Annotated in this window: 38 protein-coding genes, 2 tRNA genes and 1 pseudogene (1 of these 41 cut by a window edge); 17 read left to right on the top strand and 24 right to left on the bottom strand. The window is 53.8% G+C overall.

All coding sequences use genetic code 11. From position 1 onward, the window contains the following. Window positions 1–266 precede the first annotated feature (266 nt). The 3 genes from RIC05_RS06420 to RIC05_RS06410 all read right to left on the bottom strand — a co-directional run bounded on the left by RIC05_RS06420 (window position 267) and on the right by RIC05_RS06410 (window position 3938). Window positions 267–1385, bottom strand: a complete 1119-nt coding sequence (locus tag RIC05_RS06420; RefSeq protein WP_350042941.1) for an FIST signal transduction protein — start codon at window positions 1383–1385, stop codon at window positions 267–269. A gap of 171 nt (window positions 1386–1556) precedes the next feature. Next, window positions 1557–2261 carry a J domain-containing protein gene (locus RIC05_RS06415; RefSeq protein WP_350042942.1) on the bottom strand — a complete coding sequence of 235 codons (705 nt, stop codon included), beginning with the start codon at window positions 2259–2261 and terminating at the stop codon, window positions 1557–1559. A gap of 969 nt (window positions 2262–3230) precedes the next feature. Further along, window positions 3231–3938 (bottom strand): arylesterase, encoded by a 708-nt coding sequence (locus RIC05_RS06410; RefSeq protein ID WP_350044868.1) that lies wholly within the window; start codon window positions 3936–3938, stop codon window positions 3231–3233. Window positions 3939–4106: 168 nt separating this feature from the next. Between RIC05_RS06410 and RIC05_RS06405 the strand changes: the two genes are divergently transcribed. Beyond that, entirely contained in the window at window positions 4107–4853 is a 747-nt protein-coding gene (locus RIC05_RS06405) for an ABC transporter ATP-binding protein (protein WP_350044869.1), read from the top strand. Beyond that, on the top strand, window positions 4850–7408 hold the full coding sequence (locus RIC05_RS06400; RefSeq protein WP_350044870.1) for an ABC transporter permease: 2559 nt from the start codon (window positions 4850–4852) through the stop codon (window positions 7406–7408). Before RIC05_RS06405 ends, RIC05_RS06400 begins: the two co-directional genes overlap by 4 nt. 24 nt (window positions 7409–7432) lie before the next feature. On the opposite strand, the gene RIC05_RS06395 is transcribed toward RIC05_RS06400, so the two are convergent. After that, the gene (locus RIC05_RS06395; protein ID WP_350044871.1) at window positions 7433–9049 is read right to left on the bottom strand and encodes an acyl-CoA synthetase; all 1617 of its coding nucleotides are present in this window, start codon (window positions 9047–9049) and stop codon (window positions 7433–7435) included. A 138-nt stretch (window positions 9050–9187) separates the two neighbouring features. Beyond that, window positions 9188–10741, bottom strand: coding sequence for a hypothetical protein (locus tag RIC05_RS06390; protein WP_350044872.1), 1554 nt, complete (start codon window positions 10739–10741; stop codon window positions 9188–9190). Window positions 10742–11002: 261 nt separating this feature from the next. Here RIC05_RS06390 and RIC05_RS06385 point away from each other — a divergent pair, with 261 nt between their 5' ends. Further along, window positions 11003–11722, top strand: coding sequence for a Bax inhibitor-1/YccA family protein (locus RIC05_RS06385; protein ID WP_350044873.1), 720 nt, complete (start codon window positions 11003–11005; stop codon window positions 11720–11722). A 98-nt stretch (window positions 11723–11820) separates the two neighbouring features. Here RIC05_RS06385 and RIC05_RS06380 read toward each other — a convergent pair whose 3' ends face one another. Together RIC05_RS06380 and htpX are read right to left on the bottom strand one after the other, a co-directional pair. Next, the gene (locus tag RIC05_RS06380; RefSeq protein ID WP_350044874.1) at window positions 11821–13425 is read right to left on the bottom strand and encodes a hypothetical protein; all 1605 of its coding nucleotides are present in this window, start codon (window positions 13423–13425) and stop codon (window positions 11821–11823) included. 208 nt (window positions 13426–13633) lie between these two features. Then, window positions 13634–14587, bottom strand: a complete 954-nt coding sequence (gene htpX, locus RIC05_RS06375; protein ID WP_350044875.1) for a zinc metalloprotease HtpX — start codon at window positions 14585–14587, stop codon at window positions 13634–13636. Window positions 14588–14881: 294 nt separating this feature from the next. On the opposite strand from htpX, the gene RIC05_RS06370 reads away from it, so the two are divergent. Continuing rightward, entirely contained in the window at window positions 14882–15520 is a 639-nt protein-coding gene (locus RIC05_RS06370; RefSeq protein WP_350044876.1) for a hypothetical protein, read from the top strand. Window positions 15521–15597: 77 nt separating this feature from the next. Here the strand turns inward: RIC05_RS06370 and RIC05_RS06365 are convergent, their stop codons facing one another. The 4 genes from RIC05_RS06365 to RIC05_RS06350 form a co-directional block, all read right to left on the bottom strand. Then, a complete protein-coding gene (locus RIC05_RS06365; RefSeq protein WP_350044877.1) occupies window positions 15598–18777 on the bottom strand; it encodes an efflux RND transporter permease subunit in 3180 nt (1059 codons plus the stop codon). A 38-nt stretch (window positions 18778–18815) separates the two neighbouring features. Next, a complete protein-coding gene (locus RIC05_RS06360) occupies window positions 18816–19979 on the bottom strand; it encodes an efflux RND transporter periplasmic adaptor subunit (protein ID WP_350044878.1) in 1164 nt (387 codons plus the stop codon). Between the two features lie 139 nt (window positions 19980–20118). Then, window positions 20119–20757, bottom strand: coding sequence for a TetR/AcrR family transcriptional regulator (locus RIC05_RS06355; protein WP_350044879.1), 639 nt, complete (start codon window positions 20755–20757; stop codon window positions 20119–20121). A 311-nt stretch (window positions 20758–21068) separates the two neighbouring features. Further along, window positions 21069–25904: an NAD-glutamate dehydrogenase gene (locus RIC05_RS06350; RefSeq protein ID WP_350044880.1), complete on the bottom strand. Its 4836-nt coding sequence runs from the start codon at window positions 25902–25904 to the stop codon at window positions 21069–21071. 371 nt (window positions 25905–26275) lie between these two features. Here RIC05_RS06350 and fabI point away from each other — a divergent pair, with 371 nt between their 5' ends. Further along, window positions 26276–27034, top strand: coding sequence for an enoyl-ACP reductase FabI (gene fabI / locus RIC05_RS06345; RefSeq protein WP_350044881.1), 759 nt, complete (start codon window positions 26276–26278; stop codon window positions 27032–27034). Window positions 27035–27051: 17 nt separating this feature from the next. Here the strand turns inward: fabI and RIC05_RS06340 are convergent, their stop codons facing one another. From RIC05_RS06340 to RIC05_RS06330, 3 genes are all read right to left on the bottom strand, one after another. Beyond that, window positions 27052–27693 (bottom strand): DUF488 domain-containing protein, encoded by a 642-nt coding sequence (locus RIC05_RS06340; protein WP_350044882.1) that lies wholly within the window; start codon window positions 27691–27693, stop codon window positions 27052–27054. A gap of 114 nt (window positions 27694–27807) precedes the next feature. Next, a tRNA-Gly gene (locus RIC05_RS06335) sits at window positions 27808–27882 on the bottom strand. A gap of 38 nt (window positions 27883–27920) precedes the next feature. Then, window positions 27921–27995: transfer RNA gene (locus RIC05_RS06330), tRNA-Gly, on the bottom strand. 217 nt (window positions 27996–28212) lie between these two features. Between RIC05_RS06330 and RIC05_RS06325 the strand changes: the two genes are divergently transcribed. The 5 genes from RIC05_RS06325 to RIC05_RS06305 all read left to right on the top strand — a co-directional run bounded on the left by RIC05_RS06325 (window position 28213) and on the right by RIC05_RS06305 (window position 31124). Next, window positions 28213–28731 carry a prolyl-tRNA synthetase associated domain-containing protein gene (locus RIC05_RS06325; protein ID WP_350044883.1) on the top strand — a complete coding sequence of 173 codons (519 nt, stop codon included), beginning with the start codon at window positions 28213–28215 and terminating at the stop codon, window positions 28729–28731. 135 nt (window positions 28732–28866) lie between these two features. Continuing rightward, the gene (gene trxA / locus RIC05_RS06320) at window positions 28867–29790 is read left to right on the top strand and encodes a thioredoxin (RefSeq protein WP_350043670.1); all 924 of its coding nucleotides are present in this window, start codon (window positions 28867–28869) and stop codon (window positions 29788–29790) included. After that, entirely contained in the window at window positions 29787–30476 is a 690-nt protein-coding gene (locus RIC05_RS06315; RefSeq protein WP_350043669.1) for an LON peptidase substrate-binding domain-containing protein, read from the top strand. Before trxA (RIC05_RS06320) ends, RIC05_RS06315 begins: the two co-directional genes overlap by 4 nt. Before the next feature lie 63 nt (window positions 30477–30539). Continuing rightward, window positions 30540–30728: a Trm112 family protein gene (locus tag RIC05_RS06310; protein WP_350043668.1), complete on the top strand. Its 189-nt coding sequence runs from the start codon at window positions 30540–30542 to the stop codon at window positions 30726–30728. Window positions 30729–30743: 15 nt separating this feature from the next. After that, entirely contained in the window at window positions 30744–31124 is a 381-nt protein-coding gene (locus RIC05_RS06305) for a gamma-butyrobetaine hydroxylase family protein (protein ID WP_350044884.1), read from the top strand. A 109-nt stretch (window positions 31125–31233) separates the two neighbouring features. Here the strand turns inward: RIC05_RS06305 and RIC05_RS06300 are convergent. Both RIC05_RS06300 and ubiH read right to left on the bottom strand, forming a co-directional pair. Continuing rightward, window positions 31234–31824, bottom strand: a pseudogene (locus tag RIC05_RS06300) (OmpW/AlkL family protein). 285 nt (window positions 31825–32109) lie between these two features. Next, the gene (gene ubiH / locus RIC05_RS06295) at window positions 32110–33333 is read right to left on the bottom strand and encodes a 2-octaprenyl-6-methoxyphenyl hydroxylase (RefSeq protein ID WP_350044885.1); all 1224 of its coding nucleotides are present in this window, start codon (window positions 33331–33333) and stop codon (window positions 32110–32112) included. Between the two features lie 604 nt (window positions 33334–33937). On the opposite strand from ubiH, the gene RIC05_RS06290 reads away from it, so the two are divergent. From RIC05_RS06290 to RIC05_RS06270, 5 genes are all read left to right on the top strand, one after another. Beyond that, on the top strand, window positions 33938–34276 hold the full coding sequence (locus RIC05_RS06290) for a P-II family nitrogen regulator (RefSeq protein ID WP_007088725.1): 339 nt from the start codon (window positions 33938–33940) through the stop codon (window positions 34274–34276). A gap of 23 nt (window positions 34277–34299) precedes the next feature. Further along, window positions 34300–35628, top strand: coding sequence for an ammonium transporter AmtB (locus RIC05_RS06285; RefSeq protein WP_350044886.1), 1329 nt, complete (start codon window positions 34300–34302; stop codon window positions 35626–35628). A gap of 347 nt (window positions 35629–35975) precedes the next feature. Continuing rightward, entirely contained in the window at window positions 35976–37214 is a 1239-nt protein-coding gene (locus RIC05_RS06280; RefSeq protein WP_350044887.1) for an ammonium transporter, read from the top strand. 210 nt (window positions 37215–37424) lie between these two features. Continuing rightward, on the top strand, window positions 37425–38615 hold the full coding sequence (locus RIC05_RS06275; RefSeq protein WP_350044888.1) for an aminotransferase class I/II-fold pyridoxal phosphate-dependent enzyme: 1191 nt from the start codon (window positions 37425–37427) through the stop codon (window positions 38613–38615). A gap of 59 nt (window positions 38616–38674) precedes the next feature. Then, window positions 38675–41137: a DNA translocase FtsK gene (locus tag RIC05_RS06270; protein WP_350044889.1), complete on the top strand. Its 2463-nt coding sequence runs from the start codon at window positions 38675–38677 to the stop codon at window positions 41135–41137. 87 nt (window positions 41138–41224) lie between these two features. Here RIC05_RS06270 and RIC05_RS06265 read toward each other — a convergent pair whose 3' ends face one another. From RIC05_RS06265 to RIC05_RS06255, 3 genes are all read right to left on the bottom strand, one after another. Further along, window positions 41225–41431: a hypothetical protein gene (locus tag RIC05_RS06265; protein WP_350044890.1), complete on the bottom strand. Its 207-nt coding sequence runs from the start codon at window positions 41429–41431 to the stop codon at window positions 41225–41227. A gap of 341 nt (window positions 41432–41772) precedes the next feature. Then, entirely contained in the window at window positions 41773–42036 is a 264-nt protein-coding gene (locus RIC05_RS06260; protein WP_350043660.1) for a hypothetical protein, read from the bottom strand. A 394-nt stretch (window positions 42037–42430) separates the two neighbouring features. Next, window positions 42431–42646: a hypothetical protein gene (locus tag RIC05_RS06255; protein WP_350043659.1), complete on the bottom strand. Its 216-nt coding sequence runs from the start codon at window positions 42644–42646 to the stop codon at window positions 42431–42433. A 201-nt stretch (window positions 42647–42847) separates the two neighbouring features. On the opposite strand from RIC05_RS06255, the gene RIC05_RS06250 reads away from it, so the two are divergent. Continuing rightward, the gene (locus RIC05_RS06250; protein WP_350044891.1) at window positions 42848–43789 is read left to right on the top strand and encodes a GNAT family N-acetyltransferase; all 942 of its coding nucleotides are present in this window, start codon (window positions 42848–42850) and stop codon (window positions 43787–43789) included. A gap of 83 nt (window positions 43790–43872) precedes the next feature. Here RIC05_RS06250 and RIC05_RS06245 read toward each other — a convergent pair whose 3' ends face one another. Beyond that, entirely contained in the window at window positions 43873–44046 is a 174-nt protein-coding gene (locus RIC05_RS06245; protein WP_350044892.1) for a hypothetical protein, read from the bottom strand. 615 nt (window positions 44047–44661) lie between these two features. After that, window positions 44662–47826, bottom strand: a complete 3165-nt coding sequence (gene lanM / locus RIC05_RS06240) for a type 2 lanthipeptide synthetase LanM (RefSeq protein ID WP_350044893.1) — start codon at window positions 47824–47826, stop codon at window positions 44662–44664. A 63-nt stretch (window positions 47827–47889) separates the two neighbouring features. Here lanM and RIC05_RS06235 point away from each other — a divergent pair, with 63 nt between their 5' ends. Continuing rightward, the gene (locus tag RIC05_RS06235) at window positions 47890–48840 is read left to right on the top strand and encodes a hypothetical protein (protein WP_350044894.1); all 951 of its coding nucleotides are present in this window, start codon (window positions 47890–47892) and stop codon (window positions 48838–48840) included. A 75-nt stretch (window positions 48841–48915) separates the two neighbouring features. On the opposite strand, the gene trxA (RIC05_RS06230) is transcribed toward RIC05_RS06235, so the two are convergent. The 3 genes from trxA (RIC05_RS06230) to addB form a co-directional block, all read right to left on the bottom strand. Continuing rightward, window positions 48916–49236: a thioredoxin TrxA gene (gene trxA, locus RIC05_RS06230; protein WP_008888557.1), complete on the bottom strand. Its 321-nt coding sequence runs from the start codon at window positions 49234–49236 to the stop codon at window positions 48916–48918. A 161-nt stretch (window positions 49237–49397) separates the two neighbouring features. Continuing rightward, window positions 49398–52862: a double-strand break repair helicase AddA gene (addA, locus tag RIC05_RS06225; protein WP_350044895.1), complete on the bottom strand. Its 3465-nt coding sequence runs from the start codon at window positions 52860–52862 to the stop codon at window positions 49398–49400. After that, window positions 52859–53148, bottom strand: partial view of a double-strand break repair protein AddB gene (gene addB, locus RIC05_RS06220; protein WP_350044896.1) — the end only. 2881 nt of this gene lie beyond the right edge of the window; only the last 290 of its 3171 coding nucleotides appear in the window; its start codon lies off the right edge, out of view; its stop codon occupies window positions 52859–52861. Before addB ends, addA begins: the two co-directional genes overlap by 4 nt.

Here is a 53148-nt window from a genome sequence, read left to right as displayed (position 1 = left end):
TAGGGTCAGGACCTATTAATTTGGTTTGAATGGTCACCCGGATTTGTGCGGATACGCGAAGCAAGACCGCAGGAAGATATGCATCTTTCAAGGTTTTGCGACAAAGTAGCCCGTACAAATCCGGGTGATCCGTAGGACAGGTGTTATATTTGCAAACTCCTGCGTTAAACCCTTTGCCCGGGGGATTACCCCGCGCTGCAGGCTTTATCCTTGTATTTCACAAATATAACGCCTGCCATTCCAATCAAATTAATTAGGTCCTGACCCTAGATAAACAGGGTCAGAACCCCGGTATAGCCATAGAAACGATCATTGCAAATTTCGCCATTGCCATAAAATCCGGTCAGGGGCAGATCGCCCAATTCATCGCGAATAATCATCATTTCGCGGCTTTCGGTGCCAAACAGATGCGGGCCACGGGCGACACAGCTGCAATACAGCGCACCGCGCGGTTTGCCCGGCAGGCGTTTTTGAAGTTCGGTCAGCATCCGACGCAGATCCTGTTCGGCCGCCGCCCCATCGCGGCGGACAAACCGCACGGCATCACCAGCCTGAACATCGCCACTGATCGCAATCATGTGGTTATGGGGATCAATCCCCATCAGATTACGGACAACAAAATCGCCGGTATCGGACCCCGGCACCATCAGGGCGGCGTGATAGCGGCCCGATGCCATGGAATGTTCGCTGCCATCGGCTTCGAGTTCCTGTTTTAAGACTTCAAGAGCCGGACGATCATCAAGGGTCGAGATAACGCCTTCGCGGCCATCGGTCACACGGTGGACCGGCCCGATGGGTGTGCAGGCCTGACTGATGCCGACCTGAACCGATGTGTTCGCCTCAAACAAAACACCCGAAAGCCCGCCATCAACCACCCGATCGGCCAGTTGCGGAGCACCCCGTTCCCCGGTTGCAATCCCGCCAACCAGATAGGTCGATCCCATCCGGGCCAGTTCAGAAAGGGTTCCCAGACTATCGGGGGCACCCGGATCGCCATGGACCAGGCCAAAGATCGGTTGCAGACGGTCTATTGCCTTTTGCAGGTCGGGTTCATCCAGATCGCGATCGGTTTTGATCGGCTCGAAAATATGGAATGTGTCGCTGGCAAAGGGGGCGATCAGAACAGATGCGGCGGGAACGCCGAAATAGGCACGGCCCGATCCGCAGACACCAATGCCAACCGTGCCGGTCCAATGTTCGATGGAAAGCCTGGATCTCAGGAAGGTCAGGATGCTGCTGATATCGTCGGACAGGGCTTCGGTGACATACAAAAAAGCCAAGGCCTGTTGTGGCAATGGCTCTTTTTCCAAAAGGTCCGCCAGTTCGGAGGCAACAGAAGCCCAGTTTTCTCCGCTGGCATGTGCCGCCCGAAATTCCGCCGTCATGCTTTCTCCCGATCCTGATTGGTCACGTGATCCGGGTCTTGCGCCCGATACATCCCGCTTAACTTAGTACCTTACTTAGTGCCTTAATATCTAAGCATTGCCCCCGTGCTTCCACAAGGGCCAAGCCGCAAGAGTTCTTTCTCACCCCAAGGCCTTCGCCAAAAGGCACCATCAGGAAACGTGTTTGCGCAACAGATCCATCGCCGCATTCAGCTGTGTCATGCGTTGATGCGATCCGTAATTGCTGTCGGGGTGGTGGATGGCGGCAAGGACGCGATATTTGGACCGTACTGCGCGCATATCCGGCCTTGCGTTGGGGGCAAACCCCATCACATGCAGGGCTTCGTTAAATGTCGTGACCCCGCGATCAAGCGGATCAAAGGCAAGGTTATTCACAATTTGCCGCAGACGGTCGAGTTCTTCGCGCGATTGCAAAAGTTCGACTGGCGGTTCTGCCTGACGTTTTTTAAGGGCGCGGGCTTCTTCAAGAACGACTTTCTCCGCCGCCAACACATCGGATTTTTCAACCCGCATATTGACATCCCCGGCATCAAAATCGATGGCCATTTTAAGGGCCTTGCGCACGGTTACGACCGAGAACCCCGGCGGCAGGCGCAATTGCAGGCGCGGTTTCCTGCGCCACGGGCGGCCTTCGGCGGGGCCGGATTTTAAAACGATGGTTTCGCGGTCCCCCTTGGGCGGATCGCCCGGATCGACATAATCGTCAATCGCCTTTTCAGGCACGATCAACATCACCGAACGCGCCAGATCCGCCGCATTCACCCCGCGGCGTTCGGCAAGTGACAAAACAGCGTCGCGAAAGACCGATGCACAGGGAATGGTGTAAGACTGCTTGACCGTTGCAGATGTCGACACGGTGCGCACCCCGATAACTTATTGATTTAATTTCGAAATGCCCATCGTATCAGGCACGGTCCCGGCTTTGATCTTGGTCTGATCTGGAAAGTTTATCGATGGAATGGGCCGCCTGCAACTGCATTTGCAGTCAAAAATTGAATCGCTTCCGATTCATCCACAGGGTAAATGGCGACTCGCAGTGAACGCTTGGAGTCCGCCAAATCGACCAAAACCCCTGATATCAAGCCATTATCGCAGAATCCCGTTGGAATCCATGGGGCGACTCGGTGAATAAGTCTTCAACAAACTTACCCACAGGCACATGGCGCGAAATTTCAGCCATTGATGGCTACATCGTTGAATCATATAGGGGATTCATATGAATCAGTGGTTTCAAAAACACCCGCCAAAAAGAACCGCACCGATCTTTCGCAGCCTTTGCGGCAGGTTGTCGCGATCCGGCAAACCAAAAAAATAACATATGCAGTTATCGGTTTGAGAATTCGAAACATAACCGAAAGTAAATGAGGTGTTAATTTTACAGCAACAGCAGTGTTTTCAAGGTCAAAACCGGGATTTTGACCCTGTTTCGACGTCCTTCACGCTTTGCTGAACTATATGTAACATATTGATATAAATCGATTTAACACGAAACTACCAGCCAACGGGGTTGGATATCGCGACTGCGAACAGTTTCGTTTCGGGTTGTTGACGTTTTCTATCTACATATGCAGTTTTTATCGCAGCAAGAACCGGAAAATTTGCAAAAATTCCCTGTAAACCGAATTCCGGCCCGCCCGCCAACACCGCGCAACCCCTTGAGAACGCGTTTGTTTTTGCGGTAGTGCGCCATAGGGCTGCGACGGCGGCCAAAAATCGATCCGCCCATCGCATAGGGTCCTCGGCCAAAGATCAAATCATCGGGCCCGCCCGGCCAGAAAGCTTAATTCTGGTCCGAGCGGCTTTGACTGATGTGACCAAATGGTATCAGGATGGGTTTTGCAGAAGTTCTATGACATTTGGCAGGATACGTTCGACGATGACGCCGACACCTTCGGCATTCGGGTGCATGCCATCCTCTTGATTAAGTTCCGGTGCCGCAGCAACGCCATCCAGGAAAAATGGATACAATTCAATCTGATAGCGCCCGGACAGATCGGCATAGATGCTGTTGAATTCATCGCCATATGTTGTGCCCATATTGGGCGGTGCGACCATGCCCGCAAGCAAAACGTCAACATCCATCGACCGCAGTTTTTCAATGATCTGGGCCAGATTATCGCGGGTTTGCGATGGCTCCACCCCACGCAGGGCATCATTTGCGCCGAGTTCAAGCAACACCGCATCGGGTTTCTCGACAAGCGCCCAGTCAAGCCGGGCCAGTCCGGCCGCCGTGGTATCCCCCGAAACCGAACTGTTCACCACCCGAACGTTATGCCCGGCATCCTTTAAGGCGGCTTCAAGCCGTGGCGCGAAGCCTTCTTCATGGGACAGGCCATAGCCCGCCATCAGACTATCGCCAAATAAAACAAGGGTTTGCGGATCCTCTTCGGCGGCATTGGCCGACACGCCAAGCGAGACGATGCTTCCGACAAACAGGGCCAAAAGCCCCAATCGGACCAGCCGGTTAAGATAAACCAAGCCCTTTGAAGTGAACTTGATTACAGTACGACCTTGCCCGGACGCCAATTTCATTACAAATCTCACCCTATAAGCTGCCATCTTGTTGAAGTGGTTACCTTGCGGTTACCCTGATGCAGCGCATTCAAACCAAAGAAGTTTGAACCAAAAACGTTCAGATCCGTAAGCTTATGTAACCTGCTTTGTTGATCTTGCAACACACCAAGCCCGATAGGACCCCAGATGAGTGTGACTGAAACCGCCGCAATCCCGGAACAAATTGATGGTTCTTCGGGCGAAAAACCCCAGAAAACCATCGATGTCCAAGATCTGAAACTGCGGCTGCAAGGTCCGGCGGGGATTGTTGAAATCCTTAAAGGTGTCGATCTCAGCGTCAAGGCGGGCGAACGGGTCAGTCTGGTCGGGCCGTCCGGGTCGGGCAAAACATCGCTTTTGATGGTTATTGCCGGACTGGAACAGGCCCAGGAAGGTATCGTCAATGTCTGTGGCAAGGACCTGCGCAGCCTTGATGAAGATGGCCTTGCCCTGTATCGCCGCCACCATGTCGGCATCGTGTTTCAGGATTTCCATCTGATCCCGACCATGAGTGCGTTGGAGAACGTTGCGCTTCCGATGGAGTTTGCCGGACGCAAAGATGCGTTTGAAAAGGCACAGGAAGAACTTGAGCTTGTCGGTCTGGGCCACCGCATTGGCCATTATCCCGGTCAGCTATCAGGTGGCGAGCAGCAGCGCGTCGCGTTGGCGCGTGCCCTGGCGACCGACCCGGAGCTTCTTTTGGCCGATGAGCCGACCGGCAACCTTGACGGTGCGACCGGTGAAACGATTATTGAATTGCTGTTTGATCTGACCAAACGTCGGGGTTCCACACTGCTTTTGATTACCCATGATGCGGGTCTTGCAAAACGGTGTGACCGGACCGTGATGCTGCGTGACGGCGAGATCGTTACGCATCAGGAATCGCAGCCATGAGCACGGCCTTATCCCAATCCAAAGATGCCGACCGCCTGTGGTCGATTGCATGGCGGGTTTGTCGGCGCGAGTTGCGCGGCGGTCTGTCGGGCTTTCGCATTTTCCTTGCCTGCCTTGCCCTTGGGGTTGGATCAATCGCCGCGGTCGGAAACGTTTCGGAATCCGTTCTTTCTGCGCTGGAGCGCGATGGCCGCAAGCTTTTGGGTGGTGATGTTGAACTGCGCCTGACCCATCAGGATGCCACGCCCGATCAGCTTGAATGGCTTGGTGAAAATACCGAACGGATTGGCGAACTTGCCACCATGCGCACCACGGTCTATGGCCCGGAGCAGCGCCGACTGGTCGAGCTAAAGGCGGTTGATGATGCCTATCCGCTGTTTGGCGAGATGGAACTTTCCGACGGCATTCCGTTCGAAGGCAGCCTTGATCAGAAGGATGGCGTTTGGGGGGCTGTGACCGAGGCGGGCTTACTGGAACGCCTGAACATTTCGATTGGCGATACGGTCAAGCTTGGTGATCTGGATGTTGAAATCCGTGGGGTGATTTCCAAGGAACCAGACAAGGCGGTTGGCTTTTTCAATTTTGGCCCGCGCCTGATGGTGTCGAAATCGGCCCTGATGGAAACCGGGTTGGTTCAGCCCGGCAGCCTGATCCGGTATTATTACGCTTTGGATTTGAATGATTCTGAAACGCCGACCGCCTTTCGCGAACGGTTGGAAAACCGGTTCGAAGATGCCGGTTGGCGCATTCGCGATACCGCCAATGCCAATCCCGGATTGCGCCGTTTCATTGAACGCCTGACCTTGTTCCTGACCCTTGTGGGCTTGTCCGCCCTTCTGGTCGGGGGGATCGGGGTTGCCAATGCGGTGCGTGGCCATATCGAAAGCAAAACATCCGTCATCGCCACATTGAAATCAATTGGTGCATCGCATGGATTGGTGTTGCGGATTTACTTCCTGCAAATACTGGTTCTGGCCCTGATCGGGATTGCGATTGGTCTTCTGATCGGTGCGGTCACCCCGGCACTTATCGCCCCGGTTCTGGCCGGACGTCTGCCGATTGATGTGACGCTTGGCCCGGCATTACCGTCGCTTCTCATTGCGACCAGCTTTGGGGTTTTGACCACCTTGGTCTTTGCCCTGCCATCACTTTTACGCGCACGTGAGATTCCGGCAGCCCGATTGTTCCGGGCCAGTGCGGGCCTGTTTACCGGAAGCCCGGTGCGCAAACGGGATCTGCCTTATATCGGTGTGCCGCTTGTGATGTTGCTTGCCCTGACTGTGTTCAGTGCGACAGACAAGGCCATTGCCCTTGGCTTTATTGGCGGGTCGATGGCGGCTGTGGTGATTTTCACCTATGCCGGCCAAGGAATTGTATCTTTATCGAAACGGTTCATTGCCGGACGCGATGCGTTTTCCAGACTGGCGCTTGCCAATCTGCATCGCCCCGGTGCGAACACCATTCCGGTGGCCTTGTCGCTTGGACTGGGCTTGACCCTTTTGGTGACGATTTCCGGAATCGAGGGCAACCTTGATAACGAGATCAACGAGAACCTTCCGGAATCTGCCCCGGCTTTCTTCTTCCTTGATATTCGCCCTGATCAGATGGACCCGTTCAAAGAACAACTTCTGGCACAGGATAATGTTTCGGATATCGAACAAACTCCGATGTTGCGCGGACGTGTAACCGCGATTGACGGGGTTGATTCAGAAGACGTTGGACCGGGCGATGATCGCTGGTTCCTGCGCGGCGATCGCGGACTGACCTTTGCTGCCACCCCGCCACCGGAAACCAAGCTGGTGCGCGGTGACTGGTGGCCAGCAGACTATAACGATGCGTCCAAGCCACTGGTGTCGATCAGTGCCGATATCGGGAATGCCTTTAGTCTTGAGCCCGGCGATACGTTGACCGTCAATATCCTTGGCCGGGATATCACGGCCGAGATTGCCAATTGGCGCGAAATTGAATGGCAAAGCCTGCGCATGAATTTCGCCATGGTGTTTTCACCGGGCCTGATCGACAAGGCCCCCTATAGCCTGATTGCCACCGCCCATATGCCGCGCGAAATGGAAGAACCGGTTGATCGCATGATTGGTCTGGATTTCCCTAATGTGTCGGCCATCCGGGTACGTGAGGCGCTTGAAGCCGCCAATGCCATTCTGGCCGGGATTGGAACCGCGCTGAATGCCACCAGCATGATCGCAATTGTCGCGGGTGTTCTGGTTCTTGCCGGTGCGGTTGCTGCGGGTCGGCGCAAACGCATTTATGATGCCGTGGTGCTTAAGACCCTTGGCGCTACGCGGGCCAACATCCTTTATGCCTATGCGCTGGAATACGGCATCCTTGGCCTTGCGACCGGGGTTATCGCCGCCTTTGTCGGGTCGCTTGCGGCTTGGTCGGTGCTGGTCCTGATCATGGAAGCCAACTGGGTTCTCTTGCCGATGACCATTTTTGGTCCGATTGGCATTGGCCTGTTTGCGACATTGTCCGCGGGGTTTGTTGGCACGTGGCAGGCCCTTCGCAGTCCTGCGGCCCCGCTTCTGCGTAACGAGTAAGTGCAATCGATGCGGTAAGCAAGCTTAAGCCAGATCGCGCAATTCACGCCGGACAACCTTGCCTGTGGTTGTCATCGGCAATTGATCCAGAAAGGCAATCTCGCGCGGATATTCGTGGGCGGCCAACCGGGTTTTGACGAATTCCTTGATCTCGCTTTCAAGTTCGGCACTTTCGGCAAAGCCATCGCTGAGCACGATGAAGGCTTTAACGATCTGGCCGCGCTGATCATCGGGTTTGCCAATAACACCGGCCATACGCACCGCCGGATGGGCAATCAGGCAATCTTCGATCTCGCCCGGTCCAATGCGATAACCCGCCGAGCTGATGACATCATCATCACGCCCGATAAAGCGGATATAGCCATCGGCATCGACACTGCCCATATCGCCCGTCAAAAGCCATTCGCCGACGAATTTGTCGCGGGTGGCTTCGGGGTTGCGCCAATATTCCAAAAACATCACCGGATCAGGCGCGCGCACGGCAATCCGGCCCATTTCGCCGGGTTCAAGCACTTTGCCACTCAGATCAATCACCGCCACATCATGCCCGGGGGCCGGGCGGCCCATCACACCGGGTTTTGGCGTCATGATTGATTGGCAGGAACTGACCACCATGTTGCATTCGGTTTGGCCATAAAATTCATTGATCGTGACGTCAAACACCCGACGGCCCCAATCAAGAAGTTCCGCCCCAAGGGTTTCGCCGCCACTGGCGATTGAGCGCAAATTACAGTTAAATTTCTGCGCCACATCATCCCCGGCGGCCCGCATCATTTTTAACGCGGTTGGCGGCAGGAAGGTATTGCGCACACCATATTGGGCAATCAGATCAAAGGCGGCTTCGGGGGTGAATTTTTCAAACCTGTGGGCAACCACCGGCATGCCATGATGCCAGGCAGGCAGCAAAACATCCAAAAGCCCGCCAATCCACGCCCAGTCCGCAGGGGTCCACATGACATCACCGTCTTGCGGGAAAAAGTCATGCGACATTTCCACACCGGGCAAATGGCCCAGCAACACCCGATGGGCATGCAGCGCACCTTTGGGCTGTCCGGTCGTACCGGATGTATAAATGATCAGGGCCGGTTCATCGGCACGGGTTTTAACCGGTTCAAACGCATCGCTTTCTTCAGCCGACAGGGCTTTGAAGTCAAAGCAGTTATCTGGCGCACCATCAATGACATAGACATATTCAAGGGCCGGAAGAAGATCGCGAATTTCAGCAATCTTTGCCGCCCCTTCCTTGTCCGTCACAAGGGCCTTGGCGGCACAGTTGCCCAACCGGTATTCCAGCGCATCCATGCCAAACAGGGCAAAAAGCGGCACGGCAATCGCGCCCATTTTATAGGTCGCGACATGGGAAATGGCGGTTTCCGGGCTTTGCGGCAGCAAAATCCCGACCCGATCGCCACGGCGAATACCATGACGCCGCATGACATTGGCAAAGCGGTTTGAAAGGCGTTTGATCTGGGCAAAGGTATAATCGCGGCGCGACCCATCACGTCTGCGATGCATCAAGGCCAATCGATCCGGGTCATCAGCCCATTTATCGCAGACATCAACGCCGATATTGTAATATGTCGGTACGTCCCAGACAAAGTCTGAACACACCGTCGCGTAATTTTCACGACAGACCAGCATCTTTCCTCCCTGAATTTACCGCTGTTATTTGTTTTTGGCTGCGGCAAATGTTGCAGGCATGCTAGTGCCAAATTTCCAGAAATGGAAGGTCTGTGTGCACCCTATACATTCAGATAATCGGCTTTGATCCCGAAGATTTCACGACGCCGGATCGAGCAAAAATGTCAAATTTGCCGGCTGCCCGGCATCGGTTGACGCCCGCGAATGACAGCCAAGGCAGGTGGCATCCGATTGATGTTGCATGAAGCTTTCAAGCGCACTGTTGGTCAAATACCTTGGAACTTCCCCCACCCCGAACGGGGCGCCACCGGGATTGCCGATCCATTGCGTGCCCAAAAGCATGTAATTTTGCCAAACCGTCCCGGCCAGCTTGTTTTGCCAGACGAAATTGGTTTCTGCCGTTCCTGAAAACAATCGCCAGCACCGGACAATATCGGGCGGAACAAGCGCGCCACCGGAAACCGGGCGGGCAAAGGGCCGGGTATCTGCCCATCGGATGTCACCGGCGATTGATTGATTGGCAGCCCCTCCCTTGGCCGTGCCCCCGTCATAAAATGCGTAAGCTTGATCGGTTTCATCGGGCGCAAGGCACCCGTCGGCAAAAGGATTATCGGTAATGATGCTGTTTGGGCGGCGGGCATTGGCTGCCAAGGGCACATTATCAACATGCTCGAAACTTGACCAAATCCAGCGATCCCCATTGCCGCTGGCCACGCGTTGCACGATATGCAGGCCAACCAGCCCAACCGTGACATCAAGGCATTTTGGCTGCCCATCCAGCGTCTGATCGATGCCAAGGGAAATGCGGGCCGGACGGGTGTAATAGGTGCGACCTGTCCCGACATCTTGCGCGCCATCATCCGGCAGAATTCGCCAGGCAAATTTCAACAATTGCGCGCCCATCACACCGGGTGCGGATGGCGGGATGGCGGGTGCCGCCGGTTCGGTCCCGGCATCATCATCGCCGTTTGCCACCAAGACAGGTTGTGCAAGGTCGGCAACCCGATCCATATGCCCGATGGGGAAATCAATCGCTGCGCCTGATTTGGCAAATGCCGCACGACCGTCTTTGGTCTCCAGACCATTTGAAAGGATATAATCGCGCGCAGCCGGGTTGATCCGGGTTTCAAACAGAACAAAGTTCCCCGCCTGATCGACCAGCACATCCCCGCTTGATTGCACATAGCTTGCCAGCAAAAGATGCCCGTTGGGCAATCCGTCACGGCATGCGGCATTGGGATAGGTCACAGCGGACAGCACATCACGCCGGGTTGGGAATGTTTCCCAAAGTGCGGTCTGATCAGAGGCATTAGGCGATGCCATCAAGGCGGTAAATGCCTGCCATGAAAAACGGTCAAAGGGACGTTGCGCGTGATAGGCCAGAAATCGATAGACAAAACTGGCGTCAAATTCCGGCACATCAACCGGCAGGACAGCGCACGGCTGATCACCGATACCATTCGCGCAGAACTCAGCCCCATCATATTCATCGGTAAAGACCGCGATATCGCCCGCATCAGGAGTCGCGTTTAGATTGGCGTTTTGCGCGGCAGCACCCAGCGGGATGGACATGGCGAGCAGTCCGGACATTAAAGCCAAACCCCAGCCCGTGCGGCGTTTCCATAAACGCACACGCAATCGATCAATCGTTTGAGAGATATGGTTTGGTGTGATCAAGACGATCTCTGACATGCCATATCGGGCCCTTATTATGTTCTGCCACAACATCACGATCCCCCACCACGCAACATGATAGCCCTGATTATGCGACCTGTCGCGCATCGTCACATTGTTTTGTTATAGGGCAGGCAACGTGAACAGGATCACATTTGACCGGCACCCGACATTGTCGTTTCGGTCAAACCGTTGCTTTTCACGGAAAACCTGCCATATTTTGAGCATCGTAGAATTGTATATTGATTCTGCACACAAATGGATCAAAGAGGGATTTCAATGGCTTTTGAAACGCGTCAACGTGGCTATGACGTCTCGGTTGGCCGGTCGGCGGCCGAGGTCGATGCAGGCCTTCGCTCCTATATGCTGAGTGTCTACAACTACATGGCATCCGCACTTGCCTTGACCGGTATCGTGGCCATGGTTGTTTCGACCAGCCCTACCCTGATGCAGGCTATTTTCGGCACCGGACTCCAGTGGGTTGTGATGCTTGCCCCGATCGGGCTTGTTTTCTACCTGAGCGCACGCATCCACAAGATGAGCTTTGGTGCCGCACAGGCGACATTCTGGATTTATGCCGGACTGATGGGCCTGTCCCTGTCGTCAATCTTCCTGGTTTATACCGGTGAGTCGATTGCACGCACATTCTTCATCACCGCGAGTACTTTTGGTGCGATGAGCCTGTTTGGCTATACCACCAAGAAAGACCTGTCGGGTTGGGGCAGCTTCCTGTTTATGGGCCTGATCGGCATTATCATTGCCAGCGTGGTCAATATCTTCCTTGGAAGCGGCATGCTGCAGTTCATCATCTCGGCAGCAGGTGTTCTGATCTTCACCGGCCTGACCGCGTATGACACCCAGCGCATCAAGGAAGAATATCACGAGCATGACGACACAACCACTTCAGGCAAAAAAGCCCTGTTCGGTGCGCTGCGTCTTTATCTCGACTTCGTGAACCTGTTCATCATGCTGCTGCACTTCTTTGGCAACCGCGAATAGAACTATTCCGGCAGTCGCAGTCAAAACCCCCGCAGCCATCGGCTGCGGGGGTTTCTTTTGTCCGCTACATCGCTTGACAGAAGATCGCCAGATCAGGATTAGGAAGCAGGTGCCTTTACCGCATCATCCCCACCCGTGGCATCCATGATCGCCTTGCGATGGCCAAGTTGGGATAATGCGTTTTCCGAACGGGTATACCCACCAGAGGCCGCACGCGCTGCCCCCTTTGCCCCTGCATCGACAAAGGCCTCGTAAGCTTGTGAAAAGCCCCGTCGGGCACTTGTCAGCAACTCCATATCTTTATGCAAGCCACCGTTGGTCAGTTGTACGGTCGCAAGTGCAAACATGATCCGGCCCCAGATGTAGGGATGATCCCGCCGGGCACAGACCTTTAACGCGGCCTGAAACACCGGAACAACTTGCGTATCGGGAATGCTGACATCCTTGATGGCGGCCGATGATACAATCGACTCTGCCAAACCATAGGCCGTGAGCGAATAAAGCGGTGCATGGGTCCGATTATTGATCATGCCAAGGGCCCGACGATATTGTGCGCCGGCTTCATCAACCATCCTGGCATCTTCGGCGTCCTTGCCGCTGGCAACCATTGCTTCGCCCAGCTTGCAAATCGCAAGCGCACAGGCAACCGGCGATCCGACAGATTGTTCAAACCGCCGTTCAAGCAATTGCCAGATCCCTGTCGCAACCGCACCGGACCGGGCTTTGAGATTGCCAATCAAAGACCAGTTCACAAGCCCGCCATACATGGCAAGAACGGCCGTGGAGGGCGCATTGATCTTTGAAAAGTCACTGATCCGGGCGATTAAATCTTCTGCCCGCACTTCTGCTTCTTTGGCGACCTCTTCCTTATGCTGCTTGGCTTCGCCCAGAAGTCCTGCTGATGCCTTGCGTTGTATTGCCACTTCTTTTGTTGGCGCGTCGCCTGCATCGGTCAAGATAGCCCGGATCTGGGGTTCAAGAACCTTAAGCGCGCTTGCGCAATAGGACCGATCCCCTGTTTCGGTCAGAATAAACACACCAAAAGCATATGCGATGGCCACACCGCTTCCAACCGCGGTCAGTTTGTCGCCCTGATTGATCCGGTCCTGAAAGTTTTCAAGACACGAAGACAAGCGTGAAATATGCAATAGACGCTGTTCGCCACCACGCGATTGCAGCAATAAAGCGGCTGCCAGTAAAATCCGAAGGGCTTCTGCGACATCGGGATGATCTGGCTGTTTGAAAACATAGGTCATCGGCAGCATCAGATCATACAGGGATGATACCAGTGGTTCACTGACCAGATGCACATCCAGATCGCCAGTCGCCGGGTCCTGTTGGCCCCAGAATATCGCATCGGCATCAACCCGCTTACCCACGTTAAGCACGCCAAGCTGGGCTTCGCGCATGGCTTGAAACGGATCGATGGCATCGGGATTTGGACTGAAATACTGATCAATCCGGATTGCCCGGCTTTCAGGGATTTTCGTCAGACTGGCGGCGATTGTTTCGGCAAATCGATCCGATGGCCGTGCCCCACCTGTAACAGCAGTTTCAGCAGCGCTAAATCTGGCAATGGCGTAAACACATGATGTGTCTTCTGCCGCACGATCCTCGGCAGTGTCTTCGTCGTTCTCAACTGTCTCGTTGCCTGTGATCAAAGACTTGATCACCAAACCAACCATCGACCAGAACCCAGCCATTTTTGCCCTTATGCGTACCTTTGAATCGTCAATACAACTCAAAGGAATATCCAAACTCAGCGAACACCATTGTCATCCGCACAACATCGATGGTCAATGGCATGACCGGTGGTTTCAGTTAATACCGGAGTATAGTGTATACAATCCTCAAATGGGGAGTATTACCAGCAAACTACGCATATTTTGGGCACAAAGCCGCCAATTATTTCTAGTGCCACGGACGGCGGCGACGGCGCGGTGCAGAAGTCGCATTGGGTTTTGCCGCCCAAGGTCCCGAATGCGTCATAGATGCAGCTTCTGATTGCGGTGATGACGGCACCATGGATTTAAGCCGGGCAATGCGATTTGCCATGTCTGGATGGGTCGAAAACAGGCTATCCACCCCCTTACCCGATAGCGGGTTGGCAATATACATATGGGCGGTTGCCGGGTTGCGTTCGGCCTCCATATTCGGGATGGCGTGAACGCCCTTATCAAGCTTATTCAGCGCACTGGCCAGCCACAACGGATGGCCACAGATTTCCGCCCCGATGCGGTCTGCGTCATATTCGCGCGACCGTGAAATGGCCATTTGCACGATCATGGCCCCCATCGGGGCTAAAATCGCAATCAGGATCATGCCAATCCCGCCCAAGGGATTGTTGTTTTCGCTGCGATTGCCGCCAAACATACCGGCAAACATCGCAAAGTTTGCCAATGCGGAAATGGCCCCGGCAATGGTGGCGGTAATCGTCATGGTCAGGGTATCGCGGTTTTTCACATGGGCCAGTTCGTGGGCCATGACACCGGCAATCTCATTGCGATCCAGAAGCTTCAAAAGGCCTGTGGTTGCCGCGACCGCAGCATTTTCCGGGTTACGCCCGGTGGCAAATGCGTTGGGTTGGGGGTTTTCAATCACATAGACCTTGGGCATCGGAAGACCGGCATTGCGCGCAAGATCGCGCACCATGGAGACAAGTTCCGGGGCGGTTTTATCATCCACCTGTCGCGCACTGCGCATGCGCAGCAACATCGCATCGGAATTCCAATAGGCAAACACGTTCATTGCGCCCGCAAACAGCAAGGCAATGATCATGCCCTGCTGACCGCCAATCATCATGCCAACGGCACCAAACAGCGCGGTCAACCCGGCGAGTAACAAACCTGTACGGATGTAATTCATGCTCGAATACCCTTTTGGCGAACAATCTGAGCGAAAGATAAGGCGTGGTTTCGCGTTGGCAAGCACCCGGCAATTATGAACTGATGATTCCGCAATAGTATAGGCCATTGCCCCCGTTGGTGTGGGCAATTTGTTCTCACTAACCATCTGACCTAGAGGGACAATTCCGAATTTTTTGCCCACGTGACCGATGTCACAGAAAAAATACCGCAGATGTCAAAGGAGTCCCCGCCACACGCATGAGTGGCAGTGATGTTGCTTGTTTTCCGACATATCACAGCAGGAGACACCGCAATGGTCAATATTCAGGGACAATTTTCATTGGTTGGGGCGCAGATGCTGCTCTTCAATCGGCCGATTGATATACAAACCGGCGAGTACACCACCAAATATAGTGCCGAGGAATGGAAAGAACACATGCTTTCCCGTCAGGCAGAGTTCAAGGAAGTCCGAAAGACTGCGGAAAACAACCTTTCAAACTGGCTTGATGACAACAGCGATGCACAGGTCACCCGTGCCTATTATCTGGATGAGGAACTCACCGCCGTTTTTGGCACCAACAACGCCAATGTTTCGAACGGCATGAATTACGGTTTTGAGTACGGCGTTGCCAAAAGTGACGGAGAACAACGCGGACTAAGCGGCGATGACCTGACCGAGTATGTAGAAAACCGAATCGAGTTCGAGCTCAAACGCAAATATGGCAACCGTCTGGAAGTCAGGGAAGGTCCTGCTGGGACCATGGGCACAGTTGGCGACTACCGTGAAGAGCTGTTTGGCGGAGAACGCTGGCCATCCGTCGAAAACATTCCACAACATCCCGAAATTGACTGGAATGCGCCGTCGCCGAAAGAGGCCGGCACATGGAAAGGCCCGATAGAGCTTAATACGACGGCGTTTCTGACCATGCGCGAGCAAGCCAGAAACGCCTGACAGGAAAAGAAAGAAACAGCCGGACCTGCGGGGTCGGGGGAGGGGTTAAGGCCCGGCTGTTTCTGCAACGATGGCGTTTACTCCGCAGGCTGATGTGTCTCAGCCTCATCAAGTGAACGCACTTCGTTGCGCCGGCCAATCATGCGCACAAGCACATAAAAGACCGGGGTCAGGATCAGGCCAAATATCGTCACGCCCAGCATGCCGGAGAACACAGCAATACCGATCGCGTGGCGCATCTCGGCCCCTGCACCACTGGACAGAACCAGCGGCACAACGCCCATGATGAAGGCCAGTGAAGTCATCAGGATCGGGCGCAACCGAAGTCGGCTTGCCTCGATCGCGGCCTGGACTGTTGTCCGGCCCTGATGTTCCAGTTCGCGGGCGAACTCGACAATCAGGATCGCGTTTTTGGATGCCAGTCCGGCCAAAACAAACAGACTGATCTGGGTGAAGATGTTGTTGTCTCCGCCAAACAGATAGACACCAAAAACAGACGACAGGATGCTCATCGGTACGATCAGGATCACAGCCAGCGGCATGGTCAGGCTTTCGTATTGGGCGGCCAGAACCAGGAACACCAGAAGGATACAGATCGGGAAGACAAAGATCGCCGTATTGCCCGCCAGAATCTGCTGATAGGTCAGCTCCGTCCATTCATAGGACATGCCCGGCGGCAGCGTTTCTTCGAGTATCTTCGTGATTGCGGCTTGTGCCTCGCCGCTCGAATAGCCCGGTGCGGCATTGCCGTTCAGATCGCCCGACCGGAAGCCGTTATAGCGCATCGCCGTATCCGGCCCGAAGGTTTCGGAAACCGACAGGACACTGCCAAGTGGCACCATATCGCCATCGGCATTGCGTGTTTGCAGACGCAGGATGTCTTCCGGGCTGGATCGATATGGCTTATCGGCCTGTGCGATCACCTGATAGGTCCGGCCAAAAGCGTTGAAGTCATTGACATACATCGACCCAAGATAGACCTGCATGGTCCGGAAGATTTCATCCACCGGAATGCCAAGTTGCTGGACCTTGGTCCGGTCAAGCGATGCCTGAAGTTGCGGAACGTTGATGTTGTAGCTGGAAAACACACCGGTTAGTTCCGGGGCTGCCCATGCCTTGGCCAGAACCTGTTTCATGGCATCATCAAGCGCGCGATAGCCTTGATCCGAGCGGTCCTGAATTTGCAGCTTGAACCCGCCAACAGTGCCAAGCCCCTGCACCGGCGGTGCCGGGAAGATGGCAACAAAGGCCTCGTCAATGGCGCCAAACTTCTGTTGAAGTTTACCGGCAATCGCCAAGCCCGAAAGATCATCGCTTTTGCGTTCGGCAAAGTCGGTCAGGGTGACAAACACGATGCCCGCACTTGAACTGTTCACAAAGCCGTTGATCGACAAGCCCGGAAAGGCCACTGCACTTTCAACACCGGGTTCTTGCAAGGCAATGTCCGACATTTCACGAATGACGTCTTCGGTCCGGTCCAGCGTTGCGCCCTGTGGCAGTTGGGCAAAACTGACCAGATATTGTTTGTCCTGAATCGGGACGAACCCGCTCGGCAATATCTGGAAGCCCTGATAGGTCAGGACCAGCAAACCGGCATAGAGCACCATCATGATCGATTTAACACCCAGCAGGCGTTTGACACCCCCGGCATAAAGATCGGTACTGCGGTTAAAGAATCGGTTGAACCCACGGAAGAACCAGCCAAAGACAAAGTCCATCCCGCGTGTCAGCCAGTCTTTTGGTGCATCATGGCTGCGCAACAGCAAGGCCGACAAGGCCGGGCTAAGTGTCAGGGAATTGATCGTTGAAATGATCGTTGCAATCGCAATGGTCAGGGCAAATTGCTGATAAAACTGACCTGTCAGGCCACTGATAAAGGCAATTGGCACAAACACACCGGTAATCACAAGCGATGTCGCAATGATCGGCCCGGTGACTTCGCGCATCGCCGCAACCGTTGCATCGCGTGGTGATAGACCACGTTCGATGTTTCGTTCAACGTTTTCAACAACGACAATCGCATCATCAACCACGATCCCGATGGCAAGGATCAAGCCAAACAACGACAGCACATTGATCGAAAAGCCCATCAACAGCATCAGCGCGAATGTGCCAATGATCGATACCGGCACCGCAAGCAACGGAATGATCGATGCCCGCCATGTTTGCAGGAAGATCGTTACCACGACAACGACAAGGGCGACGGCTTCGAGCAATGTCACGATCACGGATTTGATCGAACCACGCACAAAGACGGTCGGGTCATAGACGATGCTGTAATCAAGGTCTTCGGGGAAGTTTTGCTTCAATTCTTCCATCGCCGCACGGACATTGCTTGAAATATCAAGCGCGTTTGAACCGGGCGATGCAAAGATCGGAATGGCGACAGCAGGTTTGTTATCAAGCAAGGAGCGCAGCGCATATTGCTGTGCCTCCATCTCGATCCGGGCAACGTCGCCCAGACGCGTGATCGTGCCATCTTCACCGCGTTTGATGATGATGCTTTCAAACTCTTCCGGGCTTTCCAGACGGCCACTGATATTGATCGGCAACTGGAACTGAACACCGCTGTCATAGGGTGCGCCGCCGATGATGCCTGCAGCAACCTGCACGTTCTGGCTTTGGATGGCAGCAACCACTTCACCGGCTGTCAGGTTACGTTCGGCAACCTTGTCGGGGTTCAGCCAGACACGCATGGCGTAATCGCCTGAGCCAAACAGTCCCACCTGCCCGACACCGTTAATACGGGCCAGACGGTCGCGGACATTGAGCGTCGCATAGTTACGTAAGTAAAGCATGTCATAGCGTTCATCGGGTGAACGCAAATGCACCACCATGGTCAGATCAGGCGACTGTTTTGACACGGTCACGCCAAGCTGACGCACGACATCTGGCAGACGTGGTTCGGCCTGCGACACGCGGTTCTGGACTTTTTGCTGGGCCAGATCCGGATCCGTGCCGATTTCAAAGGTCACGGTCAGCGACAGATTGCCATCCGTGGTTGCCAGCGAATTGATATAGAGCATCCCCTCAACGCCGTTGATTTGCTCTTCCAGCGGGGATGCGACGGTTTCGGAAATTTCGGCCGGGTTGGCACCGGGAAACTTGGCGGAGACCACGACCGTTGGCGGCACGACTTCCGGATATTCGGAAATCGGCAAACGCCACATGGCAATGAGGCCCGCCATAAGAATCAGGACGGACAGGACGCCGGCAAAGATCGGGCGATCCACAAAAAATCTGGACAGGTTCTGCATGACGGTCAGCCTTGCTTATGCGCGCAGTACAGCACCCCTCAGGATGCAGAGACTTGCAGAATTTCGGGGGAAACAGCCATGCCGGGTCGGACCTTCATGATGCCGTTGACAATGACAAGGTCGCCAATCTCAAGACCGGATGTGACAATCCGCATGCCGTTGATTTCCGACCCCAGAGTCACCTGACGATAGGCAACAGTGTTATCGGGCAAAACGACATAGACGAATTTGCGGTCCTGATCGGTACTGATGGCCTCAGGAGAAATCAGAATGACCTCTTCCTTGGCAAGGGTACCGACCTCGAGACTGGCAAAGCTGCCGGGCAGAAGGGTGCCGTCAAGATTGTCAAACAGCGCACGGGTCCGGATGGTGCCGGTGCGCGGATCAATGCGGTTGTCAAAGCTGTGCACATGTCCGGAAACGTGACGACCACTCGACAGCGTCATATTGACCGGAATGCTTTGCGCGGCATCGTCGATCTTGCCGCTTTCGCCAAGACTGGCAAAAAAGGTCTGCTCGTCCAGATCAAAGTCGGCATAGATTTTCCCGGTCGAGACAATCGTGGTCAGAACCGGTGCGTTGGAACCGGCATTCACCTGATTGCCAACCGTCAGTTCGACACGGCTGACACGGCCGTCAATCGGGGCTTTGACATAAGCGTGATCAAGTTCGATTTCGGCCAGTTCAAGCTGTGCCTGTGCACGGCTGACCTGACTTTGCGCGACCTGATGGGTGCTGAGCCGTTCGTCATAGACCCGTTTTGACACGGTGCCGTTTGCAACAAGCTTTTCGGCCCGTTCTTTTTCCTTGGATGCCAATGACAGGCTTTGCCGGGCAGCTGAAAGTTCAGCGCGGGCTTCATCAACCGCCGCCTGATAGCTGCGCGGGTCAATCACCGCAAGGATATCCCCCTTGGAGACCAACTGACCGTCCTCAAAACGGATTTCGACGATCGCACCACTGACTTGCGGGCGTAACTGGACTTCTTCAACCGCGCTTAGACGGCCGGAAAAGTTGCTCCAGAGGTGGACGGAATTGCTTTTTACACCCGATACGGTGACCGGGGTTGCCATGGGCGCGGATTGAACCGCGACCTCATCAGCGGATGATCCGGAGATATGCAGACCATATCCCCCGGCGGCAACTGCCAGCGCCAACACGGCCGCGGACAGCACTATTTTGCGTTTTGATCGTGACTGCATCTTACCATCTTCCAAAAGCGTGAACCGCATAGATCGCGGACTATTTGATGGGAAGATGCATACCGATCGGTTTGTTTGCAAGTGCAAGAAGGCAAAAAAATGGCGTTTTTTTAAATTAATTTAGTTTGACGTGAAAATGTCAGGCAGCGTCAGTAGTGGCTACTTCCCTGAATTTACATTGTAAATTCAGGATTCGGCAGATCCCTTCGCGAAGATCAGACCGAACAGTATCAAGATCATTAAAAACTTGGCCATATGTCAGCAAACCGTGGACATACTGGAAAATCATCCGCGCAAGCATTGTGACGTCACCATCCGTACCCAGCATACCCTCGCCTTTCAGGCCACGCACCATCGATGCAAGATATTTGATCTGTTCTTCCGCCAGTTCGCGTGAACAATTCTGGATTTCAACATCTTCCGGGCCGACCTGACCACCAGCGGTAAAGATCGGGCAGACACAGACTTCGTTTTCGCCGGGAACCGCGTATTTTTCCTGCTTGTTACAGACAAGCGCGATATAGCGGTTAAGTTGGTCAATCGGCGGAACATCGGGGGAAAAGATGGCGCGAAGTTCATCCTTGCCCTTTTCCCAGTGATGGCGGGCAGAGGCGGCAAACAGCGCGGCCTTACTGTCAAAATGATGATAGAACGCGCCCTTGGTGACACCGGCATGTTTGCACACATCACTGACACCAACATCGTGATAACTGCGGGTCGCCAATAGTTCGATGGCAGTTTCCAGCAGCTTGATCCGGGTTTCTACGGCGTTCCTCATGGTTTTCACCTAATTTTTTTGTCTTTACACAGATAAATATACGTACCGGTTGGTATTTTTCAAGGAATTCACCCGATATATCTTCAGATCATCATATAATGATGGCAGGAGAATGACAGGAATGTTTTACAATTCAAAGATTTACGGCGCATCTACTGTGAAATGCATAACAGATACCGTTGCGGTATTTTGACACCGATTCCGGCAGCTTTGGCAAAATGCACTGTCCAGAAGCACCAAAAGCACCAAACGCAAAGAGGGCGCATATCGCGCCCTCTTTGGTCGGTTGTTACAACGTGATCGTTTCGGGCTTATGCGCCGGTCAGGGCCCTGATCTGACGGTTGGCCACCGTGATCATGGAAAGATCGATCTGACCTGCTGCGCGTAGTTCATTGATCAGCTCGTCACAGCGGGCACATCCGCGTTGATGGGTTTCAACCCACGCATCGACAAGATCCGCCCCGGACGATCCTTTTTTCCCGGCAGCAAGAACCGCACGGGTCAGTTCGCGCTGATGCCCGAACAAATCGTCGATAACGGCAGCACGGGCCAGTTTCTGCCAATAGGTATCGGCTTCTATCGACTCGGCTGCGGCCCGCATCAGGCCAAGCTGGAAGCGTGCACCAACTGCAAAGTAAGTTGATGCCACTTCAATGACGTCGCGCCCGGTTGCCTCGGCAATGCGGACCACATCACAGATCGCAACCATTTGCGCCATTGATGCCACGCGACGTGCCAGTTCTTCTGGAACCCCTTGCGCCACCAACGATTGCGCACGTTGTTCCAAGGCCGTTCTGAAACCGGCATCTTCGGGCACGATGTCTTCAAAGGACGAAATCACCTTTGAAACAGCAGGCCGGAACATTTCGATTTTTGCGCCAACGTTAAGTTCCTCGCAATTGCGCAGGAACCATTGGGTCACGTCATTGACCATGCGGTTAATGTCGCGGAACATGCTGGTCTGCAATTTGGCCAGAACCACGTTATCAAGGGCCTCGATCCCGGCCCACAGATCGCGCAAGCCAAATACAGCCCGCGTGATCAGATAGCCGCGCGAGACATCCACAGCCGAAAGCCCGGTTGCCTCCATCATGTCATGAACGAATGTCCCACCGACCCGGTTGACCAGACTGTTGGTCGCAACCGTTGCAATGATTTCACGTTTCAATCGATGGTTTGAAATCGCATCGGCGTATTTTTTCCGAACCGGCGTCGGGAAATAGCGCACCAGTTCTTCGACCAGGATCGGATCATCTGGCAAATCGGATTCCAGCACCTCGTCATACAGCCACAGCTTGGCATAGGGCATCAGAACCGAAACTTCCGGCCGGGTCAGGCCTTCATGGGCATTTGCACGGCGTGCCAGTTCTTCGTCATCGGGCAGATATTCAATCTCGCGGTTCAGACGGCCTTCGCGTTCCAACATGCGCAGCAACCGAACCTGCGCATCGAGCAGATCGGCACTGACCGCATCGGCATTCGAGATCGCCTGACTTTGCAGATAATTGTCCCGCAGAACCAGATCGCCAACTTCATCGGTCATTTCGACCAGAAGCTTGTTGCGCTGTTTTTCGGTCATGTCACCGGCAGCAACCACTTCGCCGACAAGGATCTTTATATTTACCTCGTGGTCAGAGCAGTTCACACCGGCTGCATTATCGATGGCATCGGTGTTCAGACGCCCACCGGCATGGGCATATTCGATACGGCCACGCTGGGTTGCGCCAAGATTTGCACCCTCGCCAATCACTTTTGCCCGGACTTCGCGGCCATTGATACGGATCGCATCATTGGCACGGTCACCGGCATCGGCGTTGGTTTCGCCGTGTGACTTGATATAGGTCCCGATCCCGCCAAACCACATCAGTTCGACTTCGGATTTCAGGATGGCTTTCATCATGTCGGCTGGCGTTACCTTGCCACTGTCAAGCCCAAGCAATTTGCGGACTTCAGGGGATGGATCAAGGGTCTTGGCCTTGCGGTCATAGATATCACCGCCTTTGGACAGCAGTTTTTTATCGTAATCCCCCCAGCCCGAACGCGGCAGATCAAACAGCCGTTTGCGTTCGGCAAAGCTTTTTGCCACATCCGGATCAGGATCGACGAAAATATGCATATGGTTGAAGGCTGCTAACAGTTTGATCTGTTCGGATAACAGCATGCCATTACCAAACACGTCGCCTGACATATCGCCCACACCGGCCACGGTGAAGGGAACCTTCTGGATGTCTTTGCCCATTTCGCGGAAGTGACGTTTGACCGATTCCCACGCACCACGGGCGGTGATGCCCATTTTCTTATGGTCATAGCCCTGTGATCCGCCAGATGCGAACGCATCATCAAGCCAGAAGCCATAATCACGGGCCACACCATTGGCAATGTCCGAGAAGGTTGCAGTCCCCTTATCAGCCGCAACAACCAGATAGGGATCATCATCATCAAGACGACGCACCCGAACCGGCGGAACGATTTCACCGGCAACGATGTTATCGGTAATATCGAGCATGCCGCTCATCAGGGTTTTGTAACAAGCAATGCCTTCTTCAAGGAAGGCTTCCCGTGACGGATCGACGGGCGGGCGTTTGACAACAAAGCCACCCTTGGACCCGACCGGTACAATCACCGCATTTTTGACCATCTGGGCTTTGACCAGACCGAGAATTTCGGTACGGAAATCTTCCTGACGATCAGACCAGCGAATACCGCCACGCGCCACCGGCCCACCGCGCAGATGCACGGCCTCTACCCGTGGGGAATAGACAAAGATTTCGCGCCATGGACGCGGTAATGGCAAATCTTCGATCATGCCGGAATTGAATTTTACCGACAGATACGGCTTGGGATTTCCATCCGCACCGTATTGGAAGAAGTTGGTGCGCAGCGTTGACTGAACCAGATTAAGGAAGACCCGCAAGATACGGTCTTCATCCGGGTTCATCACATCTTCAAGGCGGGAAATGATGTCGGCCTGGATTGCCTCGACCTCGGCTGCCAGTCCCGGATCACGATCCGGATCAAAGCGGGCAACGAACAACGATACAATCGCCGATGCCAGACCCGGGTTATTGGCAAGGGTTTTGGCCATATAGCTTTGCGAGAAGGCCGATCCTACCTGACGGGTATAACGGGCATAGGCCCGCAAAATGACCACTTCGCGCCAATGCAGATTGCCCAGCAGGACCAGACGGTTGAATTCATCATTTTCAACTTCGCCATGCCAGATCCGGACAAACAGTTCCTGAAACTTGTCGCGCACATCATGAAGGTTGAACGCCCCGTCAACCTCGACCCCAAAATCATGGATGCGGACATTGGTTTCAACTTCGCGCGGCTCGACCGTGAACGGATTTTCGGTAATGACCTTAAGCCCCATGTTTTCAAGCATGGGCAGGACGTCTGACAACGGAACCGGTGCGCCGGGATTGTAAATCTTGAAACGCAGTTCGTTTTCAGCCGCCTCGATCGGGCGATACAAATTCACCCGAAGGTCTTTGGCCTTGATCACATCTTCGATGCGTTCAACATCAAGGGCGGCACTTTCAACGGTAAACCGTTCGCGATAGTCGCTTGAGAAACTTTCACCATAGCGACGATACAGCGCCAACCCACGTTCTTCACCCATTTCACGGACAAGAACCTGACGCAGGGTATCGGCCCAGTCGCGTGCTGTTTCAACAAGCTGCCGTTCGATATCGGCAACATTATATTCCGGCAGTTCCCCCGGATTGGTTTTGACCAACAGGTGCAACCGGGCAAGCGGGCTATCACCAATCAGGGTGTAATGCGCGGTTACCTTGCCATCAAAGGCATCTTCGATGACCTTCTGGAACTTGAAACGCAGCTTGGTCGAAAAACGATCGCGTGGGCAAAACAACTGACAGGATACAAACCGTTCAAACGCATCACGGCGGACAAACAGCGCAATGCGTTGACGTTCCTGCAAATGCAGAATGCCCATGCAGGTATGATACAGGTCATCAAGTTCAACCTGAAACAGCTCGTCACGCGGGAAGGTTTCAAGAATATTGACCAGCGCCTTGCCATCGTGGCTGGCAGGCGGGAAACCGGCACGTTTCACCGTTTCAGCCAGTTTCATCCGCAAAAGCGGAATCAAACGCGGGCTCAGGTTATAGGCAACCGATGTAAACAGGCCGACAAACAGGTGCTGACCAACGACTTTGCCTTTGGCATCGAACTGTTTGACGACGATGGTATCAAGATGAACCGGACGGTGAACCGTGGATTGCTTGTTCGCCTTGGTCACCATCAAAAGGTTCGGGTTGGTGACAAAGTCGCGGACTTCTGATGACAAATTGCCGATCTGACGCAATTCATCAAAAACATGCGTCCCTTCGCGGGTCAGAATGCCAAGCTGGTTTTTGACTTCGACATCGGCCGGGGTCTTTTTGCCGGAGGTTTTGAATTTATATTCGCGATAACCAAGGAAGGTGAAATGGTCGTTGTGAAGCCAGCCAAGGAATTCTTTGACTTCCTGACGGTCTTCATCAGCGCCACCGCCGGTCGTTTCACCAACTTCTTCAAGAACCTCGCTGACCTTTTTCAGCATCGGCTGCCAGTCGCGCACCGCCAGACCAACATCGGTCAGGGCGTTTTCAAGGCGGTTATGGATCTTTTCAAGAACGGTTTCGTCGGTTTGCTCGTCAATTTCGACATGCATGACCGATTCACGCGGGTCTTGTGAATCTTCGACCGCCGCAACGGACTGAAGTTCACCTTTTTCATCACGGGCAATCCGCATGATCGGGTGAATCACAAGATGGACGGTCAAATCAAGTTCATGCAACGCCGAGGTCACCGAGTCGACCAGAAACGGCATGTCGGTATTGTTGATTTCGATCACGGTGTGATCTGATTTCCAGCCGTGTTCTTCAAGATCGGGATTATAGACCCGGATCTTGCTCGCATCGGCCGAGGGGCGCTTTTGCGCAAATTTGTATAGTGTTAAAGCCGCGCCATAAAGCGAGTCGACGGATCGACCTGCCATGTCGTCAGGCGGAACATCCTTATAAAAAAGGCGAACGAACGCTTCTGCATCCTTCGCCGTCTTGCCTTTTATGCGTTGCTGGATTTGTTCGACAACTTTGTCGACGACTTCCCGTTTCGGGTCGTCTTTTCGGGCTTTCATGTCCAATTTCCCTTTTTCCCGGGTCTGTTTACCAGACCCGAAACACCGACCTTTGCAGCCGGTATTACACACCACGGATGTCACATTTATTTGGGTAGGAAACCAGCGGCATTCCGACATTGGATCATACGGAATTCCTAAGATTTCCTCCAAAGCTACACATAGCGGATCAACTGCCTAAAAACTATGCTTCTGCACAAAAAAAATTCATTTAACCAACAAGCTAGCCCCGAAAGGATGGAACGACCCCCAACTGGCATTGTCACAGAATTTTGCACTTTATTGCGCTGCAAAATACCCTACACTCAGGAAAACCGCGCAGCTCAAACGACTCTTTCGCATGCGCACATTCCCCGAAATGGAGACATGACATGCTAGACGGCAAAAAGGGGCTGATTGTTGGAATTGCCAATGAAATGTCCATCGCCTGGGGGTGTGCACGCGTTTTCAAACGCGAGGGTGCTGATCTTGCGATCACGTATCTGAATGACAAGGCCGAGCCCCATGTGCGTCCCCTGGCCGATGAAATCGATGCATCGATCATTCTGCCCCTTGATGTTCGTAACGAACAACAATGTGACATGTTGTTTGCCCAGATCGAAAAACAATGGGGAAAGCTTGATTTCCTGCTTCATTCCATTGCCTTTGCCCCGGCTGATGATCTTCATGGACGTGTTGTTGATTGTTCGCGCGATGGGTTTTTGGCCGCCATGGACATTTCCTGCCATTCCTTTACCCGACTTGCCAAACGGGCCGAACCATTGATGCGCGATGGCGGCGCACTTTTGACCGTGACCTATATGGGATCGGAACGGGTGATTGATCATTATGGCGTGATGGGGCCGGTCAAAGCCGCCCTTGAAAGCACCACCCGCTATATGGCTGCCGAACTTGGGCCAAAGAATATCCGCTGTCACGCCATCTCGCCGGGGCCGCTTTTGACCCGGGCGGCGTCCGGCATTGCCGAATTTCAACATCTGATGGATGAAACAGCCCAGCGTGCGCCATCGCAAAGATTGGTCACGATTGATGAAATTGGCGAACTTGCCGCCTTTCTGGCAAGCGACCGCTCGCGGTCACTGACGGGCGATGTCGTTCATATTGATGGTGGTTACAATGTTATGGGCTAAGGCCGCCTGAGTGGCCTTTAACGCCGCTTAATCGCATCTTCTGCCTTGGGTGCGACCCGCTTGACCTGTTTTGCCCATGCAAGTTTCAAATCCGCATCCGGTTCCGGTGCCACAGCGGCAAACAAATCGAGTACATCCCCGCCATTCATCGCGATCATGCGGTCTTCGGTTTCAGACTGGGCTTCTACCCGGCCTTCAACAAGGTGACGCAGATCAAACTCCGCCTCCTTTAAGGCAGGCGCGATCAAAAGGGTTCGGTGACAATCAAGCGGGTCCTTTTCAGCACACATCAAGCAGATGCGATATTTACCAGCCCCGGACACGAGCCGTTCAATCCCGGCTTTGAAATCAGGCCGCTTTGCCATCAGGTCATAATCAAGCTGCCCGCCGGGATAAAGATCGGGCATTTGCGGTTTGCCGCCCATCACATCGCCCATAAAGACATAGGCGATGCCATTTTCACGCAGGAACGGCGCAAAACTCTCCGAGTCAAAAGCGGTCCAGTAGCTTGATCGTTTGAAAGTGCGAATATCGGCCACCGCCGTAATGCCATGCGACTTGAAAAGCGCAAGCAAACTGTCGCGGTCATGTCCGGCATAGCCGACTGTGTAAATTATCTGGTCCGGGTTATTGGCTGTGGAGTGGTTTTGGCTTTGCATGGATCAAAGACACGATAAATCGCATCCGCATGCAAGATCGAAAGCACCGTCACCGGGATTTATGCCCAAAAAGCAAAAGGCTGCCCCGAAGGACAGCCTTTGAAACTTTCATCATGGAGCGGGCGAAGAGATTCGAACTCTCGACCCTAACCTTGGCAAGGTTATGCTCTACCCCTGAGCTACGCCCGCATCATCATGAAAGCTGATGCTTAAGGAAAGTGACCTGATGGAGCGGGCGAAGAGATTCGAACTCTCGACCCTAACCTTGGCAAGGTTATGCTCTACCCCTGAGCTACGCCCGCATTCATCAGTATTTCCTGCCCCTGTGGAGCGGCGCGGATAATAGCCCAACAAAGAGCGATTGCAACCCTTTTTTCCACGAAAACGTAACATGACAAATTTTGGCGGTTTTCCTTGACTTTAGTGGGTTCAATTGCCGAAATCGGGCCGGACTTGCGCAAATTTGCGTCTGGTTTTGAACTTGGTTATCTTCTGGTCCACAGCCACAAGGGAAAGAGCATGAGCGATCCATCAACCATACTGTTCGATCATCTGGCAAAATTGGCGATCGAAACAACGACGCATGAACATGCGCCGCTTTTTACGGTCGAGGATTCGCAAAAGCTTCGTGGGGACCTTCCGGGGCTCCATGCCAAGAACCTTTTTGTCAAAGACAAGAAAGGCGAGTTGTGGCTTGTCGTTGCCGAAGAAGAAGCTGAAATCCGCATGAACCATTTGCACAAACGACTGGGCTGTGCGCGCCTGTCCTTTGGCAAACCGGAATTGCTGATTGATACGCTGGGCGTTAAGCCGGGCGCTGTCACACCGTTCGCGCTGATCAATGATCAGGAGCGCAAAGTGAACCTGGCGCTGGATGCGAAACTGGCCAATGGCGAGGTTTTAAATTTTCACCCCTTGCGAAATGATCGAACCACGACAATTTCGTCAGCAGACCTGTTGAAATTTACGACGTCTCTGGGCTACGAAGCATTGATCATTGATTTTGAAGCCGAGCCTGATCTTCCCGACCCTAGCTGAACGGCGAACATTTAAGGTAAGCCCTTACCAAACCTTAGATTCAAGTATAAGTAAACGCGAATATCACACCCCTCCCTCTTGTCGTCAGGCCACAGCGGCATCATCTAGAATTTTAGATTTAGCGAGTAAACAATAATGTCGATTATTCTTGACGCGAATGCGCCTGAGACCACCAGCCAGAATCAGGACTCTGACCTGATCAAGGACAGCAGTGTCGAAACGTTTGTCCAGGACGTCATCGAGCCATCGATGGAAATGCCGATTGTCGTCGATTTTTGGGCACCATGGTGCGGGCCCTGTAAGAACCTGACGCCAGTGATCGAAAAGGTCACCCGCGAGGCCGGTGGACGGGTCAAACTTGTCAAAGTCAATATTGATGAAAATCAGGAACTGGCGATGCAATTGCGCATCCAGTCAGTTCCGACCGTATATGCCTTCAAGGGCGGTCGCCCGGTTGACGGTTTTCAGGGCGGACAGCCCGAAAGCGAAGTACGCGCCTTTTACGAGCGCCTGATTGGCGAGCCGATTGAAAGCCCAATCGAGGCATTGCTTGAAAAGGCTGCCACCGCATTGACCGAAGACGATTATGAAACCGCACATGGTCTTTATGTCGGCGTGCTTGAACGTGAAAAAGACAATGAGATTGCCATCGGCGGCATGATCCGTTGCATGGTCGGAATGGGCGAAGTTGAAGAAACCCGCCATTTCGTTGACAACATGGCCGAACTTGATCGCCTGAAAACCCCGATTGCCGCCGCTATCAGTGCGCTTGAACTGGCCGAAACCGGTTATAGCCCCGAAGATTTGGCCGCAGCACGGGAAAAGGTCGCCGCCGACCCAACCGACATGCAGGCACAATACGATCTTGGCATGGCATGTTTTGCCACCAGCAAACGCGATGAAGCCGTCAATGCCATGATCACGATCATTCGCACCGACCGCGAATGGAATGAAGATGCAGGTCGCACCCAGCTTCTGAAGTTTTTTGAAGCATGGGGCCCCATGGACCCTGCCAGCGTCGCCGGACGCCGCGCACTATCAACGGTATTGTTTTCATGAGCATATGCGGCCCATTCGATCCTGCCTTTACGGATCTTCCCGACATCATGCCGGTATTCCCGCTTAACGGCGCACTTTTGTTGCCGCGCGGGCACTTGCCGCTCAACATATTCGAACCGCGTTATATGAATATGGTGACGGATGCACTGGGTCAGGATCGTATCATCGGTATGATCCAGCCCCGTCCCGATCAGCATAACAGCTATTTCATGGATCCGGATCATCCGCCGATTTTTTCGACCGGATGTGCGGGCCGGATTACCGCCTTTAGCGAAACCGATGATGGCCGGTTCCTGATCACGCTCACGGGTGTGTGCCGGTTCAATGTCGTCGAAGAACTGCCCGGTAACGAGGGCGGGTACCGGACCGTGAATGGTGATTTTGCGCCATGGAAAGATGACTTGTCCCTGCCCGCCGATGACATGCCGATCAATCGGGATCGGCTGCGCATGGCGCTTGAGGCCTATTTCGCACAGCATTCGTTGCGTTCGTGCTGGGATACCCTGGCCGATAGTGACGATGAGATGCTTATCACGACCATTTCGATGGGCTGTCGGTTAAGTCCGCTTGAAAAACAGGCTTTGCTGGAATGCACAACCCTGTATGATCGCGGCGATATGCTGACTACCCTGCTTGAAATGGCGATCCATTCCAATCCTCAGCAGGCGCACAGCAACGCCAACTGAAGATGACCAACTAAAGATGAACTGCGCGTTTCCAGACGCACATCCAACCCGAAGGCCGAATTGATGACCGCGACCAACAGCCCGGTAGACCCGAAACTTCTTGAAATCCTTGTCTGCCCGGTGACCAAGCAGGCGCTTGAATATGATCGCGCCAATAACGAATTGATCAGCCCGAAGGCCGGTCTGGCCTATCCGATACGTGATGGCATTCCGATCATGCTGCCTGATGAAGCCCGCCCGATCGAAGATTAAGACAGGGCACGTCGCATGTCACAGGACGGCTTCACACCGGAATTCACCCCCATTGAAATCAACTATCTGCGCGATGACCGCATTCTTGAGGTCGTTTGGGATGATGGTGTTTCAACGCGTCTGAGTGCTGAATTGCTGCGGGTTGAAAGCCCGTCCGCCGAAGTACAGGGCCACCATCCAAGCGAAAAGAAAATCATCGCCGGACGCCGCCATGTCGGGATCATGGATATTGTCCCGGTTGGCAATTATGCCGTGCGGATCAGTTTTGATGATTTGCATGATAGCGGGCTTTATAGCTGGCAATACCTGCGTGAATTGCACAGCACGAAAGACAAATTGTGGGCCGACTATCTTGCCGCCCTTGATGCACGTGGCCTGTCACGCGACCCTCGCTAACTTCATTTCGGTTAATTCACTTTCCACGTTACAAACTAAAACGGCCCCACCAAAGGCAGGGCCGCTTTAAAATCAGTTGCCGACAGCGCAAGACGCCGCTTAGCCGGCCTTAGAACCGATAGCCGACACCAACACCGAACAGCCACGGGTCAAGGTCCGCTTTTGCATTGACCGCGCCGTTATTTACCGAAACATCGGTGCTGAGATAGATCTTTTTGACATCCACATTCAGTGACCATGGACCGGAAATGGCATAATCAAAGCCCGCCTGAAAGGCATAGCCAAAGCCATCGTCATACTTGACTGAATTGAACTGGCCCGGCTTTGAGTCATAGAAAAACGTATAATTGATACCAGCGCCGATATAAGGGCTGAAACGCTGATCCGCCATAAAGTGATATTGTGCCGTCAATGTCGGCGGCAACAAGCGAACACTGCCAAGATCCTTGCCATCATTCTAGGTGACATCATGCTTCGATGTGCCGGCAATCAGTTCAAGCGCAATGTTGTTGGTGATGAAGTAAGAAAAATCCACCTCGGGAATAACGTCGTTATCAACCCGGCCTTCACCGGCCAGCGTATTGCTGTCGATATCTTCATCGGGCACAACGCCCAATAGGCGGCCGCGGATAAGAATATCACCGGCCTGCTTGGTCTTGAACTCTGCGTCCTGTGCCTGTACGGCACCACCCACAAGCATGGTTGCACCCAAAATTGCGGCCACAGCAGCTGCTGACATCCGTTTATGGGAAAATGTCATGTCCTATCCCCTGTCATTAAATTGAACTCGCGGGGAAACTGCGCCTAAGCCTTTGCTGACTTGTTGACACACATCAACAAAGGTCGACGAAAAACGACATGATTTTGAACGGTTTTAACTGACCGGTGATCATAAACTATCTGCGCGCTCTGACTTTCGAGAAATTCGCCGTCTGCGCACATTTTAATCACAACGACTGACAGAGCAGCCTTTAGCCCAAACAGGTTAAAGCGATTTTCCCTGCATCAGCTTGGGCAAGGTTCCGGCATATCCCATGGCATGGGACATAAATGTCTTTTTAAGGGGCGGGATTTTCTGAACCACGGCCAGCCCGATATCGCGCGCCCAGCGGATCGGGGCGATATCATTGGAAAACAGCCGATTGGTCAAATCGGTGACCGCCAGCATCACGGTATTGTCGAACCGGCGCCATTGTTCATATTCGGCCAAAACATCCGTGCTTCCGATATCGCGACCAAGACGCCGCGCATTGACCAGAATTTCGGCCAGAACCGCGACATCGCGAATGCCCATATTAAGCCCCTGGCCTGCAATCGGATGCATCCCGTGCGCCGCATCGCCAATCAGGGCAATCCGGTCATCTGTGTAGTGATAGGCATGCTGCAGCCCCAATGGATAGCAAAAGCGCGGACCAACAACTTCGAGATCCCCAAGATAGCCATCAAAGCGACGGTGCAATTCATCGACAAAGGTTTCTTCATCAAGATTGACCAGATAATTGCCAAGTTCTGTGCTTTCGGTCCAGACAATAGAGCAGCGATTATCGGTCATTGGTAGAATGGCAAACGGCCCGGCAGGCAGAAAATGCTCAACGGCCAACCCATTATGGGGCTGTTTGTGCTTTACCGTGCAGACCACAGCACTTTGTTTATAGGCCCACTGATAGGTTTTGATCCCCGCCCAGTCCCGCAACATCGAATTACGTCCTTCGGCCCCAACGGCAAGCGGGGCGCGAATGGATTGGCCATCGGCAAGCCTTATGGTCACACCACCCTGATCACGGGCGATTTCATCAACCCGTGCCGGGGCAATCATTTCAACCAGATCGTTTTGGGCAATCGCACGATAAAGCGCACCACGGGTGACAAGGTTTTCAACGATATAACCCAGTGGTTCGTCACCAAGATCGTGATGGTCATAATGGAGGAAAAGCGGGCTTTTGCCATCTGCAATCCGGATATCCAGGATCGGCTCGGCCGCATCGGCCATGTTTTTCCACGCACCAATAACGTCCAGTACGGATTTCGAGGCCGCGGCAATTGCACAGGTCCGACCATCATAATTGGCACTCAGGATGGTTTTGGGATCGGCATAGTCAATCACCACCGACTTCATACCGCCATGGGCAAGGGCAAGCGCCATCGCCGCACCGTTCAACCCACCGCCCAGAATAACGACATCGGTATGAAGTGCCTGCTGATCCTGCATTTCGCAAATTCCTGTTTGGTCATGGCCTTGGTAACGGCCCTGGTCAATGTTCCCGGTCTTATGCCAGTTGATCGCGTTTACTCGTTGATCTGACGCAAGAAGCCCGCACAATTGATACTGCCCATCTTTACCCCGCTCCGTACGGGACGACAACCCGCACCGATCATTCGGTAAGGCAATTCTTCAACCTTGTCAGACGGACATGCGTCATCACGCGCTTATGGGTCGGTCCATGGGCCTGAAATGGCCTGAACACGCCGCGAACCAGCCGCGAACCAACCCGAATATTCCGCGGTGTTCGTACCAAGCACCGTTAAGCGCCTTATCCACACCCTTGAAGCACAACACCTTTTCCAACTTGTGTTTATTTGATTAAAAAATACGCACAATTTTTAAACAGAGGTAAATTCTGTGCATATTTTAATCCGGCGACCCGCGCAAAACGTCATCCTCCAACCAAAGCGATTATTCATTTTTTCCTTATTAATCAGATGATTAACAGTTTTATTTTGAGTCTGGCACGATTCTTGGTTTGTGGGGTGAGACTGCGAAATCGTGATTACCACGTTGGTACTCAACGGATATGCCGGGAGGTCGCAATATTATGAAACTTGTTACTGCTGTCATTAAACCGTTCAAACTGGACGAAGTCCGCGAGGCGCTTAGCGCTTTGGGCGTTCAGGGCTTGACGGTCACTGAAGTTAAAGGTTTTGGCCGTCAGAAAGGTCAGACCGAAATTTATCGTGGTGCTGAATACATGGTCAGCTTCCTGCCGAAAGTGAAGCTGGAAGTCGCCATCACGGATAATCTGGTCGATCAGGTTGTCGAAGCCATCACCAAAACTGCTCAAACCGGGAAAATCGGGGACGGTAAGATTTTCGTTCTTGATGTAAGCCAGGCGGTCCGTATCCGTACTGGTGAAACCGGCGACGACGCCCTGTAAGTCCAGAGACAAGGGGAGACATTATGAACATCTCTATTAAGAAAACCGGCCTTGCCGCTCTTGCAGGCACCGCCCTTCTTGCAATCGCTTCTCCAGCCTTTGCTCAGGACGCTGGCGTTTCGGCTGAGACCCAATACATCCTGAACAGCTTTAGCTTCCTGTTCAGTGGCGCACTGGTCATGTGGATGGCAGCTGGCTTTGCCATGCTGGAATCCGGCCTTGTACGTACGAAAAACGTTTCTACCATCCTGTTGAAGAACATCTCGCTCTTCGCTGTTGCAGGCATCATGTATTACCTCATCGGTTATAACCTGATGTATATGGATGTAACCGGATGGATCGGTTCGCTGAGCCTCTGGAGTGCTGATGATGCAGCTGCTCTTGCTGGTGATTTCTCGGGCGGCTATTCCGCAACGTCTGACTGGTTCTTCCAGATGGTCTTCGTTGCGACCGCAGCTTCGATCGTATCGGGCACTGTAGCCGAGCGTATCAAACTGTGGCCGTTCATGATCTTCGTCGTCGTGCTTACCGGTGTTCTCTACCCGATTACCGGTGCATGGACCTGGGGTGGCGGCTGGTTGTCCGAAATGGGCTTTGCTGATTTCGCTGGTTCGACCATCGTTCACTCGGTCGGCGGCTGGGCTGCTCTGACCGGTGCGATCATTCTTGGCGCACGTAAAGGCAAATATGGCGAAGACGGTTCGGTTCATCCGATGCCGGGTTCGAACCTTCCGCTTGCGACCCTTGGTACTTTCGTACTTTGGCTCGGCTGGTTCGGCTTCAACGGTGGTTCCCAGCTTGCTATGGGTACCGGCGCTGATGTCATCGCGATCGCCAACATCTATGGCAACACCTCGATGGCTGCTGCTGGTGGTGTTGTTGCCGCTGCGATCCTGACCCAGATCCTTTACAAAAAGGTCGACCTTACCATGGCACTTAACGGTGCACTGGCTGGTCTGGTCTCGATCACTGCTGGTCCGGATACTCCGACCATCGGTTCTGCCATCATCATCGGCGCAATCGGCGGTGTTCTGGTTGTTGTTGCAGTTCCGCTGCTCGACAAACTGAAAATCGATGACGTCGTTGGCGCAGTTTCGGTGCACCTTGTTGCTGGTATCTGGGGCACGCTTGCTGTTCCGTTCACCAATGACGGTGCGTCCTTCGGTGTTCAGCTGACCGGTATCGTTGCAATGGGTGCTTTCACCATTGTTGCATCGAGCATCGTCTGGCTGGTTCTGAAGTTCACTGTTGGCATCCGCCTCAGCGAAGAAGACGAGCATATCGGTTCCGATGCTGCTGAACTTGGTCTGGAAGCTTACCCGGAATTCGGTAAGGGTTCCCAGCGCTTCTAAGCGATTTGATTTCCTGACGGATACCGGGTTCGCCCGGTATCCTGCCTGTCAGACCAACTGGCCCGCCCGGGAGTTATCCTGCGGCGGGCTTTTTGTCTGGATCCCTGATGCTGCCTTTTTGGGCAGTGTTTTGGTCATTGTGAAGGCAAAGCCGGTTTTAAGCCCCTTGCCCGATCCATCAGCATCATACCGACATTCCCCAACTAGCGCCTTGATGTTGCAGGTCCAAATCAGATTTATCAGTGCCTTGGCACGGAAATTGATCTTGCGACCTCCGAACCAGAGTCCGGCAACCCCTACAAGACCGGACCGAGAGGAAACGCTATTTGAAAACGGGGGGATGCCTTATGCAGGCTTTCCAGACTGCCTCGGACGTATTTTTCGTCCTGATGGGTGCTATTATGGTGCTCGCGATGCATGCCGGCTTTGCTTTTCTTGAAGTCGGTACTGTCCGCAAAAAGAACCAGGTCAATGCACTGGTTAAAATCATTGTCGATTTTGCCGTTTCGACCATCGCCTATTTCTTTATCGGTTACAGCGTTGCCTATGGCGTTGATTTCTTTGCCAGTGCCGCCACGTTAAGCGGTCATGCCGGATCTGACGGTGCACCTGCCTTTGCCTCAAGCGGCTATGATCTGGTCAAATTCTTTTTCCTGCTGACCTTTGCGGCCGCGATCCCCGCGATCATATCGGGTGGCATTGCCGAACGTGCGCGTTTCTACCCGCAGCTTCTTGCCACCGCCATTCTGGTCGGTGTGTGTTATCCGCTTTTCGAAGGCATGGTCTGGAACAATAATTTCGGTTTTCAGGACATGATCGAAGCCAGTTTTGGCGCGCCTTTCCATGATTTCGCAGGCTCCATCGTTGTTCATGCGGTTGGGGGCTGGATCGCGCTGGGTGCGGTCATCACCCTTGGTGTTCGTCGCGGGCGATACACCAAGACCGGCGGTCTGGTCGGTATTCCGCCGTCAAACATTCCGTTCCTGGCGCTTGGGTCATGGGTGCTGTGTGTCGGCTGGTTTGGCTTTAACGTCATGTCTGCGCAATCAATCAGCGGCATTACCGGTCTGGTCGCGGTTAACTCGTTGATGGCCATGGTGGGCGGTATCCTGACTGCATTGTTGTCAGGTCGAAACGATCCCGGGTTCGTGCATAATGGTGCGCTTGCCGGTCTGGTTGCTGTCTGTGCCGGATCAGATGTCATGCATCCGATCGGGGCATTGATCACCGGCGGTCTTGCCGGGGCATTATTTGTCTGGGGCTTTAACCAGTGTCAGACAAAATGGAAGATTGATGACGTTCTTGGCGTCTGGCCGTTACATGGTATGTGCGGTCTTTTGGGCGGCATTGCGTGCGGCATCTTTGGTCTTGAAGCCTTGGGCGGCATGGGGGGTGTTTCCTTTGCAGCCCAGCTCGCAGGGTCACTGATCGGTGTGGTCTTTGCCACGGTCGTCGGGTTTGTCGTCTATGGCGTGATCAAGAAAACCGTTGGCTTCCGGCTGTCGGAAGAAGACGAGTTTGATGGTGCGGATCTGTCAGTCCACAATATCAGCGCCTATCCCGAAGATGATCTTCGCGCCAGCTAAGACTTTGTAAAATTGCATCACACATTTACCAAAAGCCCGGAAAGCCCGTCTTTCCGGGCTTTTTACGTTAAAACACCCTGTCTCTTAAATCTTTCTTTGCACTTTTCGCATAGGGGTAGATTGAGGGGAAATTGCCCACATTTAACCAACATGCATCCGCATCATGGCAAAGCCTGATGTGACATAGACCAAGCTGGAATGACGACGACCATGTTTAACGAACGCCTGGATCAATTGCCTGCCTATCCGTTTCCGCGATTGGCGGCCTTACTTGACGGTATTGAACCCGGTCAATCGCCATTGGTCATGTCGATTGGTGAGCCGCAGCACGAACCGCCTGCGATGATCACGGAAGCCATGGTTAAATACGCATCGCTTTGGCATAAATACCCACCGGGGGCTGGCACCCCGGAATTGCGTGATGCGATCAAAAACTGGCTTGATCGGCGCTATCGCCTGCCAGCAAGCATGATCCACCGCGATGATCATATTTTGCCCGTGGCCGGCACGCGCGAAGCGCTTTATCTGATTGCCACCACCGTCATTCCCCAAGACCAGCCCGGCCCCAAACCCAAGGTGCTGCTGCCCAACCCGTTTTATCAGGTCTATTGTGGCGCGGCTGTTTTGAATGACGCGGAAATGGTCCCGCTTTCCGCCCAGGCCGAGAACGGATTTTTGCCAGATCTTGATCAGATCGATACCGAAACATTAGATGCCTGTCGGTTGTTTTTCCTGTGTTCTCCGGCCAATCCGCAAGGATCGATCGCATCGCGCGACTATCTTGAACGGGTGATTGGCCTGGCGCGCAAGCATGACTTTGTTCTGGCGATGGATGAATGCTACGCCGATATCTATGATGCCACTGCACCGACCGGCGCGCTTGAAATCTGTGCTTCACAGGGTGGAAACATGGACAACGTCCTTGTCTTCCACAGCCTGTCGAAACGATCCAGCGCACCGGGGCTTCGGTCCGGCTTTGTCGCCGGGGATGCCAACATCATCAAACGGTTTAATGCGCTGCGCAGTTATTGTTCGGCAACCATTCCAATGCCGGTGATGGCCGCATCAACCGCCCTTTGGAATGACGATGCCCACGCAAGCGAAAACCGTGATTTGTATCGGGCCAAGATCGACATCGCCGAAGAAGTCTTTGGCAACAGATTTGGCTTTTACCGGCCGCCGGGTGGATTTTTCCTGTGGCTTGACGTTGGCGACGACGAAGCTGCAACCAAGAAAATCTGGCAGCAGGTCGGAGTTAAAGTCATTCCAGGCAGCTATCTTTCGATCACGGATGCCAATGGCGACAATCCGGGCAAGCAATTTATCCGCATTGCCCTTGTACATGACCTTGAAACCACACGAGACGGGCTGAGCCGTATTGCGCAGGCGCTGGAAAGCTAACTTTCCGCGTCAAATCGCAATCGACCGCCAAGCAGGACTTAACCAGAACGGATACCCAGATGAGCAGTCAGTCGAACACTCTTGGAACCGCCTTTATGCCCGGCAGTCTTGTGACTTTGCTGAAGCGAAGCGGTTTGCGGATTTGCGGCCTTGGTCTGGTTTTCATGGCCATTGCCCTGTTCATCATGCTGATCGGTTTCCATCCCGGCGATCCATCGTTTAATCACGCCACCGACCGCGGGGCGATTTTCAATCCGCTTGGCCTTGTCGGAGCCTATGGCGCGGATTTGATGTTGCGCACATTGGGTCTGGCTTCGGCACTTCTAACCGTGCTTTTGCTGGGCTGGGGGTTGCGCCTGATTGCGGTTAAACCGTTTAGCTGGATGTGGGTGCGGTTTCTTGTCTTGCCGTTGGCACTGCTTTTGGTGGCGATGTCGGCAGCGGCCATTCAACCGGGCATGCATTGGCCGTTGACCGTCGGGCTTGGCGGGTTTGCCGGTGATTTGCTGCTGAACAAACTTCAAGCCGGCTTTGCCATGATTGGCCTGCCCGGTGCGCGGGCCTTGATCGCACTTTCATGCATGGTGCTTGGTCTGGTTCTGACGATCTTTTGCATGGCCTATTCGCTTGCCGACTGGGGACGGTTGGGCAATGTGCTGTCTTATGCTGCCGGAAAAATCATTTCGGGTGCGCGGGCCATTATCCCGACAGGCAGCAATGACGAACCGGTTGCCAAACGCGCCCCCGGTTCGCGACAGGAACCATCCCTTGATAAAGGGAAATCCAAGCTGGCCCCGGCCATCTCCACCCGACGATCTGACCCCAGAACCGATCCGGACGACGAGGACGGTTTTGATGATGACGACGATTACAATAGCGTGGATAACGAACCGCCTGTGCATATCGTTGCCGCCCCTGCGGCCAAACTGCAACCCAGTGAAAAGGCATCTGCACAGCGTCAGGCATCCTTTGATTTGGGATCAGATGAATACCGTTATCCGCCGCTTGATCTTTTGCATGAACCTGATCCCGCCGATGCCACCCAGATCGATCAGGAAGCCTTGGCGCAAAATGCCCGTCTTCTTGAAACCGTGCTGCAGGACTTTGGCGTTAAGGGCGAAATTGTTCAGGTCCGCCCCGGCCCGGTTGTGACCCTGTATGAACTTGAACCAGCCGCCGGGGTAAAATCATCGCGGGTGATTGGTCTTGCCGATGATATTGCACGCTCCATGAGTGCGATTGCCGCGCGTGTTGCTGTGGTGCCGGGACGGAACGTTATCGGGATCGAACTTCCAAATGCGCGGCGTGAAACCGTGCATCTGCATGAAATTCTGGCATCAAGCGATTTCGAGAAGAATACCGGCAAGCTTAATATGAGCCTGGGCAAAGACATTGGCGGCACACCGGTGATTGCCGATCTTTCGAAAATGCCGCATTTGCTGATTGCGGGTACGACCGGTTCGGGTAAATCGGTTGGTGTGAACGCAATGATCCTGTCGTTGCTTTATCGCTTAAAACCCGAAGAATGCCGCTTTATCATGATTGATCCGAAAATGCTGGAACTGTCGATCTATGACGGCATCCCGCATCTTTTGACCCCGGTTGTGACCGACCCGCACAAGGCAGTTGTTGCCCTGAAATGGGCGGTGCGCGAAATGGAAGACCGTTATCGCGCCATGAGCCAGGTGGGGGTGCGTAACATTGCCGGTTACAACAAACGCATCAAGGAAGCCGCGGCCAAGGGCGAACAACTTACCCGTCGCGTTCAGACCGGGTTTGATCCCGAAACCGGCAAGCCGATCTTTGAAGATCAGGAACTGCCGATGGAGCCGCTGCCCTTTATCGTCGTCATTGTCGATGAGATGGCCGACCTTATGCTGGTCGCGGGCAAGGATGTTGAAGCATCGATCCAGCGACTGGCCCAGATGGCCCGTGCCGCGGGCTTGCACCTGATCATGGCGACCCAGCGTCCGTCGGTCGATGTCATCACCGGGACGATCAAGGCCAACTTCCCGACCCGAATTTCGTATTCCGTGACCTCCAAGATCGATTCCCGCACCATCCTTGGCGAAATGGGGGCGGAGCAGCTTCTGGGTCAGGGGGATATGCTTTATATGGGCCAAGGCGGCCGGTTGCAGCGTGTTCACGGCCCCTTTGTTTCGGATGAAGAAGTCGAAAGCATCGTCAAGCATCTGCGCGATCAGGGTGATCCGTCATATCTTGAAACCGTTACCGAAGAACCCGAAGAAGACCCTGTTGCTGCCTATATGGCTGGTGGTAATGCCGGTGCGGGGGGCGGCAATGGATCAGATGATGATTTGTATAATCAGGCGGTCGGCATTGTTCTGCGCGAGAAAAAGGCATCGACCAGCTTTATCCAGCGCAAACTTTCCATCGGCTATAACCGGGCCGCACGCATCATCGAACAGATGGAAGAAAACGGCGTCGTATCATCCGCCAACCATGTCGGCAAACGCGAAGTGCTGATGGAAAATATGGATGGTTCGCCCTACGAGTATTAATCAGAGCACAGCTTTGAACAGTTAAACAAAAAGAAGGCGGGCATATTTGTCCGCCTTCATGCGTTAGTTGCGGGCCGTCTTAGCCACTTACCAGCAATGCGTTCTGGAATTCGTTGCTGCTGCGGCATTCAATTCCGGATCGATCCAGTTACAGGTCCCACCTACCGAGCTGGCTGCAGCGCTCAGCTCCTGATCAATGTCTTCAGCGGCATTTACATTCTGCGCCAACAACACCCCACCATTGATCTTCCAATTGGCCATCACATCGCCGGTGGTATTTCCCATCACGTTCATATTTCTCATCCCTGAATTGCATAAGAAAGAACTTACCTTCCAATAAAAGTATAACCGGACAGACAAGTCAATTGGGGGATACAGGCCGTCGCGCTGATGCGGCACGCATTATCGAACAGATGCGAGAAAACGGCGTCGCTTAGAGCACCACCATATCGCTAAACACGAAGTGCTGATGGAAATATGGATGGTTCGCCTTAAGAGCATTCAAGTCCGTTGCATTTGAAAGGGGTGGACCATTGTCACGGCCCACCCCTTTTCAAAACGTCAACTGGCGAAGTCGATGTCCGCACATGGCAGTCGGCAAGACCGGAGCGCAAGACCGCCGTAAGTCGACCCGATTACGAAGCGGCACACCTGAACTGATGCGATCCTTGCGCAGCACTGATTTCCGGATCAATCCATCCAAAGCAGGCGAGGCCGTGCGTGCTCGCCGCTGCATTTATTTCCGGCTCAATCCAGTTACAGGAGGCGCCTTGAGTACTGGCCGCAGCTCTCAGCTCTTGATCCATGTTATCGGCCTTTACATCCTGCGCCAACAACACCCCACCACTGGTCATCCAATTGGCCATCAAATCGCCGGTGGCATTTCCCATCGTGTTCATGTTTCTCATCCCTGAATTGCATAAGAAAAGACTTACCCTCCAATAGGAGTATAACCGGGAGCGCAAGTCAATTGGGGAATGCATGATAAAATAAACGTCACTTCCAACGAGGCGTGCCAATCGGGCCTGGCTCTTTGGATCACCTCAGACCGTTCAGGATATGTGCTGTTTATTGACAACCCCCTCGCCGTTGCTTTCCCCCGGACAAGGTCCCATCAATACGCACAACTTCCGCACACTGTTTCCCACAAGAAAGAGGCGAGCTGAACTCAGCCCGTCTCTTTCTGATCACTCAGACACACCAAAGTCACTGCTTGATCCCACCGACTTCCGACAGACCAAAACCTTGTATCAGAAGCAAAAATTAAGGTGGCAACGCCGTCATGTCCGTATCTTACCGATGAGTACGACATTCGATGCTATGGGTATAAGCAGCAGCCGAAAGGCCCGTGTCATCACGACCAATGCTGTAGCAAGTCTGCGGTGAGCGCGTCAGCATCGCCGCCTGCAATTCTGCACCCTGACCATCCATTGCAATGACAGTTTTTGCCAAATCTGCGCCGCCAGAAGCCAGCCACGCAGCCATCTGATTACTCGTTGTGCTTTCCATTCGAATCATGCCTATTACCCCAAATTATAATTAAAGATATTCACGTTATGATTGAACGCCACCTGAAACCCGAAGTCAACCTATCCTGATCAATACTCAACCGCGTCAAACCGTTTCCAAACAATTGTTTAGAAATTGATCTTGTTGCCAAAATGTCCTTTGATGACACAGTGTTTTGCCGACAGACCAAAGGAAAGATTTGTGACCTTAACCCTTCTTCCAGTGACAAAAGACACTGTCGCAGAGTACCTGGAGTTTCGGATTTCTGTCGTCGATGCCACCACCGCCAACTACCTTTCCAGCACTGATCAGGTTTCCATGATCCTTGCCAGTACGTCTCATCACTTCCTGCTCGAAGATGATGTCGTGATCGCAACAGCCGCGATCAAACGTAGAAGCGATGATGATTGCATGTCGGTCTACGTGCTGGTGGATCCGAAAAAGCGCGACGAAAAGCACCTGACCAGCCTTATCGGGCGATTGCTTAAAGGCGAAAACCAGCCATCTGTTGAACACAATACCCGCTACCACCTTTATCCATCCAGCGGGCTTTCCTTCATCGAGGCGGACATGCACGCGATGGGATTTTCACAGGTTTCGGAAAACATCAAATATGTCCGCGATCCGGGTCCCCCACGTGCGGGTGAATTCCCCCATGCCGCCAAGGGGGAACAGCTTGGTTATCGCGCGATGGTGCTTGATGATGATCTGATTGCGAAATATCCCGACATTTTTTCGCGCATGGCCGATGTCTATGACCGGGCCTTTGCCGGACGCCCCAATGTACAAACAATAACTGCCGCGGAACGGGAAAAATACTACCGGCAACCCGATAGTGGTTTTGTTATCTGCATGCTGGGTGACGATCTTGTCGCCAGCACGCATTTTCTAAAACTTGATCAGGAAGTTCTGACAACCGAACTGGAATGCCTGCGGAAACACTGGGGAACCGGGGCTGTTGATCTGGTTTGCAAACATCTGATCAAGGAAATTGCCAAACGTTGGAACCTCCCCATCATTGCCTATGCAGACAAAACCAATGCAGCATCCCGTCGCGCGATGGAACGCTGTGGCCTTTATCCGGCTCAGGAACATTTCAGTTGGCAACGCACGTTCACAGCAGGTTCGCGGGTAGATTTCTAATTGCATCATGCCTTGCGCAAAGACAAGCGCAGGCAATCAAGGTTTTGCGAACTTCGATACTGGTGTGGTCTTTTCAAGTGCTGCTATTTCGGGTCGAACCGAACACAGGAACCTATGTAACTGCCATTGGACCCTGCCGCAGCGGTTAGTCGCATGTCGGCGTGTTCTTCTGGCACGGCAGCAAAGGCTGCAATTGCACCACCTGATTGTTGCCATGTCTGCATTTTATCACTCGTCGTCGAAACCATGGATGTCATGATAGTTCTCCCTGAAAAGCGCATGAAATACTCATAGATTGAACTCAGCACCATAGAATATGTCAATCTAGGGTTTCCCAAAGTTGCCACGACTGGTTGAAACTGAAAACCAGCCATCTGTTGATCGCAATACCCGATCTTATCCGTCTAAACCCAGACTAACAGCCCCAACCGTATCCGGGTTTGCTCGTAGCCGCATTCGACGCAATTCCGGCATCGATGCATGGCACAGCCATCATGGTGTGAGCCGATGCGCTCAGATCCGCGTCCTGCTCTACCTCTACTGAACGCATTTGATTTACGCTACTAAAGCAGCTCGGAACACGGGTGGGTAACGCGGCACTCATTTCAATCCAAGTCGGGCATCTCGGACCACCGGTCGTGCTTGCCGCAGAGGCCAAATGCTGATCAGAACGCCCTAATGGGTGCGTTCATCGGATCTGTCAATGCGCCACCACTCGCTTGCCACGCACTTAATTTGTTCGCGACTGCTTGAACTGTGTTTTCCATACGCATAACCCTTGATTTTTGTTAATCCGGAATAATAACGCATTGATTGAATATTAGGACAGGCTTCTTGTCAATCTTTGCCAGCCCCTCTGCAATTCAGCCAAATTATGCCAGTATCAACACAGGTCTGATTTTCCCCGGCGCTGCGATTTCAAGAAGCGCCTGACCAATGCCCGGCAAACCCTGCATCAAGCCGGTCTGAAAGACGCGGTCGCGCGCCATCATCCCGACAGTATCGCCGTGATCAAGCCGATTGATCCACGCAGATAAACGATGGTTGAGGTGATGTTCCAGATCATCCGGACCACACCCAAGTTCCAAAGCATATCGCAACATTGAAAACCGCCCGGCATGGCCACAGCATAGATTATCACGCCCGCCGTCCTGTTTTGCCAGGACCGCTGCAATTGCCGTTTCAATTTCATCGCGAATGGTCGGGTCATCCAGCACATCAAGGGTCGCCATCCGGGCAAACCCGATACCCGCCGCCCCGTGACACCATTGGACCGGATCACGAACCGGTTTTTCGCCGCGCAAATCGGGCCAGCCATTTTCGACCGGGTCAAACAGGCTGCGTTCAAACGCAAGGCCCCGTTCGGCCAAATTCAGAAACGCCTTATCACCGCAGGCCTGATAAAGCTTCAAAAGGGCCAAAACTGATCCGGCTGCACCATGGGAAATGCCCGCCAAAGCGCGCCCCCCAACGCCAATCCATGCTGCCGGGTCTTCGGGAAGATGCCGTCCGCACATTATTGCGCGATCCAGCACGGCCTGATCACCGATGGCGCGGTAAAGTGCCAACAATCCCAGTATCGCGCCGGACACCCCGCTTATGACATCAAGCGCCTTGTCCGCATGAACAGCGGCGTCATCAATACGTTCGGACATGCGGACGGCTTCTTCGAGCAATTCAGGTGCATCAAGCAAATCGGCACAGCGCACCAGCACATAAACAAGGCCCCCAATCCCCTCAAAGCCGCCAATTGAACCCAGTTGATCTGTTCTTGCGCGCGGGGCTTCAAGTGCTGCCAAAGACAGTGTTTTCCACTCACCATCCGGATCAACCGCATGGCATCCGGCAAAGAAAAGGGCCACGCCGGACGTGCCTTCATAGAACTGCTCGCCCATCGCAGCAATCTGAAGGGCTTCGCCATCCGGTGTGGCATCTGCGGTCATCCAGCACGCAGCGCCATCACACAGGATTGCCTGATCGGCAATATATCGTGCGATGGACAGTGCCGATTGGCGGGCGGTGGCCGCGATATCGCCGCAAAGGGGCGTATCCGTCCATGGCTTGCGCGGCGGCAAGTCGGTAAACCGTGTTGAAAGAACACACTGACGAATGATCGCACAATCATATTCCATATTGGCTTTTAGGTGATCGAGACGATCACTGATCCTGGGTAACACGGCAGATGCCGTGAAATCAGTGGAAACAAGCATGCCATCGGCCCACACACCGTCCTGATCTGTCTTGCCGGAAAAAAGTGGCACATCCATTCGGGTCAATGCTGTGCGTTCATGGGCAAGAATGCCCCACCCGGGATAATCATCAAGATCCCAGCGCGCACGACGTGCGAGTCTTTCGAAATGCAGGCTCCAGACAAAACCATCCTGCTGATTTTGCGGCGTGCGTATGGCGTGTTCGAGTTCCTGATAATAGGCAGTTGGGCGCAATACATGGCGGATACGCACATCGCTAAATCCGCCAAGCGGCCCGTCTTTGCCAAAGAACGAAGTGCTGTTATCAGACAGGAAATTAATGGTGTCGCAAAACCCGTCGATAAGGTCTGCAACGTAATCCGCCGCATCGGCTGGTTGGCCATCAATGGTAATGCCCAAGCCCGAAAGCGGCTTTTCCACCGTGACGGTTTCAAAGACCATATTGCCCTGATTAACGTTCACAAGCCGCACATCGCGAACCGGTTTGGGTACCGATGTAGCCAGACCACCGTCATCAACCCAATGTCCGGCAATGTTTTTACGTTGCGCCAGCAGACCCACAGCAATCACGCCTTTGCCAAAATTGTGGGTCGCAAGCTCCTTTGCATGCAGGGCTTTTGTGTCGCCCGGCAGATGACGCAATTCCGGCTGAAACAGTGTTTCCAGATCAATGACCACAGGCCGTCCATCTGCAATCAGGAAGTTTTCATGATGCATGTCACTGCCCTTGAGACAGTAAAGCAGTGCAAGCAACTGACCAGACGCGCGATAGAAAACAGGCGCCTGATCCGATGACAGGGCAGTGTCATGATCGACATAGGCCATCCAGCCATAATCTGGCCGGCACCAGGTTTGCGCAGCACCAAGCCGAATGTCCGAGCCGCTCTTGACCAACCAGTCCGACAGGCCCTTCCAGGCCTGTTCTGCGCCAATCGGGCGGGGCTTATAAACAATCTTCGCATCCGTATCGAATTCAAGGATCAGGACCGAACGCCCGTGATCATGGGAATCTGAAATTCCGCCCGTTATTTTGCGGACAACAGATATATCCTGAAGTTCCGGGAAATGATCATGAAACGCGGCCATATCGCGCCGTAAACGGTCAATGAATTCACCTGTTGTCGCAATCCACTGATCGACAACGGTCGCCAGCAGCCGGATCATGACAGGTCGGTTTGAAACCAGATTGGCAAACGGCCCGCTGCGGAGTGCCGATGTGAAGGCGTCATAGACCTCCGGCCCGGCTGTATCTTCGGGCTTAATACCAACAGCTTGGCGAAACGACTCAAAGCTTTCGTAAAGTGTATGTGTGTAGACCTTGGCCAAACGCAGGATCAAAATACGATTAAGGTCGTCTCTTGCATCTGTGCCCAGAACAGCCGCATCAGAACCCGAAACCCGCGCCCGTGCCGCAATGACAACCGGCCAAATCAAATCCGCAAACGGCACGTCATTGCGAATATCGGCGGGACAGTCCCCGGTGGTCTCACCGCCACCCGATACAATCGCATCAAACACCCAACGGGCGGTATCAATCCATTCCGGGGCGTCTTCCCCGGGGCGAAGGACAACATCTCCAAGATACGGTGCGACTTCAATTGCCTTCAGGCCGTCACGAGCAAGACGGCGGGTAAACAGATCCTTGTCACCATTGGAGGCAAATTCGCACCATTGCTGCAGAAATCCCTGATGAGCATCGTCAAGTTCGGATTGGGTTGCAGAGCTTGCCGCATCGTCGTTACGATCAGGAACATATTTTCCCGACAGGCGCTCATCAATGGTCGCGGCCTTTGCCGCAATTGATGCCCAAAATGGATCGACTTTCATCTGTTCCCCTTGACCTTTTGGCGTATTAAAGCACTGATAGTTAGCCCTAAGCCAAGAGAAGTTTTGAGCAACATGCAACTTGTCGCCGTCACGCAGGAAAACATCGCGCCTTATGTTGCATTCCGTATGGAAGTCGCCGACGAAGAAGGACGGCGGTACTACCAGACCATTGATCTTGCCGCCGCCATTTTAACGCAAGGCAGTGACTATGCACTTGAAGACGAACACGGCAAACTACAAGCGGCAGTCACAATCCGGCGCAATGAAACCCGTGATGGCAGTCTTCTGGTCATGATTTCGGTCGAAGGCAAAGACAAAACCCCCGAAACAAATGCACGCTTGCTACGCGAAGTTCTTGCGACGGAAAACGGGAATGTCGCAACGCTCGACACCCGTTACAACGTTTATAATCCGCCTGAAATGACTCTCCCGGCCGCAAAAATGGCAGAGATGGGATTTACCGAAATACCGGGAACCTATCGCTACAAGCGTGAACCGGGACCACCGCGTTCCGGTGAATTCCCACATGCGGACCAGGCGGTTGAACGCGGATATAAAACGCTTGTGATTGACGATGCCTATGTCGCTTCTGATCCGGAAATTTTCACTAAACTTGCCGATATCTTTAACCGCGCCTTTTCGAACCGCGACAGCGTTACCCCAAGCACCCCGGAACGCATGCGCAAGAGTTACGAAACTGACGCCAATGATATCATTATCGCCAAGCTCGGTGATGACGTCACAGGCAGCATCACACTGAGTTATCTAGGAGATTCGGTTCTTTCACCGCAATATAACTGCATGCGCCGCCACTGGGGAACCGGGTCGGTTGACCTGATGTGTCGTCATCTGGCGCAGTTGGTTGCAGATCGCTGGAACGTTCCGATTATTGGCTATGCCGAAGCACGAAATGCCGCGTCATGGAAGGCGCTTGAACGGTTCGGGCTAACGCGCGTTGAAGAACTCATGATCTGGGAACGCCATGTCCCGACCGGCAAGACATTTACGCTGTAATCAATCTTGAACACACAAATGAAAAGGCGGGCTGAAATTCAGCCCGCCTTTTTAAGGCTTGCTCTAACCAGATGATCAGATCGACTGGTTGATCCAGTCAACAAGGGCGCTTTTCGGAAGTGCGCCGACTTTCATCGCCGCAACTTCACCGCCCTTGAAGATCATCAGGGTCGGAATGCCACGAACACCGTATTTCGCCGGGGTGTTCGGGTTTTCGTCGATATTCACTTTGGCGATCTTGAGCTTTCCGCCCAGTTCACCTGCGATTTCGTCGAGATATGGCGCAATCTGCTTACACGGACCGCACCATTCAGCCCAGAAATCGACCAAAACGGGGTCGTTCGACCCCAGAACGTCGGTGTCAAATGAACCGTCGGAAACTTTAATCGTGGTCATGCTTTCAGATCCTAGTTGTTACGAGGCCGGGGTTTTCCCCGCGAACCTCGATCCGCTTCATGAGGCCAAGGTAGGCAGCACGAACCCAAACGTCAAGCGCATTGGGCGATCAGCGGCTATGTCATCATTAGCAAGCTATAGCCAGCGCAGAGTCGCAACCATTAGCCAAATGTCAGAATATGGTCGGGAAGTTCGACCATCCACGGCCCGTTTGTCCAAAGGATAAAGCACCGGACATTCTTTCCCGGATACATCTGGGCAAGGGCGGCGCGATAAATCGACATCTGGCGGCGATAGGCTTTGGGCGTTGCGTCAACATCGCGCGGCGGCGGGCGGTTGGTTTTGTAATCGACAATCATGACCTCATTATCCCGCACCACCAGACGGTCAATCTGGGCGGAAACAACATCCCCGCCAACAATCCCGACCAATGGCACCTCGGCCCGCGATCCCGGCGCAAATACCGGCGCAAACTGGGGATTGTTAAATATCGCGATGGTTTCATCGGCAATTTCAACTTGCTGATCAGCTTCAAGCCCATGAACGGGCTGGGCCAAAAACCGTTCTGCTGCGGCACGGCGTGCGGCATCGGGCAAGTCTGGCAGCAGTTCCAAAAGTTTATGGATCAAAATGCCACGTTTAAAGCTTTGCCCCTGATCCCCGCCAAGCGGTGACTGCACAGCAGGTTCTTCTTCCAGCGGGCGGCTTGGCGCAAGCGGTTTGGGCGGGAAGGATTCTTGCGGGGCGACCGCACGGATCAGCGCACGCTTCGCCCCCATCTGCCCGGCATCCAGGGCCTCTACCCGATCAGGTTTCGGTGCCTCGGATTGATCGGTTTGCCGAACCCAGCCGTCCCCGTCCCAGCCAGAGCCGGAATAAGTGCCAAGATCAATCCGGGCAGGCTTGGCATAGCCTTCCATGGCCTGCTGACACAGATTGTACCAGCAATGATCGGGTGCCTTGCGACGTCCCTGCCAGCCACAAATATAAAGCCGGTCTTCTGCACGGGTCAGTGCAACATATAGCAATCGGTTATATTCCTGATCGCGCTTGACCGCGATGCCATCGCGCAAACGCGACACCACATCGGTTTCAAGGGCAACACGCGGCAACCAGAACATCAAATTGCGGTCTTCCTGCCAAAACAGGTTGGGAGCCTGTGTTGGCACCTGCATGGTATCGGGCAGGAACACGATGGGCGCCTGAAGTCCCTTGGCGCCATGCACGGTCATAATGCGGACTTCATCACGCCCGCTTTGTTCAAGGTCACGCTTGATCTCGGCATCGCCTGCCATCAACCAGTGCAAGAAGCCCTGCAAGGTCGGAGCGTGATCGGACTCATACCCCATGGCAAGGTTGAGAAATTCGTCAATCGGGTCATTGGCTTCGCCCCCCAAACGTCCAACAAGACGGGCGCGCACCCCACGGGCATCTTCGCCGCGACCACCCAGAAGCTCGCCGTACAATTCAAACGGACGTTCGTAATCAACCCGGCCAAGCCACTTGAACAAGAACCCGTAGGCACGGGCAAAGATCGATCCATCATCAACCAATGCGGCCTTTTCACGCAGCGCATGCCAAAGGGTTCTGGGCCGGTTATGGGCAATTTCAAACAACTGATCGTCATCAAGACCAATCAGCGGGCTTTTCAGAACTTCGGCCAATGTCAGATCATCTTCGGGCATCAACAAGAACCGACCGAATGCCACCAGATCCATCACTGCCAACTGATCCGTGATCTGCATTCGGTCGACACCGGCCACCGGCACATTGCGTTCTTTAAGCGCCTTGACGACCTCGTCAACAAAGGCAGTCCGACGGCGGACAAGAATCATGAAATCCCCGGCCCGCACGGCACGCCCCCGCGAAGTCAGGATTTCGCCTTCGTCAATCGCATGGCGAATGCGCCCGGCAATCACGCGGGCAAGGCGTATTTCCGGATCTTCAAGCCGCACAATCCGGGTGGGTGGCGTCCATGGATCTTCTGCTGCGCGTTCCTGTGGTTCGACCGCAGGCCATAATTCAATCCGGCCCGCCTGCCCGACGCGAAATGGACTATGAAGAACTTCTGCCCCGTCATCGCCAACACCTTGTTTGGCAACAGGCCCGGCAAAGACACGATCCACCGTGCCCAGAACCGCATCAGTAGACCGGAACGAGATGTTCATCGGCACTTCACGCCATTGGGCTTCGATATCCTTGGCCCGTTCGCGGAAATAGCGGCGCATCTCGGCGAATTTTTCGGGATCGGCCCGCTGGAAGCTGTAAATGGATTGTTTGGCATCGCCGACGGCAAAGATGGTGCGTGGTTTATCGGCCTGACGCGCGGCATCTTCGAAAAATTCATCGGCAAGGATGCTGACGACTTTCCATTGTTCGGGGTTGGTATCCTGTGCTTCATCAATCAGGATATGATCAAGGCCTTCGTCAAGTTTGAACAGGACCCAGCCTGCCATGTTGCTTTGCAGTTCAAGCAATTTCAAACTGGTCAGGATCAAGTCATCATAATCAAGCCGGGCATGCAGCGCTTTTTTCGTGGCATAGCGATCAAGCATCGCATTGCCAATCGTAATCAGGGCACTGGTCGCCCCCGCCATGGCGGCGGCCTTGCGTTGGCGATCAATCTCGATCAGGCGGGCGGCTTCCTGTTCCAGCGCATCTGCGCCCATCGGATGGTTTTCCGCTGCCCACTTCGTGATCAGTTTGGCGCGTGGTTCACCCGCGGTGGTAAAGAACACGCTGCGATAATCGTTGAAAACTGCAAGCCGTTCTTCGAGTTTGGTCTTTTCCAAAAACTGGGCCAAGGCAGGAACGCGCGCCTGATCGGTTTTGGTTCCGGCTTCAAGGGCGGCAAGACCGCGCATCAAACCATCGCGGTCAAAGGCGTCATCTGATAGCGCCTTGGCAAGAATGGTTTCCTCGCTGACCCCGACGGGTACACCAAGGGCGGCATAAACCGCATCACGCATCCGGTTCGCCCCGCCAATATTGGCCAACATGCGTTTTAAGCGCCCACGTTCACGGGCCAGTTCGCTCATGACCTCGCCAAAGGCCCCTTCGCGGACCTGACCGGTGACAATCGACAATGCCTTTGCCAAATCGTCATCCCGACCGGAACGGGCAAATGCCAGAACTTCTTCCTGAACATCAGCCATGGTTTCAGCCGCAGTGCGGTCATCCATGATTTCAAAATGCGGCGCAAGGCCAGCTTCGAGCGGGAAACGGCGCAACAATGACTGACAGAATGCATGGATGGTCTGAATTTTCATCCCGCCGGGTGCATCCAGAACACGCGCAAATAATTGCCGCGCGCGCATGGTTTCATCACCGCTTGGCGCTGTACCGGCAAGATTGGTCAGATCGTCATGAAGTTCGCGGTCTTCCATGGTCGCCCACCGACCAAGCCGTTCATTGACCCGGTTGGCCATTTCGGCGGCTGCGGCCTTGGTAAAGGTCAGACACAAAATCCGGTGGGGTTCAGTGCCCGACAACATCAAACGCAAAACTCGATCAGATAAAACCTTGGTCTTGCCCGCCCCGGCAGATGCCGACACCCAGACCGATGCATTCGGGTCCGACGCATTGCGCTGAAGGATGTTGGGATCAGTACCGCGCAATTCGGTCATGAGCTTTCCCCTTCGCCAACGTCAGATGCAGCCTTGATGTTAGCACTAACATCCTCATCCTCGACATCTTCGCTGCCCATCCATTCGCGCAAGCGTGACAGATGGACATAATCGGAATATTTCGGGGCGTGATCGGGATGGGGAACGCTTAAATACGGTGTTGCCGGATCGGCAAAGGCTGCGGCCAAACCGTTCACACCATCCACCGCCTCATGGGCCAATGCGGCAGGTGTGGTTTTCATGCGTTTTGTATTGATCTCGACAATTTCACCTGCCGGATCCCCGC

It is taken from the genome of Thalassospira sp., assembly GCF_040218635.1.
GTDB lineage: Bacteria > Pseudomonadota > Alphaproteobacteria > Rhodospirillales > Thalassospiraceae > Thalassospira.
Note: the sequence above shows the minus strand (reverse complement) of the source record. Positions and strands in the feature narration are given on the sequence as shown.

Bases quoted from the DNA above. Each gene is read 5' to 3' on its own strand.
- RIC05_RS06370 (WP_350044876.1), top strand. From the start codon at position 14,882: ATGGTCAATATTCAGGGACAATTTTCATTGGTTGGGGCGCAGATGCTG.
- RIC05_RS06360 (WP_350044878.1), bottom strand. From the start codon at position 19,979: ATGCAGTCACGATCAAAACGCAAAATAGTGCTGTCCGCGGCCGTGTTG.
- RIC05_RS06275 (WP_350044888.1), top strand. From the start codon at position 37,425: ATGTTTAACGAACGCCTGGATCAATTGCCTGCCTATCCGTTTCCGCGA.
- lanM (WP_350044893.1), bottom strand. From the start codon at position 47,826: ATGAAAGTCGATCCATTTTGGGCATCAATTGCGGCAAAGGCCGCGACC.
- RIC05_RS06350 (WP_350044880.1), bottom strand. From the start codon at position 25,904: ATGAAAGCCCGAAAAGACGACCCGAAACGGGAAGTCGTCGACAAAGTT.
- RIC05_RS06290 (WP_007088725.1), top strand. From the start codon at position 33,938: ATGAAACTTGTTACTGCTGTCATTAAACCGTTCAAACTGGACGAAGTC.
- RIC05_RS06380 (WP_350044874.1), bottom strand. From the start codon at position 13,425: ATGGCTGGGTTCTGGTCGATGGTTGGTTTGGTGATCAAGTCTTTGATC.
- RIC05_RS06395 (WP_350044871.1), bottom strand. From the start codon at position 9,049: ATGCTGGTCTGTCGTGAAAATTACGCGACGGTGTGTTCAGACTTTGTC.
- RIC05_RS06280 (WP_350044887.1), top strand. From the start codon at position 35,976: ATGCAGGCTTTCCAGACTGCCTCGGACGTATTTTTCGTCCTGATGGGT.
- trxA (WP_008888557.1), bottom strand. From the start codon at position 49,236: ATGACCACGATTAAAGTTTCCGACGGTTCATTTGACACCGACGTTCTG.
- RIC05_RS06305 (WP_350044884.1), top strand. From the start codon at position 30,744: ATGTCACAGGACGGCTTCACACCGGAATTCACCCCCATTGAAATCAAC.
- fabI (WP_350044881.1), top strand. From the start codon at position 26,276: ATGCTAGACGGCAAAAAGGGGCTGATTGTTGGAATTGCCAATGAAATG.
- RIC05_RS06405 (WP_350044869.1), top strand. From the start codon at position 4,107: ATGAGTGTGACTGAAACCGCCGCAATCCCGGAACAAATTGATGGTTCT.
- RIC05_RS06390 (WP_350044872.1), bottom strand. From the start codon at position 10,741: ATGTCAGAGATCGTCTTGATCACACCAAACCATATCTCTCAAACGATT.
- RIC05_RS06245 (WP_350044892.1), bottom strand. From the start codon at position 44,046: ATGACATCCATGGTTTCGACGACGAGTGATAAAATGCAGACATGGCAA.
- RIC05_RS06355 (WP_350044879.1), bottom strand. From the start codon at position 20,757: ATGAGGAACGCCGTAGAAACCCGGATCAAGCTGCTGGAAACTGCCATC.
- RIC05_RS06410 (WP_350044868.1), bottom strand. From the start codon at position 3,938: ATGAAATTGGCGTCCGGGCAAGGTCGTACTGTAATCAAGTTCACTTCA.
- ubiH (WP_350044885.1), bottom strand. From the start codon at position 33,333: ATGCAGGATCAGCAGGCACTTCATACCGATGTCGTTATTCTGGGCGGT.
- trxA (WP_350043670.1), top strand. From the start codon at position 28,867: ATGTCGATTATTCTTGACGCGAATGCGCCTGAGACCACCAGCCAGAAT.
- RIC05_RS06315 (WP_350043669.1), top strand. From the start codon at position 29,787: ATGAGCATATGCGGCCCATTCGATCCTGCCTTTACGGATCTTCCCGAC.
- htpX (WP_350044875.1), bottom strand. From the start codon at position 14,587: ATGAATTACATCCGTACAGGTTTGTTACTCGCCGGGTTGACCGCGCTG.
- addA (WP_350044895.1), bottom strand. From the start codon at position 52,862: ATGACCGAATTGCGCGGTACTGATCCCAACATCCTTCAGCGCAATGCG.
- RIC05_RS06270 (WP_350044889.1), top strand. From the start codon at position 38,675: ATGAGCAGTCAGTCGAACACTCTTGGAACCGCCTTTATGCCCGGCAGT.
- RIC05_RS06420 (WP_350042941.1), bottom strand. From the start codon at position 1,385: ATGACGGCGGAATTTCGGGCGGCACATGCCAGCGGAGAAAACTGGGCT.
- RIC05_RS06265 (WP_350044890.1), bottom strand. From the start codon at position 41,431: ATGAACGTGATGGGAAATACCACCGGCGATGTGATGGCCAATTGGAAG.
- RIC05_RS06285 (WP_350044886.1), top strand. From the start codon at position 34,300: ATGAACATCTCTATTAAGAAAACCGGCCTTGCCGCTCTTGCAGGCACC.
- RIC05_RS06325 (WP_350044883.1), top strand. From the start codon at position 28,213: ATGAGCGATCCATCAACCATACTGTTCGATCATCTGGCAAAATTGGCG.
- RIC05_RS06310 (WP_350043668.1), top strand. From the start codon at position 30,540: ATGACCGCGACCAACAGCCCGGTAGACCCGAAACTTCTTGAAATCCTT.
- RIC05_RS06400 (WP_350044870.1), top strand. From the start codon at position 4,850: ATGAGCACGGCCTTATCCCAATCCAAAGATGCCGACCGCCTGTGGTCG.
- RIC05_RS06260 (WP_350043660.1), bottom strand. From the start codon at position 42,036: ATGAACACGATGGGAAATGCCACCGGCGATTTGATGGCCAATTGGATG.
- RIC05_RS06365 (WP_350044877.1), bottom strand. From the start codon at position 18,777: ATGCAGAACCTGTCCAGATTTTTTGTGGATCGCCCGATCTTTGCCGGC.
- RIC05_RS06385 (WP_350044873.1), top strand. From the start codon at position 11,003: ATGGCTTTTGAAACGCGTCAACGTGGCTATGACGTCTCGGTTGGCCGG.
- RIC05_RS06255 (WP_350043659.1), bottom strand. From the start codon at position 42,646: ATGGAAAGCACAACGAGTAATCAGATGGCTGCGTGGCTGGCTTCTGGC.
- RIC05_RS06340 (WP_350044882.1), bottom strand. From the start codon at position 27,693: ATGCAAAGCCAAAACCACTCCACAGCCAATAACCCGGACCAGATAATT.